The sequence below is a fragment of the Salinisphaera aquimarina genome, assembly GCF_042643355.1.
Lineage (GTDB): Bacteria > Pseudomonadota > Gammaproteobacteria > Nevskiales > Salinisphaeraceae > Salinisphaera > Salinisphaera aquimarina.
The window spans coordinates 115,343-172,161 of sequence record NZ_JBHRSS010000004.1 but is presented as its reverse complement, the minus strand read 5'-3'; the positions used below and the strand labels follow the sequence as shown (position 1 = coordinate 172,161).

53 protein-coding genes and 1 riboswitch (2 of these 54 running past the window's edge) are annotated in these 56,819 nt (G+C 62.7%); of the genes, 24 read left to right on the top strand and 29 right to left on the bottom strand.

Features of this window, described 5'->3' with window-relative positions:
• Positions 1–542, top strand: the 3' portion of a protein-coding gene (locus ACFOSU_RS11135) for a class I fructose-bisphosphate aldolase (RefSeq protein WP_380689581.1). 478 nt of this gene lie to the left of the window's left edge; 542 of the gene's 1,020 nt are visible here — the last part of the coding sequence; the start codon falls outside the window, past its left edge; it ends in the stop codon at positions 540–542.
• Between the two features lie 225 nt (positions 543–767).
• On the opposite strand, the gene ACFOSU_RS11130 is transcribed toward ACFOSU_RS11135, so the two are convergent.
• Complete coding sequence (locus ACFOSU_RS11130; RefSeq protein WP_380689579.1) at positions 768–1,337, bottom strand: SRPBCC family protein; 570 nt, start codon at positions 1,335–1,337, stop codon at positions 768–770.
• A gap of 232 nt (positions 1,338–1,569) precedes the next feature.
• Here ACFOSU_RS11130 and ACFOSU_RS11125 point away from each other — a divergent pair, with 232 nt between their 5' ends.
• From ACFOSU_RS11125 to ACFOSU_RS11095, 7 genes are all read left to right on the top strand, one after another.
• Positions 1,570–2,133: a LemA family protein gene (locus tag ACFOSU_RS11125; RefSeq protein ID WP_380690019.1), complete on the top strand. Its 564-nt coding sequence runs from the start codon at positions 1,570–1,572 to the stop codon at positions 2,131–2,133.
• Positions 2,133–2,888, top strand: coding sequence for a TPM domain-containing protein (locus ACFOSU_RS11120; protein ID WP_380689577.1), 756 nt, complete (start codon positions 2,133–2,135; stop codon positions 2,886–2,888). The genes ACFOSU_RS11125 and ACFOSU_RS11120 overlap by 1 nt, the downstream gene beginning before the upstream one ends.
• 15 nt (positions 2,889–2,903) lie before the next feature.
• Positions 2,904–3,521 (top strand): TPM domain-containing protein, encoded by a 618-nt coding sequence (locus ACFOSU_RS11115; protein ID WP_380689575.1) that lies wholly within the window; start codon positions 2,904–2,906, stop codon positions 3,519–3,521.
• A gap of 224 nt (positions 3,522–3,745) precedes the next feature.
• A complete protein-coding gene (gene purE, locus ACFOSU_RS11110) occupies positions 3,746–4,240 on the top strand; it encodes a 5-(carboxyamino)imidazole ribonucleotide mutase (protein ID WP_380689573.1) in 495 nt (164 codons plus the stop codon).
• Positions 4,237–5,394 carry a 5-(carboxyamino)imidazole ribonucleotide synthase gene (locus ACFOSU_RS11105; protein ID WP_380689571.1) on the top strand — a complete coding sequence of 386 codons (1,158 nt, stop codon included), beginning with the start codon at positions 4,237–4,239 and terminating at the stop codon, positions 5,392–5,394. The genes purE and ACFOSU_RS11105 overlap by 4 nt, the downstream gene beginning before the upstream one ends.
• Positions 5,395–5,593: 199 nt before the next feature.
• Positions 5,594–6,667, top strand: coding sequence for an FUSC family protein (locus tag ACFOSU_RS11100; protein WP_380689569.1), 1,074 nt, complete (start codon positions 5,594–5,596; stop codon positions 6,665–6,667).
• A 143-nt stretch (positions 6,668–6,810) separates the two neighbouring features.
• Positions 6,811–7,566, top strand: coding sequence for a metal ABC transporter permease (locus ACFOSU_RS11095; RefSeq protein ID WP_380689568.1), 756 nt, complete (start codon positions 6,811–6,813; stop codon positions 7,564–7,566).
• A 76-nt stretch (positions 7,567–7,642) separates the two neighbouring features.
• On the opposite strand, the gene ACFOSU_RS11090 is transcribed toward ACFOSU_RS11095, so the two are convergent.
• Positions 7,643–8,497: an N-acetylmuramoyl-L-alanine amidase gene (locus ACFOSU_RS11090; RefSeq protein ID WP_380689567.1), complete on the bottom strand. Its 855-nt coding sequence runs from the start codon at positions 8,495–8,497 to the stop codon at positions 7,643–7,645.
• A 137-nt stretch (positions 8,498–8,634) separates the two neighbouring features.
• Here ACFOSU_RS11090 and hrpA point away from each other — a divergent pair, with 137 nt between their 5' ends.
• Entirely contained in the window at positions 8,635–12,558 is a 3,924-nt protein-coding gene (gene hrpA, locus ACFOSU_RS11085; protein WP_380689566.1) for an ATP-dependent RNA helicase HrpA, read from the top strand.
• Between the two features lie 17 nt (positions 12,559–12,575).
• Here the strand turns inward: hrpA and ACFOSU_RS11080 are convergent, their stop codons facing one another.
• A complete protein-coding gene (locus ACFOSU_RS11080) occupies positions 12,576–13,145 on the bottom strand; it encodes a YdcF family protein (protein WP_380689564.1) in 570 nt (189 codons plus the stop codon).
• Positions 13,146–13,179: 34 nt separating this feature from the next.
• Positions 13,180–14,550 carry a GntP family permease gene (locus ACFOSU_RS11075; RefSeq protein WP_380689562.1) on the bottom strand — a complete coding sequence of 457 codons (1,371 nt, stop codon included), beginning with the start codon at positions 14,548–14,550 and terminating at the stop codon, positions 13,180–13,182.
• Between the two features lie 571 nt (positions 14,551–15,121).
• Here ACFOSU_RS11075 and ACFOSU_RS11070 point away from each other — a divergent pair.
• Both ACFOSU_RS11070 and ACFOSU_RS11065 read left to right on the top strand, forming a co-directional pair.
• The gene (locus tag ACFOSU_RS11070; protein WP_380689560.1) at positions 15,122–15,646 is read left to right on the top strand and encodes an invasion associated locus B family protein; all 525 of its coding nucleotides are present in this window, start codon (positions 15,122–15,124) and stop codon (positions 15,644–15,646) included.
• Between the two features lie 97 nt (positions 15,647–15,743).
• Positions 15,744–16,331 (top strand): hypothetical protein, encoded by a 588-nt coding sequence (locus ACFOSU_RS11065; protein WP_380689558.1) that lies wholly within the window; start codon positions 15,744–15,746, stop codon positions 16,329–16,331.
• A gap of 123 nt (positions 16,332–16,454) precedes the next feature.
• On the opposite strand, the gene ACFOSU_RS11060 is transcribed toward ACFOSU_RS11065, so the two are convergent.
• Positions 16,455–17,027, bottom strand: a complete 573-nt coding sequence (locus tag ACFOSU_RS11060; RefSeq protein ID WP_380689556.1) for an acyl carrier protein phosphodiesterase — start codon at positions 17,025–17,027, stop codon at positions 16,455–16,457.
• Positions 17,028–17,240: 213 nt separating this feature from the next.
• Between ACFOSU_RS11060 and ACFOSU_RS11055 the strand changes: the two genes are divergently transcribed.
• Positions 17,241–18,368, top strand: a complete 1,128-nt coding sequence (locus ACFOSU_RS11055; protein ID WP_380689554.1) for an alanine--glyoxylate aminotransferase family protein — start codon at positions 17,241–17,243, stop codon at positions 18,366–18,368.
• Between the two features lie 53 nt (positions 18,369–18,421).
• On the opposite strand, the gene ACFOSU_RS11050 is transcribed toward ACFOSU_RS11055, so the two are convergent.
• The 12 genes from ACFOSU_RS11050 to ACFOSU_RS10995 form a co-directional block, all read right to left on the bottom strand.
• Entirely contained in the window at positions 18,422–19,072 is a 651-nt protein-coding gene (locus ACFOSU_RS11050) for a 2-hydroxychromene-2-carboxylate isomerase (protein ID WP_380689552.1), read from the bottom strand.
• Positions 19,073–19,190: 118 nt separating this feature from the next.
• Entirely contained in the window at positions 19,191–19,790 is a 600-nt protein-coding gene (locus ACFOSU_RS11045; protein WP_380689550.1) for a cysteine hydrolase family protein, read from the bottom strand.
• A gap of 65 nt (positions 19,791–19,855) precedes the next feature.
• Positions 19,856–20,320, bottom strand: a complete 465-nt coding sequence (locus ACFOSU_RS11040) for a DUF302 domain-containing protein (protein WP_380689548.1) — start codon at positions 20,318–20,320, stop codon at positions 19,856–19,858.
• A gap of 308 nt (positions 20,321–20,628) precedes the next feature.
• Complete coding sequence (locus ACFOSU_RS11035; RefSeq protein ID WP_380689546.1) at positions 20,629–21,339, bottom strand: haloacid dehalogenase type II; 711 nt, start codon at positions 21,337–21,339, stop codon at positions 20,629–20,631.
• 25 nt (positions 21,340–21,364) lie between these two features.
• On the bottom strand, positions 21,365–21,994 hold the full coding sequence (locus ACFOSU_RS11030; protein ID WP_380689544.1) for a carbonic anhydrase: 630 nt from the start codon (positions 21,992–21,994) through the stop codon (positions 21,365–21,367).
• Between the two features lie 75 nt (positions 21,995–22,069).
• Positions 22,070–23,578, bottom strand: coding sequence for a tripartite tricarboxylate transporter permease (locus tag ACFOSU_RS11025; protein WP_380689542.1), 1,509 nt, complete (start codon positions 23,576–23,578; stop codon positions 22,070–22,072).
• The gene (locus ACFOSU_RS11020; protein WP_380689540.1) at positions 23,579–24,031 is read right to left on the bottom strand and encodes a tripartite tricarboxylate transporter TctB family protein; all 453 of its coding nucleotides are present in this window, start codon (positions 24,029–24,031) and stop codon (positions 23,579–23,581) included.
• Positions 24,028–25,014 (bottom strand): Bug family tripartite tricarboxylate transporter substrate binding protein, encoded by a 987-nt coding sequence (locus ACFOSU_RS11015; protein WP_380689538.1) that lies wholly within the window; start codon positions 25,012–25,014, stop codon positions 24,028–24,030. The genes ACFOSU_RS11020 and ACFOSU_RS11015 overlap by 4 nt, the downstream gene beginning before the upstream one ends.
• A gap of 227 nt (positions 25,015–25,241) precedes the next feature.
• Positions 25,242–25,712: a nuclear transport factor 2 family protein gene (locus ACFOSU_RS11010; RefSeq protein WP_380689536.1), complete on the bottom strand. Its 471-nt coding sequence runs from the start codon at positions 25,710–25,712 to the stop codon at positions 25,242–25,244.
• A gap of 40 nt (positions 25,713–25,752) precedes the next feature.
• Positions 25,753–26,751 carry a mechanosensitive ion channel family protein gene (locus ACFOSU_RS11005; protein WP_380689534.1) on the bottom strand — a complete coding sequence of 333 codons (999 nt, stop codon included), beginning with the start codon at positions 26,749–26,751 and terminating at the stop codon, positions 25,753–25,755.
• 31 nt (positions 26,752–26,782) lie between these two features.
• Positions 26,783–27,340 carry a DUF421 domain-containing protein gene (locus tag ACFOSU_RS11000; RefSeq protein ID WP_380689532.1) on the bottom strand — a complete coding sequence of 186 codons (558 nt, stop codon included), beginning with the start codon at positions 27,338–27,340 and terminating at the stop codon, positions 26,783–26,785.
• A gap of 156 nt (positions 27,341–27,496) precedes the next feature.
• Entirely contained in the window at positions 27,497–27,946 is a 450-nt protein-coding gene (locus tag ACFOSU_RS10995; RefSeq protein ID WP_380689530.1) for a YaiI/YqxD family protein, read from the bottom strand.
• A 230-nt stretch (positions 27,947–28,176) separates the two neighbouring features.
• On the opposite strand from ACFOSU_RS10995, the gene ACFOSU_RS10990 reads away from it, so the two are divergent.
• Together ACFOSU_RS10990 and ACFOSU_RS10985 are read left to right on the top strand one after the other, a co-directional pair.
• Entirely contained in the window at positions 28,177–29,256 is a 1,080-nt protein-coding gene (locus ACFOSU_RS10990) for a GGDEF domain-containing protein (RefSeq protein ID WP_380689528.1), read from the top strand.
• Positions 29,257–29,276: 20 nt separating this feature from the next.
• Positions 29,277–30,845: a sodium:solute symporter family transporter gene (locus ACFOSU_RS10985; RefSeq protein WP_380689526.1), complete on the top strand. Its 1,569-nt coding sequence runs from the start codon at positions 29,277–29,279 to the stop codon at positions 30,843–30,845.
• A 158-nt stretch (positions 30,846–31,003) separates the two neighbouring features.
• On the opposite strand, the gene ACFOSU_RS10980 is transcribed toward ACFOSU_RS10985, so the two are convergent.
• Positions 31,004–32,119, bottom strand: coding sequence for a hypothetical protein (locus ACFOSU_RS10980; RefSeq protein ID WP_380689524.1), 1,116 nt, complete (start codon positions 32,117–32,119; stop codon positions 31,004–31,006).
• Positions 32,120–32,164: 45 nt separating this feature from the next.
• The gene (locus tag ACFOSU_RS10975) at positions 32,165–33,535 is read right to left on the bottom strand and encodes a sigma-54 dependent transcriptional regulator (RefSeq protein WP_380689522.1); all 1,371 of its coding nucleotides are present in this window, start codon (positions 33,533–33,535) and stop codon (positions 32,165–32,167) included.
• Between the two features lie 543 nt (positions 33,536–34,078).
• On the opposite strand from ACFOSU_RS10975, the gene ACFOSU_RS10970 reads away from it, so the two are divergent.
• From ACFOSU_RS10970 to ACFOSU_RS10950, 5 genes are all read left to right on the top strand, one after another.
• Positions 34,079–34,954 carry a hypothetical protein gene (locus ACFOSU_RS10970; RefSeq protein WP_380689520.1) on the top strand — a complete coding sequence of 292 codons (876 nt, stop codon included), beginning with the start codon at positions 34,079–34,081 and terminating at the stop codon, positions 34,952–34,954.
• 113 nt (positions 34,955–35,067) lie between these two features.
• Positions 35,068–35,427 (top strand): hypothetical protein, encoded by a 360-nt coding sequence (locus ACFOSU_RS10965; protein WP_380689518.1) that lies wholly within the window; start codon positions 35,068–35,070, stop codon positions 35,425–35,427.
• Between the two features lie 3 nt (positions 35,428–35,430).
• Entirely contained in the window at positions 35,431–36,168 is a 738-nt protein-coding gene (locus ACFOSU_RS10960; RefSeq protein ID WP_380689516.1) for a C39 family peptidase, read from the top strand.
• 16 nt (positions 36,169–36,184) lie between these two features.
• Positions 36,185–36,781: a hypothetical protein gene (locus ACFOSU_RS10955; RefSeq protein ID WP_380689514.1), complete on the top strand. Its 597-nt coding sequence runs from the start codon at positions 36,185–36,187 to the stop codon at positions 36,779–36,781.
• A 460-nt stretch (positions 36,782–37,241) separates the two neighbouring features.
• Positions 37,242–38,636 carry an amidase gene (locus tag ACFOSU_RS10950; protein ID WP_380689512.1) on the top strand — a complete coding sequence of 465 codons (1,395 nt, stop codon included), beginning with the start codon at positions 37,242–37,244 and terminating at the stop codon, positions 38,634–38,636.
• 10 nt (positions 38,637–38,646) lie between these two features.
• On the opposite strand, the gene ACFOSU_RS10945 is transcribed toward ACFOSU_RS10950, so the two are convergent.
• Both ACFOSU_RS10945 and ACFOSU_RS10940 read right to left on the bottom strand, forming a co-directional pair.
• Positions 38,647–39,567 carry a thioesterase family protein gene (locus tag ACFOSU_RS10945; protein ID WP_380689510.1) on the bottom strand — a complete coding sequence of 307 codons (921 nt, stop codon included), beginning with the start codon at positions 39,565–39,567 and terminating at the stop codon, positions 38,647–38,649.
• 215 nt (positions 39,568–39,782) lie between these two features.
• Entirely contained in the window at positions 39,783–40,148 is a 366-nt protein-coding gene (locus tag ACFOSU_RS10940) for a cupin domain-containing protein (protein ID WP_380689508.1), read from the bottom strand.
• 160 nt (positions 40,149–40,308) lie between these two features.
• Between ACFOSU_RS10940 and ACFOSU_RS10935 the strand changes: the two genes are divergently transcribed.
• The gene (locus ACFOSU_RS10935) at positions 40,309–42,096 is read left to right on the top strand and encodes a DEAD/DEAH box helicase (protein ID WP_380689507.1); all 1,788 of its coding nucleotides are present in this window, start codon (positions 40,309–40,311) and stop codon (positions 42,094–42,096) included.
• A gap of 39 nt (positions 42,097–42,135) precedes the next feature.
• Here the strand turns inward: ACFOSU_RS10935 and ACFOSU_RS10930 are convergent, their stop codons facing one another.
• On the bottom strand, positions 42,136–43,266 hold the full coding sequence (locus tag ACFOSU_RS10930; RefSeq protein ID WP_380689505.1) for a GGDEF domain-containing protein: 1,131 nt from the start codon (positions 43,264–43,266) through the stop codon (positions 42,136–42,138).
• Positions 43,267–43,689: 423 nt separating this feature from the next.
• Positions 43,690–43,786, top strand: a riboswitch (glycine riboswitch).
• 165 nt (positions 43,787–43,951) lie between these two features.
• Here ACFOSU_RS10930 and ACFOSU_RS10925 point away from each other — a divergent pair.
• Entirely contained in the window at positions 43,952–45,175 is a 1,224-nt protein-coding gene (locus ACFOSU_RS10925; protein WP_380689503.1) for a D-amino acid dehydrogenase, read from the top strand.
• Positions 45,176–45,369: 194 nt separating this feature from the next.
• On the opposite strand, the gene ACFOSU_RS10920 is transcribed toward ACFOSU_RS10925, so the two are convergent.
• Positions 45,370–46,191, bottom strand: a complete 822-nt coding sequence (locus ACFOSU_RS10920; RefSeq protein WP_380689501.1) for an SDR family NAD(P)-dependent oxidoreductase — start codon at positions 46,189–46,191, stop codon at positions 45,370–45,372.
• Positions 46,192–46,470: 279 nt separating this feature from the next.
• On the opposite strand from ACFOSU_RS10920, the gene ACFOSU_RS10915 reads away from it, so the two are divergent.
• Positions 46,471–47,046 carry a TRAP transporter small permease subunit gene (locus tag ACFOSU_RS10915; protein WP_380689499.1) on the top strand — a complete coding sequence of 192 codons (576 nt, stop codon included), beginning with the start codon at positions 46,471–46,473 and terminating at the stop codon, positions 47,044–47,046.
• 76 nt (positions 47,047–47,122) lie between these two features.
• A complete protein-coding gene (locus ACFOSU_RS10910) occupies positions 47,123–48,472 on the top strand; it encodes a TRAP transporter large permease (RefSeq protein WP_380690018.1) in 1,350 nt (449 codons plus the stop codon).
• Between the two features lie 137 nt (positions 48,473–48,609).
• Here ACFOSU_RS10910 and ACFOSU_RS10905 read toward each other — a convergent pair whose 3' ends face one another.
• The 6 genes from ACFOSU_RS10905 to ACFOSU_RS10880 form a co-directional block, all read right to left on the bottom strand.
• Positions 48,610–49,695 carry a TRAP transporter substrate-binding protein gene (locus tag ACFOSU_RS10905; RefSeq protein ID WP_380689497.1) on the bottom strand — a complete coding sequence of 362 codons (1,086 nt, stop codon included), beginning with the start codon at positions 49,693–49,695 and terminating at the stop codon, positions 48,610–48,612.
• A gap of 250 nt (positions 49,696–49,945) precedes the next feature.
• Positions 49,946–50,311, bottom strand: a complete 366-nt coding sequence (locus ACFOSU_RS10900) for a SpoIIAA family protein (protein WP_380689495.1) — start codon at positions 50,309–50,311, stop codon at positions 49,946–49,948.
• A 126-nt stretch (positions 50,312–50,437) separates the two neighbouring features.
• The gene (locus ACFOSU_RS10895; protein WP_380689493.1) at positions 50,438–52,639 is read right to left on the bottom strand and encodes a xanthine dehydrogenase family protein molybdopterin-binding subunit; all 2,202 of its coding nucleotides are present in this window, start codon (positions 52,637–52,639) and stop codon (positions 50,438–50,440) included.
• Positions 52,636–53,637 (bottom strand): FAD binding domain-containing protein, encoded by a 1,002-nt coding sequence (locus ACFOSU_RS10890; RefSeq protein ID WP_380689491.1) that lies wholly within the window; start codon positions 53,635–53,637, stop codon positions 52,636–52,638. The genes ACFOSU_RS10895 and ACFOSU_RS10890 overlap by 4 nt, the downstream gene beginning before the upstream one ends.
• A gap of 13 nt (positions 53,638–53,650) precedes the next feature.
• Positions 53,651–54,217 (bottom strand): (2Fe-2S)-binding protein, encoded by a 567-nt coding sequence (locus ACFOSU_RS10885; protein WP_380690016.1) that lies wholly within the window; start codon positions 54,215–54,217, stop codon positions 53,651–53,653.
• Positions 54,218–54,791: 574 nt separating this feature from the next.
• The gene (locus tag ACFOSU_RS10880; protein WP_380689489.1) at positions 54,792–55,292 is read right to left on the bottom strand and encodes a DUF4019 domain-containing protein; all 501 of its coding nucleotides are present in this window, start codon (positions 55,290–55,292) and stop codon (positions 54,792–54,794) included.
• Positions 55,293–55,823: 531 nt separating this feature from the next.
• On the opposite strand from ACFOSU_RS10880, the gene ACFOSU_RS10875 reads away from it, so the two are divergent.
• Positions 55,824–56,819, top strand: partial view of an EAL domain-containing protein gene (locus tag ACFOSU_RS10875; protein ID WP_380689487.1) — the 5' portion only. The gene runs 1,587 nt beyond the window's last position; 996 of the gene's 2,583 nt are visible here — the first part of the coding sequence; its start codon is at positions 55,824–55,826; the stop codon falls past the right edge of the window.

Below are 56,819 nucleotides of genomic sequence, written 5' to 3'. Positions count from 1 at the left end.
TGGCCCGCTACGCCGCGCTGTGCCAGGAAGCCGGCATCGTGCCGATCGTGGAGCCGGAAGTCCTGATGGACGGAGAGAACACGCTCGAGCGCTGCGAACAAGTCACCGACCGTGTGCTCGATGCGGTTTTCACGGAGCTCAAGCAGCAGCAGATCCTGCTCGAAGGCATGCTGCTCAAGCCGAACATGGTCATCTCAGGCAAGAAATGCGGCCAGCAGGCCGATGTGGCTCAGGTGGCGGACGCGACCCTGCGTTGTCTGCGGCGCCGGGTGCCGGCCGCCGTGCCGGGCATCGTCTTCCTGTCCGGCGGACAGAGCGATGAAGTGGCCACTGCGCATCTGAATGCAATGAACAAGCGCGGCCCGCATGCCTGGAAGCTGTCGTTTTCATACGGCCGTGCCCTCCAGGCGCCTGCGCTGGATGCGTGGCGTGGCAAGCCCGAGAATATCGAGGCCGCCCAGAAGGCGTATTTCAAGCGTGCGCGCAACAACTCGGCCGCCGCCCGCGGCGAGTACAGCGCCGATATGGAAAGCGCTGCCTAGTCACAGGCCAGCGTCTGCGTGAAAAGCCCGGACATGTTCCGGGCTTTTTTTATGCCGCGGGATCGCGATGACGACCAGTCTCTGGTTGGGTGTGTGGAGCGCGGCTCGAGTCAAAACGGGCGGCAGAGCGACGTGTTGATTCGACTCATGACTAACGAATCTGCGCGGCGGCGACAAAAAAAAGCCGGCGCGAACGCCGGCTCTCATCGGTAACGATGGCGCGAATCAGTCGCCGGACATCATCGTATCGACATTGTTCAGGCCTGCGTCGTAGACGCTGGTAATGACCGTTTTCGCCTTGTCGGCGGTCTGGCCCTCGGCGGGGTCGAACTGGCCCTTCCAGATCAGGCGCGATCGCTCGTCGCCTTCGGCTTCCACCGCGATCGTGGACACATAGTTGGACACCGGCAGCACGCCACCGAGGATCTTGTAGCTATAGCTCATGCCCGCGTCGTCCCAGCTGATCAGCTGTTCGTCCACGGTGCCGCCGTCGCTCAGGGTCAGATGACGTTGGGCGCCGGGCTTGTTGTTTTCGCCCTTGGCGATATCGCTGCTTTCAACGGCGGGATGCCAGAGACTGAGTGCATCGAAATCGCGGACCGTGCTCCACACCTCGTCGGGCGCAGCGTCGATCACCTTGCTCTGGGTCACGGTGATACTGCCTTTCTTGGCGTGATCGGCCATGGCCGAGGCATCCTTGTCGGCGGCGAACGCAGGGGTGGCCAGAAGGGCCGACACGCAGGTCGTCAGGACAAGGGTGGCGGTGGTATTGAAGCGCTTGGCGCGAATATTCATTCAATGCTCCTCGATACTATTGTTGTTGATTTCGTCGCACCGCGAACCGGGGCGCACGACGGTCAATGTATACCGGGGTTATGCGCATTACCAAAAGATCTTTCGATAGGTCTGCCACGGTGCCCGGGCTTTGCCGTAAAGTGCGCGTGTAACCGATACCCATATTCACGGAGTGTAGTCGATGCCCAATACAGCGCTTTCGCGCCGATCCCGCGGGGTCGCGCTCGTTTTGATGATGTGTGTGGTGATGTCGCTGGCCGGCTGCGGCGTCAACAACATTCCGACCTACGACGAACAGGTCAACGCGGCCTGGGCGCAGGTCGAGAACCAGTACCAGCGGCGTGCGGATCTGGTGCCCAATCTGGTGGAAACGGTCAAGGGCTTCGCCAATCAGGAACGCGAGACGCTGACCGCCGTAATCGAGGCGCGGTCCAAGGCGACGTCGATCCAGGTAGATGACAGCATTCTCGACAATCCGCAGAAACTCCAACAGTTCCAGCAGGCGCAGGGCGAGCTTTCGAGCGCGCTGAGCCGTCTGATGGCCGTGTCCGAACGCTATCCTGATCTCAAGTCCAATCAGAATTTCCTGGCGCTGCAGTCCCAGCTTGAAGGCACCGAAAATCGGATCGCCGTGGCGCGTCGCGATTTCATCCAGGCGGTGCAACGCTATAACACCGAGCTGCGCACGTTCCCCGGCAAGCTGTGGCATATGGTGCTGTATAGCGATATGCAGCCACATGCCAATTTCCAGGCGACGGCAGAAAACGCGGACCAGGCACCGAAGGTCAGTTTCTGATGCGGCGATGGTTGGCCATCGTCGTCTTTTCAGCATTGTTCGTCGCGGGCAACGCCCAGGCGGCACCCGAGTTTCCCGAACTGACCGGGCGCGTTGTCGACAACGCGGCCCTGCTCGACGGCGCTCAGCAGGCCCGTATCAGCGACATGCTCGAAGCGCATGAGCAGAAAACGGGTGAACAGATCGTCGTCGTCACCGTACCGGATCTCGGCGGCGAGCCGATCGAGGACTATGGCTACCAGCTCGGTCGCCACTGGGGCATCGGCGACAAGGATAGTGACAACGGCGCGCTGCTGATCGTAGCCAAAGCCGAGCACAAGATTCGTATCGAGGCGGGTTACGGCCTGGAAGGGCGGCTCACCGACGCCCAGTCATCGGTCATCATCAACAACATCATCACGCCCGCGTTTCGTCAGGGCGATTTCGCCCAGGGTATCGCCGATGGCACCGCGGCCATGATCCGCGTGCTGGGTGGCGACCCGTTGGCCGAACCCGAGCAGCGATCGGATGGCCAGCACGAGCGGCCGTCGATTCTCAAATCGTTCGGCTTTTTCGGCCTGATGATCGTGATCATGCTGTTGTTCGGTAGCGGCGGTGGTGGCGGCAAGGGCGGGCGGCGCAGACGCTCCATGCTCGGCGTGCCGATCCTGATGGGCGGCGGTTTTGGTGGTGGTAGCAGTGGCGGTTTCGGTGGCGGCGGATTCTCCGGCGGCGGCGGTGGTTTTGGCGGCGGCGGCGCGTCCGGCGGCTGGTAAGAGAGATACCTGACAATGTCCATGCTTGATGACAACGAACGTGCCCGTGTTGCCGACGCCATAGACCGGATCGAACGCGAGACCGACGCGGAACTGGTGACGGTACTGGCCCCTCAGGCCGACGATTATCGATATATCCCGCTGCTGTGGGCAGGCCTGATCGCGTTGATCGTGCCCGGGGCCGTCCTGTTCTTTACTACCGCCATGCATGCGAGCACGCTGCTGTTGCTGCAGTGGGCGGTATTCGTGCTGCTGGCGCTGGTGTTCCGGGTTCCGGCGGTAACAACACGCCTGATCCCGCGCAAGATCCGTCACTGGCGCGCGTCGAATCTTGCCCGACGACAGTTCCTGGAGCAGAACCTGCACCACACCACGGCCGGCACAGGCATGCTCATATTCGTGTCCGAGGCCGAGCGTTATGTCGAGATTCTGGTCGATCGCGGCATTTCCGCGCGCCTGGACGACAGCACCTGGGCATCGATCGTCGAACGTTTTACCGTCCAGGTCGGCAAAGGCGAGACGCTGGCCGGCTTTCTGGACTGCATCGAGGCCTGCGGTGGCCATCTGAAGACGGCCGTTCCCGCGACGCACGAACGCAATGAACTGCCCAATCGTCTGGTTGTGCTGGAGTAAGCGTCTTCGTTGTAGGAATCGTGTGGGCGAGAGCGCGCGGATTCGTGTCAGATTATTCGATCATTTGAGGCGAATGGTGGTTCCATTTAAAGAAAACGAGCGGAAAATCGGCTCGAATCGACGCGTTTGCAGCCGCATGTGCTTCTACGGCGCAGGCCGCTGCCCGCGCCCGTGCTTATGTTGGTAGACTAATCCGCTTTTCTGCGATGGGTGCAGGGGGCGAGATGGCCGACGACAACAAGCCGCTGATTGGCGTGATCATGGGCAGCAAGTCCGATTGGGACACCATGTCCCACGCGCATGAGATGCTCGACGAGTTCGGGGTCGCACACGAATGCCGTGTGGTCTCGGCCCACCGCACGCCGGATGTCATGCGTGACTATGCCCACACGGCCGAAGAACGCGGGCTGCGGGCGATCATCGCCGGCGCCGGCGGCGCCGCGCACCTGCCGGGCATGGTGGCCGCCCAGACGCTTGTTCCCGTGCTCGGCGTACCGGTGCAAAGCCGTGCCCTCAGCGGACTCGACTCCTTGCTGTCCATAGTGCAGATGCCGGGCGGGGTGCCGACCGCCACGTTCGCGATCGGCGCCTCCGGTGCCAAGAATGCGGCATTGTTTGCGATCGCCATGCTCGCCGGTGAACGCCTGGAACTACGCGCGGAGCTGGCCGCATTCCGTGAACGGCAGGCGGCGAAAGTAAGCGCCGACACCCTGCCATGAGCCGCCCGATACTGCCCGGAGCGACGGTCGGCGTGCTCGGCAGCGGCCAGCTCGGACGCATGTTCGCGCTCTCCGCCCGCCGCATGGGTTATCGCGTGCATACATTCTCGCCCGGCGATGACACGCCGATGGGCCAGGTCGCCGACCGCGAGGCGGTGGGCGATTACAACGATCTGGATGCGATCGCCGAGTTCGCCAGCCGCGTGGATGTGGTCACCTTCGAATTCGAGAACGTGCCCCATGAAGCGGCGCTGGCGGCCGCGCGTCATGTGCCGGTGCGCCCAGACGGCCGTGTGCTGCATATCGCCCAGCATCGCCAGCGCGAGAAGGATTTTCTCGCCGACGCCGGGTTCCCGACCGCACCGTTCGAACATGTGCCCGACCGCGCCACGCTGGACGCGGCGCTGGCGCGAATCGGTACGCCCTGTGTGCTCAAGACCGCCGGCTTCGGTTACGACGGCAAGGGCCAGGTCGTGATTCGCAGCGCCGATGAGGCGGATTCGGCCTGGCAGGCGATCGGCGCCGGCGAAGCGGTGCTGGAAGGCTTCATCGATTTCGATTGCGAGATTTCAGTGGTCGCGGCGCGTGGCTGCGACGGTGAGTTCGCCCATTTCGGGGTGACCGAAAATCGCCACGCGAACCATATCCTCGATGTCTCGATTCCGGATCCGGATATCGATCCGGCGATTGTCGACCAAGCCGTGGCCATCGCCCGCGGCGTGCTCGAAGCGCTGGATGTGGTCGGCGTGCTGTGCGTGGAATTTTTCCTCTGTACCGACGGCACACTGTTGATCAACGAAGTCGCGCCGCGTCCGCACAATTCCGGGCATTTCAGTTTCGATGCCTGCGTGACCAGCCAGTTCGAGCAGCAGCTGCGGGCCGTGTGCGCACTGCCGCTGGGCGATACGCGCCGCTTGCGACCCTCGGCCATGGTCAACCTGCTGGGCGATCTATGGGAGCATGGCATGCCGGACTGGCGCGCCGCGCTTGCCGATCCCGAACTCAAGCTGCATCTGTACGGCAAGGCCGAGGCGCGACCGGGACGCAAGATGGGCCATATGGTGGCCTTCGGCGACAGCGGCGAACAGGCGGCACGGCGGGTCATGGACGCGCGGGCGGCGCTCACGGCCGAGTCCGCGGTGCGGCGGTCGTGACCGGCCGTGCCCTACCGAAGCGCATATGCATTGCCGAGTTCGTCGTCACGCCGACGGCGAGCTCGCTCCGCAAGCGGATTACCGCGTAAGAGCGACCGTATGATGCGTCTCGGAAGCCGTATCTGCGCGCAATCGCCGGGCACGGCGAAGCCCCCAGGATGAGTCGCGCCGACGCCGTTCTGTGGCCGGATATGCCGTCATGAGCGCCGAACCCGCGCGTCGCAACCCGATCGCGCGAGCGCTGCATCAGCTGCGCTCGCCGTACTATCGCTACCGCAACGCGCGCTATCTGCATGCCGTGCGCGTGGCCGTGGCGATGCTGTTCTCGATTGCACTGACATCCGGTCTCGGGATTCCGCACGGGTTCTGGGCCTCTGTGACCCTGCTCGTGGTGATCGGCGGCCTCCAGCATCACGGCAATATCCGCAAGAAGGCGGCCGAGCGCGGGCTGGCCACCGCAATCGGTGCGGCACTCGGGCTGTTGTTGATCGCGCAGCACACGCTGATCGGCTCTGTCGCCTTCACCTACGTGCTGGTATCGCTGCTTGCCGGGGTGTGCGCCTATTTCGCGGTCGGCAAGGCCGGTTATATCGCGTTGTTGACGGCGATCACGCTCAGCATCGTCGCCGGGCACGGCGACAATCCCATCGACATCGGGCTGTGGCGCGCCTTCAACGTCGCGATCGGCACCGTGATCGCGCTCGTTTTCTCGTTCGCGTTTCCGCTCTACGCCACCTACGACTGGCGCTTCCGGCTGGCGGAAAATCTGCGCGAATGTGCGCGTCTGTACCCACGAGTGATGATGGGCGAGCCCATGACCGCGCAGGAACAGGTCTATAACTTCGCGCGCCTGAGCGGCCGCCTTGTGAAGCTGCGCTCGCTGATCGCGCCGGCCGCCAAGGAACTCAACGTCGCACCGGCGCAGCTGGAAGAGATCCAGCGACTGCATCGCTCCATCATCAGCGCGCTGGAAATGCTGGCGGTAGCTGCGGCGCACCGCCCGGCCGCGGTGGAATGGGGCGCTACGGGCGACGTGCTGGCGGCGCCGCGCTCGACCATACGGCGCCGGTTGCTGGCGATGTCGAGGGCGTTGCGTTCGGGGGACATGCGGCGGCTGCAGAAGATGGATCGTCGCATCGTCGAGCCCGCTGGCGGACCGACCCCGGATCGTACGCTGCACTACGAGTTGCAGGGATCCTACTGGCTGGCTCAGCGTCTCTCTGAACAGGTCGAGCAGATGAGTACGCTGATCACGGGTCTGCACCTCAAGTAGGACGCCTGGTGTCGCAATCCGCGTATGTCTTCAGTGGGTTAGCCCGATTTCCCGGGGCCGCGCTGTATTGCCACAACCCCGTGCAACCAGAGCGTCATCGTGGCTGTGTTAAGGTGTTTCTACACAAAAACGAGGTATGCTCAATGCAACAATCGAAATTACGCAATGTGGCTTTGGTCGCAGCGGCACTGGTCGTCAGCGGCACGCTTGTCGCGACCACCGCGTTTGCCGCGGATAGCAGCGACAACAAGACGAAGACCGTGCATCTGCGCGGTACGATCACCAAGATCAGCGACAGCGGCTTCACCATGAAGACCGACCATGGCGCGACGCGTGAAATCGCCGTGGCATCGAGTACCAAGATAGCAGGCGTGGTGCCCAGCAGCCTGGACGAAGTCAAGGAAGGTACGTTCATCGGTACCGCCAACGTCGAGGACGGCTCGGGCAACAAGGCGCTCGAAGTAGTGGTCTTCCCCGATTCCATGAAAGGCACGGGCCTGGGTGACTACGCCTGGGATCTGTCGCCGTCGCAGGTCAAGACCGGCGGCTCGTCCGAGATGTCGATGGGCAGCGGCTCGAGCATGACCAACGGCACGGTCGAAAAAGCCGATTCGAAAAAAGCGGATTCGGGCTTCAGCATGGGTAGCGGTTCCACCATGACCAACGGCACCGTCACCGAGTCCAAGAGCGGCGATACCATGTCGGTCAAACTCGACTACGGCGATGGCAGCAAGATGGTCGACATCCCCAAGGATGTGCCTGTTGTGGCGCTGCAGAAGGGTAGTAAAAGCGATTTCGAGAAAGGCGCGCACGTCTTCATCGCCGGCCCCGAGGGCAGCCAGCCGTTCGAGGCCAAGCTCGTGATGGTGGGCATAGACGGTACCGTACCGCCGATGTAATCCAGAGCCGCTTCATGCCCGTTAGGGCAAACGGAAAACGGCGCCCGAGGGCGCCGTTTTTCTGTGCGTGGCGGGCTCAGCGATATTTGTCGTTGAGCGCCCATAGCCGGGCCACGGTATCCAGATCCGGCACGCCGTCATAGCGGGCCGGCCGAAAATGCATCTGGAAAGACACCACCACCGCGTGGGTGCGCTGATCGAGTACGCCCGTCACCGGTACGTCGTAGCCGTAGCGTGCGAGGGCACTCTGGATGGCAGCGAGACTGGGCATCGCCCCGGCAAATTGGTTGCGATAGGCGGCCACCCGGGTCGCGTCCGGCCAGGCGCCGATTCCTTGCCGATAGAGTGCTTCCCAGGGAAACGCCGGGCCCGGATCCACCTTCCGACCGGGGGCGATATCGGCATGCCCGACGACATTCTCAGGCGCGATGGCATAACGCGTCACGATGTCTTTCGACAGCGAACTCACGGCGGCAATCTGATCCTGCCGGAAGCCCTGCCAGGCGTTGCCGTTGGCAGTCTCGATCGGCCCGGCATTGACGATTTCGATTCCGATGGAGCTGTCGTTGAGATGGTGGCGGCCGCCCCAGCTACTGGTGCCCGCATGCCATGCGCGTTCGTATTCGGGTACGAGTTGGCGAACGATCGGCTCGCCGCTGTGCGCCGGCGGCGCGGTCGCGACCAGATAATGCGAACTCACCGACGGCCCGGTCAGTACGTTGAGGGCTCTCGGACCGTCGCCGCCGGTGTAGTGCAGCACGAGAAAACGAACACGATGGTTGAAGGCTTTTGCCGCAACGCTCTGGTCGGCCCAGTAACCGGGGCGTTCCTTCAAGGTCGCGGGGGTACAGGCGCCCAGCGCGAGCAAACACAACAGCAGGCCTGGCCACCCCGCAATATGCACAGGGCGGGCGGAAGACGAATACGACATGAAGATCCGGAAGGCGCGGCGCAGGGGCGGCGGCGAAAACAATATCGTTATTCTGTCAAAATCGGGCCGGCCGTGGGCGCCGGTTCCGGGCGCAACGGTGCATCCACGGGCAACGCAGACTCTATTTTTGATAATTCATGACCCCAACTAGCCGCGATCCGCGAGCGCAGGAAGCCAGCAATGACCCGCTTGCCGACGTACAGAGCGTCGCTCGCCACCGCCTGGCGCGTGAACAGGCGAGGTCGCGCGATCCGGCCGCACGGGCTGCCGTCCAGGACAAGATTGACGCGAGTACCGCGATCACGAGGGCTCGGCGCGAGGCGCAGGGCGACATCACCCTGGCGGAGGGCCTGCCGGTCAGCGCGCGCGCGGATGAGATCGCCGACGCGGTCGCCGCGCATCAGGTCGTGGTCGTATGCGGCGAAACCGGCTCGGGCAAGACCACGCAGCTGCCCAAGATTCTCATGCAGGCAGGACTGGGCGCGCGCGGGCTGATCGGCCATACCCAGCCGCGCCGGCTGGCCGCACGTAGCGTCGGCCAGCGCATCGCCGAAGAACTGGGTACGGAATTCGGCGATCTCGTGGGTTTTCAGACCCGTTTCGAGAAACGCTTGAGCGATGCCACTCAGATCAAGCTGATGACGGACGGCATCCTGCTCGCCGAAACCGCCCGCGATCGCTTCCTCAACCGCTACGAAGCGATCATCATCGACGAGGCCCATGAGCGCACCCTCAACGTCGATTTCCTGATGGGTTATCTCAAGCGGCTGCTGCCACGCCGGCCGGAGCTGAAAGTGGTGGTCACCTCGGCGACGATCGATCCCGACCGTTTTGCCCGGTTCTTCGACGACGCCCCCGTGATCAATGTGGAAGGGCGCGGTTTTCCCGTCACGGTGCGCTACCGACCGCTGGAGGAGAGCACCGACGTACCCGACGCGGTGGAGACTGGCGTGCGCGAGCTGTGGCGCGAGGGCTCGGGCGATATCCTGGTGTTCCTGCCCGGCGAGCGCGATATCCGCGACTGCGAGCGACATCTGTCCAAGGCACTCGCCGGCGGCAAGCACCAGGCCGAAGTCGTGCCGTTGTATGCGCGCCTGACGCGCTCGGCGCAGAACCGCATCTTCTCGCCGAGTAACGGCCGCCGGGTGGTGCTGTCCACCAACGTTGCCGAGACATCGCTGACCGTGCCGGGCATTCGTTATGTGATCGACACGGGGCTGGCGCGGATCAGTCGCTATTCGACCTCGGCCAAGGTCCAGCGCCTGCCGATCGAGCCGGTATCCCAGGCCAGCTGCAATCAGCGCGCCGGACGCTGCGGCCGCGTGGCGCCGGGTATCTGTATCCGCCTGTTCGACGAGGACGATTACAACAATCGCCCCGCGTTTACCGATCCGGAAATACGGCGTACCAATCTCGCGAGTGTTTTGCTGACGATGGCGGAGCTGCGTCTGGGCGAGATCGAGGATTTCGATTTCATCGACCCACCCGAGCGGCGCTATATCAACGATGGCCGCAATCTGCTGGCGCAACTGCAGGCACTGGCCGACGGCCGTATCACCAAGCTAGGGCATCAACTCGCACGCTTGCCGCTGGATCCGCGTATCGGGCGCATGCTGATCGCCGGCGATGCATTCGGAGTGCCCACCGCCATGCGTGTGCTCGCGGCCGGGCTGACCATTCAGGAGCCGCGCGAGCGCCCGGCAGGACAACGCGAAGCGGCCGACCAGGCACAGCGGGAGTTCGCCGACCTTCGCTCGGATTTCGTCAGCCTGCTCAAGCTCTGGGATGCCTTCGGCGCGGCCAAACGTCTGTGCTCAAACAGCCAGCTGCGTCGCTGGTGTCGGGACCGCTTCGTCAATTTCATGCGCATGCGCGAATGGGAAGACCTCGCGCGCCAGTTGCGTCGCGTCGGCCACGACCTGGGCCTTGCCAACGCGCAGAGCAAAGGCTACCTGGCCGAAGTGGATTTCGCCGCACTGCATCAGGCGCTGCTTCCGGGCCTGCTCGATCACGTCGGGCTGCTGGACGAGAAGGGCGAATATCTGGGCGCGCGCGGACGCCGCTTCCGGATATTTCCCGGCTCGGGAGTGGCGAAGAAGAATCCCAGGTGGCTGGTCGCCGGCGAGCTGCTGGATACCAGTCGTCTGTTCGCGCATACCGTGGCCGGCGTCGATCCGAAATGGATCGAACAGGCCGGGGCGCATCTGGTCGCGCGTGAACACTACGATCCGCACTGGGAAAAACGTCGCGGCCAGGTCGCCGCCCTCGAACGCGTCAAACTGTTCGGGCTTACGCTGGCGGATGGCCGCAAGGTCGATTTCGGCCGTATCGAGCCGGAGCTGGCCCGCGAGATCTTCATCCGCGACGGGCTGGTGGCATTCGCGGTTTCCGATGCGCGCGGCCGGCTGCCGGAATTTCTTGCCTACAACCAGGCCATCGTCGAAGACATCGCCGCCCAGGAGGCACGATTTCGCCGCCGCGACCTGCTCGTGGACGACACCACGCAGGAACGTTTCTACGACGCCGCGCTGCCGGCCGGGGTACGAGACCGCAAGACCCTGCAAAAATGGCTCAAGGACAACGACGACGCGGCGCTGCACTTCGACGAGGAGACGCTGCTGCGTCACGCCGGGGTGGACCTGCCGGAAGCGGCCTATCCGGAGACGCTGCGTCTGGGCGATCTGCCAGTGGCGCTGGATTACGCCTTCGAACCGGGTACCGAGCGCGACGGGGTGACGGCCCGGGTGCCGCTGGCCGCGCTCAATCAGATGTCCGGCGAGCGCGCCGACTGGCTGGTGCCGGGCCTGCTCGAGGAAAAGTACCGGGAATACCTCAAGGCGTTGCCCAAGAGCCTGCGCCGCTCGGTGGTACCGGTACCCGATTTCGCCCGCGCCGCCGCCGAGCGCGCCGAATTCGGCAGCGGTGATCCCGAGCGCGCGTTGCGCGATGCGATTCATGCCATGACAGGGCTGACCATACCGGCCGACGCGTGGGACGATTTCACCCCGAGCACGCATCTGCGCATGCGTTTCGAGATCGTCGACGATGCAGGCGAAGTGCTTGCCACGGGGCGCGATCTGGACGCGCTGCGCACACAGCTGGCCGATAAGGCGCGCGCCGCTGTAGCCGGCGCCGCGGATGACGCCCTGACTCAGCGGGGTCTGACCGAGTGGCCGGCGTCGGATCTGCCGGAAACGATCGAGTTACGCCACGCCGGGGTGCGGGTGCAGGCAGTGCCGGCGTTGATCGATCGCGGCGACAGCGTCGATCTCGAGGTCATCGATAACCCCGCGACCGCCGCCGGCGCGCATCGACTCGGCGTCATCCGCCTGTTGCGTATGGCTGCGGCAAAGCAGTGCCGGCTGGTCAAGCGCGACCTGCAGGGTTTCAAGCAGCTGGCGCTGGTGCCGCTTGCGGCCGCGCCGGAAACCGCTCTGACCGATGCCGGCTTTCAAACCAGCATTGCGATGGATCCCGAGCCGGCGTTGTTGGCCGACCTGCTCACCGCGCTCATCGATGGTTATCTCGAGGCCTTGCCGCGCACCGGGCAGTCCTTCGACGCGCTGGTGGAAACAACCCGGAGCCGGCTCATGGCGGATGCGGTGGCGCTGTGGTCCGGCCTGCGGCCGGCGCTCGCGCGCTGGACTTCGGTACGCAAGCGTCTGAACAAGAACATCGGCCTGGACTGGATGGCCGCGATAGACGATATCAACGACCAGCTTGCGCATCTGCTCTACGCCGGATTCATACACGCGCAGTTCGGTTCAACAGCGCAGGCGCGCCATCTCGATCGCTACCTCGCCGCGATCGAGCAGCGCCTGGACAAGCTCGCCCGCGAGGGCGCGGCCGCGGATCGCGCTCGCATGCGGCAGATCACGCCGTACTGGCAGGCCTACAAACAGCGCGCCGAACGCGCGGTGAGACGCGGCGAGTCCGCCGAATCGCTGATCGCCCTGCGCTGGATGGTCGAGGAATATCGCGTGCAGGTCTTTGCCCAGCCACTCGGCACCGCGATCAAGGTGTCGGCCAAGCGGCTGGACACAGCGCTCGCCGACTGCTGATCACAGGTGCGCCTGTGCTACCACCAGTCAGCGCGGCCCAGCAGCTGATACCCCAACAGCTTCAGGGTCTCGCTGAAGCGTCGAGCGGCGGACGTGGGCGAGCGCACAGGCGCGCTGCAGAAAACCGGGCCATTACATTGGCGTTTCGCCGTCAGGTAGGCGCGGTATGCATGGAACTGGTCGGTGACGATGGCGATCCGTTTGGCCGCGGCCAACGCGGGTAGGCGACAGCTGTAGCGAAAGTTGTCGTAGGTGGACAGCGAGCGCGCCTCAGTGGCGATGGCAGCAGCCGGCACCCCACTGCGTTCTGCCTCGGCCGCCATGTGCCGCGCAGATCGCGCGTCGCCCGAGACCGCGAGGCGACGCACCCGGCCGGCATCGAATAAAGCCACGCCACGACGCGTGCGTCGATAGTGCGGGCCGCCACCCAGCACCAGGGCGACATCGGCCGACGATCGTGTACCCGGGTCGCAGGGCGCGGGCACACGACCAATGCGTGCGTAGTCAAGCACGCCGAAGGCCCCGACAATCATCACCACAACAAGCGCCGCCAGGCCGAGCCCCAGACAGGCAGGACGAAACCTCATCGGCCGCCGCTTGGCGCCGCGTGCCCGCGCGCACTCAAAGCAAGATGAGGCTCATGACCCACACCACGAGAATGCCCACCACGCCCTGGATGAGCGTGGCCACGGTCTGAGCCCGGTAGGCCAGCGCCACCGGCATACGGCTGAACTGCGAGACGACCCAGAAGAAGCTGTCGTTGGCGTGCGACACCGTCATCGCGCCGGCACCGATGGCGAGCACACACAGCGTGCGGCCGACCTCGCTGTCGAGACCGATATCACCGAGCAACGGGGCGACCAGCGCCGATGTCGCCACCAGCGCCACCGTAGACGAACCCTGAGCCGTCTTGAGCGCGGCCGCCACCACGAACGGCATGAAGATGCCGATGCCGAGCGTCGACAAGGTCTGGCCGAGGAAGTCCGCCAGCGGCGTGGCCTTGAGCACCGCGCCGAAGGCGCCGCCGGCACCGGTGATCAGCAGGATCGGCGCGGCGGCCGTAATGCCGCCGGCGACGCGTTCGGAAAACGTTTCCATGCGCCGCTCGCCGCGGATGAGCAGAAAGGCGCACAGCACGCCGACACTGAGCGCGATCAGCGGATTACCGAAGAAACCGAGCACGCCGGCGAGAACGCCCGCGCCCAGGGGCGCCGAGGGAAATGCAGCGAGTGAACCGAGACAGATCAGCGCGATCGGCACGAAGATGGGCGCAAACGCGCCCACGACGCCGGGCAGTTCGCCGTGCTCGTCGCGAAAAGCCGCAAACGCGTCCTCGGCGTCCAGCGCCTGCCCGCTGTCGGTCAGCAGGCCGGCATCGGCGTCGTCGAGGCCGAGAAAACGGTTTGCCCAGAGCATGCCGGCGAGGGCGGTGATCAGGGCCACGATCGCACCGAGACCGATCAGCAGCCCCAGATTGTCTCCGAGCCCCAGATTGCCGGCGGCCGCGATCGGGCCGGGGGTCGGCGGCACGAAGGTGTGGGTGGCGTACAGGCCGGTGGCCAGGGCCACGCTCATCGCCGTGACCGAGACATTCATGCGCGCGGCGACCGCGTTCTTGAGCGAGTTGAGAATCACGTAGCCGCTGTCGCAGAACACCGGAATCGACACGAGATAGCCGATCAGTGACATGGTCAGGGTCGGAAAACGCTGGCCCACCAGGCGGATGATGGTTTCCGCCATGGTCAGCGCAGCGCCGGTCTTTTCCAGAATCACGCCGATGATGGTGCCGAGCACGATCACCAGGCCGATGCTGCCGAGAATACTGCCGAAACCACTGCCGATGGCATCGACCACGTCCATCGGCGGCACGCCATAGGCGATACCGCCGGCGAGCGCGCTGAACAGCAGCACGATGAACGGGTGCAGCTTGAGCCCGGAGGTGGCGAATACGATGAAGGCGATCAGGGCGAGCAGGATCAGTGTGTAGAGCATGGGGCCAACTCATCGATTGCAGGCAGGACGGCACGCGTCGATGGTCGCTTGCCTGCTCGCGCAACGCAATATGACCCAGTGAGCGACGCTGCGAGCCGGCAACCCGGCGCCGGCTTCACGCCTGCACGGCGTGGCCACCCCCGCTGCGTTTGTCTGCGGCGTGAACTTTCCGCCAGGCGAGCCTATCAGCGCTGCTCGCTCTGACCCGCAAGGCCAGATCGGCGATCCAGCGCCCGTCCGGAATGTCGATGATCCCTCGGCGCCCAAGCGCCTGCTCTGGAGTTTCATTCCGAGTCGGGACGCGCGCGGGGTGGCCAACGCACGCTTGGAAAAACGCGCCGTTCGCTACCGGCGCAAGCCATTTACTACGCGACGCTGTGTTATTCGCGCGGACTGGTTGGCGCGAATGGCGGAGCGCCAGGAACGCGCGCCAGCGCTATGCGATGAATATCGAGTGACGTGAGCCGTCGGCGCGACTGCAGCCGCGCAGGCGCAATCTGTCGATAACAGCCCAATCCTGGCGTCATGTCTAGTAAAGTGTCGTAAATCCATAGTCTGGGGGTAGGCAAGCATGTCGCATCGTTTCGTATCAGGTCTGGCCGCGTTCGCGCTGGTATTCGTGTCCATGACGGCTATGCCGGCACTGGCACAATCGCAGCAATCCTCGCGCGACGACGTCAACCTCCAGACCTACAAGGACTGGGAGGTGCGTTGCCCGAAGGACAGCGGCAAGGGCGGCTGTGAGATGACCCAGTTGGTCAACAGTCCGGACAGCGGCAAGCCGATACTGCGTGTCGTGATGGGATATCCGCCGGAGATTCAGTCCGCGGCGATGATCTTCATCCTGCCGCTGGGCACGCGCCTGGCACCGGGTGTGCAGTTGACCGTCGATGGCGGCAAGCCGGATACCTTTCCGTTCCAGATCTGTCTCGAGCAGGGCTGTCGCGCGGATTTTCCGGTCAACGACGCGCTGCGCAACCGCCTGCGGTCGGGCAGCAACGCCACGGTCAGCCTCATCGGCCCCCGTGGTCAGCGTATCGACCTGAAGGTCTCGTTGCAGGGTTTCACCGACGCCGACAACGCGATCCGCGGCTGATACCGGTTTTCTGGGAACGGGCACGGGCACACGCACAGGCGTGCCCGTATTCGTGCGATGGCGATGACGCACGTAGCCTCGCTCTCCAGGAGTCCGCATGAGTGCTGATCACGAATCAAAGCGCGACGCGCGTGCTTCAGCCGATTATTCGTATGAAGCGTTCGGACGCGAATTCTTCGAACAGTCGGTCACCCGTGAACGCGTGGAGAACGCGTTGTCGAACCTGGCCGGCAACGCGATCGACTTCGGGCCACGCAAGGCGGGCCCGGCGGGGCTGGCCAGCATATCGGCGACCGGCGAGGTCGGCGCACCGCGGGTCGAGCGCGTACCGGGGAAACGGGTGCGCTTTGCGGTCACCATCCCGATTCGCCTGCAACTGGTCGTGCGTCTGGCGGGCCACGATCACCGCTTCGACGGCGAGTTGGGCGCTCATCTGACGTTGACGGCCATGGCGCGCGCGCCGCTCAAGATATTTATCGATGTGCCCGCGCCGACCGAGAAGGACGTGGATGTCGACGTCGAGGCGCAGGGCCTGCGCGCGTCGGTGCTCGACGTGGTCGCGGATGTGGACGGCGAGTTGCGGCGCTTCGTGGCGCGTCATATCGGTCGGGAGATCGAGAAGCCGAAAATCCGCGACATGCGCGAAATCGATGTCGCGGCCCGTCTGCACAAGGATCGCGGCTAGTTCCGATTCGTGCCGTCCCGGCACCATGAATACGCGGGGGCGACCCAGAGGGAGCGCTTAGACTTTTTCCCCGGTGGAAACCCGACCCCCGCAAGACCGCGACAGGTGACATCGAATGCGGCGTCAATCCGTGTGGGTCATCACCAGATGTTCCAGGTCGGACAATAGTGCGGGCAACGCGTCGTCGAAGGCATCGCGCTGCATTAGCAGTTCCGGCAGCGCGTCCGAGACCGGATTGGCACGCCGCAGGCGCCGGGCCACGGAGTCGAGCGCGCGCTGCAGTCCCTCGGGTTTGTCGTAGCCGGCAAGAATACCGGCCAGCCCCTGCATTCGGCTGTTGTCGAACGGCGCCGCATCCGGCCATTCCGCGCGCACCCGTTGTTCGGTCTGACTGGCGAACGTCGCCAGCGACTGATCTGAGTAGGCTGGCCACGCGCGCGCCAGACTGAAATCGAAACCGATATCCACGAGGATGCCGGCATAGCGCCGCAGCGGCGGCTCGAAGCGGTTGCGTAACGCGAGATGATTCGCATGATCGTCACTGAAGCGATCGATATGCCGATGCAGGCGGATGCCTTGGCTGATCGCCGCCGAGTAGCGATCGTCGAGTCGCCCCTTGACCACGTCGCCCAGCACCTGTCCCGCATAGGAGGTGCCGCTGCACTGCGCGAGATAGAAATGCGCGAGTAGATTCATCGGCTCGCCGCATGGGTGGCGGGAGCCGGGCGCGTCGCGCGGGAGGGAATCGGAAAAATCATAAGCCGCCCATGATAGCCCTGTTGCGCCTGTCCCCAAAGATGCATTCGGATTGTCCGGCAAGAGATGCATTCGGATTGTCCGGCAAGCCCACGCGGTGTGCCTTTTATGCCAAAGTAGCGCCTCATCGATCGGCAGGTGTCGGAGCGGGATATGCAGGATTCATGGTCGCAGGTCGACCCGGACGGTTTGCTTGAATACTCGGTCGTTTATACCGACCGTGCGCTCAATCACATGTCGGCACGTTTTCAGCACGTGCTCAACGACATCTCGGGCGTTCTGAAGCAGGTCTACAACGCGCCCACGAGCGTGATCGTGCCCGGCAGCGGGACCTTCGGCATGGAAGCCGTGGCTCGTCAGTTCGCCAGCGGCCGCAAGGTCATGATTATTCGCAATGGCTGGTTCAGCTATCGCTGGACGCAGATCCTGGCGATGGGATCGATCCCGTCCGAGTCGATCGTGATGAAAGCTCGGCGCACGGGCGACGGGACACAGGCCCCGTTTGCGCCGGCGCCCATTGACGAGGTGGTCGAGCGGATTCGCAGTAACAAGCCCGCCGTGGTTTTCGCCCCGCATACGGAGACATCGGCCGGTATGCTTCTGCCGGCCGACTACCTGCGCGCCGTGGGCGATGCGGTACACGAGGTCGGTGGCCTGTTCGTACTCGACTGCATCGCTTCGGGCACGGACTGGGTGGATATGCAGGCCTGCGCCGTTGACGTGCTGATCAGCGCGCCGCAGAAAGGCTGGAGTGCCTCGCCGTGCTGCGCGATGGTGATGCTCAGCGCGCGTGCCCGCGACCGGATCGAGTCGACCACCAGTTCCAGCTATGCCTGCGATCTGCGCAAATGGCTCGAGATCATCGAGAAATTCGAGGCCGGCGGTCACGCCTATCACGCCACCATGCCCACCGATGGGCTTGTGCGTCTGCTCGAGATGATGCATGAAACGCGAGCTCTCGGTTTCGATACCGCGCGCCAACGCCAGCTCGAACTCGGCCGACGCGTTCGCGCGCTGCTCGAGGGACGCGGCTTCCCGAGCGTGGCCGCCGAGGGCTTTCAGGCCTCCGGCGTGGTCGTCAGCTATACCCGCGACGCGCAGATCCAGTCGGGCCAGCGCTTTGCCCAGGCCGGCGTCCAGATCGCCGCGGGCGTGCCGCTGATGTGTGACGAGGGCGAGGATTTCCGCTCTTTCCGCGTGGGTCTGTTCGGCCTGGACAAGTTGCAAAAAGTGGACGAAGCCGTGCAGCGCTTCGAACAGGGTCTGAACCGGATCGGCTAGGTAACCGCCGAGGTAGCGCCGGCCGGTGAATGGTGCATCACGGGCGCGCGGCTCTAGGATTGGCGTCTGACGCCCACGGGGAGCGTGTCCAGGCGCTTGAATTCCGGCTGTTCGAACAATCGCCGATCAGCTAGATAGGCGGCCGCGAAGTCGATCGCGTCGGCGCCCCAGAACAGTTCATCGCCGATGACCAGACTCGGCACCCCGAATACACCTTTGTTCGCGGCTTCGTCGGTGGTCTCGCGCAACGAGTGTTTGACCCAGTCGGCGTCGGCGGCCGCCGGATCCACGTCGAGTCGTGCCGCCAGCTCGTGCTGCGTCTCTGCCGAACCGGGATCCGCCGTGGTCGTCCACAGCTGGTCGAAGATGAGGTGGATGCTGTCCCAGTCGCCGCCGGCCGCGATCGCCAGCCGCAGATAAGGCAACGGATTGAACGGGTGTACGGCGGGGAAGCGAAGCGTCAGGCCAGCCTGCTGTGCCTGCCAGTCCGCCATGCGATAGGTCCAGCGGCGTTTGGTCGGCAGTTCGGCGGGGCCCAGTTGTCCCCAGTGCTTGAGCAGGCCGGCCAGAAGCACCGGTCGCGGCCGGATCATCGACAGCGGCTGCAGCTCGCGCAATCGATGCAGGGCGATATAAGAAAACGGTGAGACGAAATCGAAATACCAGTCGATTTCGTCCGTCGCGGGCGCATCAGCGGTCGTCATGCCGGCTTCCATGTGTTCGAGCGATCGTCGGCGGCTGTTGTTGATGCACCGCGGAGCGAAACAGGCCCACCCGCGACGAGTTCGCAGCGGATCGACCCGCGGGTCACGCCTTTGTTCATCAGCCCGGCAGGTTGTCCACGTCGTCCACGACGACGCCGAACAGATCCGCCACGCTGACCAGACTGGCCTCGTGCAGATCCTGGGCCTTGACGCGGTGACCGCCACGATCGAGATCGCGGGTAGCGGTGGCCGCCGCTACGATCGTGGGCGCATAGCCGTGGTTGAATGCGCCGCGCGCCGTGGAGTTGACGCACATATGGGTCATGAAACCGCCCAGCACGAGATTGTTGACGCCGGCCTTCTGCAGCTGGTCATGCAGGTCGGTGTCGACGAACGAATTCGGATGCGTCTTGGTAATCACCGACTCGCCCTCGGCGGGCGCCACCTCGTCGGCGATCGCGCCGAGCCGCGTCTTCAGGTCGTAGGGCGAGCCTTCACCGGCATCGTGCTGGATATGGAACACGGGGATGCCGGCACCGCGGGCGCGTTCGAGCAGTTTCTGCGCGCGCTTGAGTGCCGGCTCGACGCCCACCAGTTGCATGACGCCCTCGCGGTAGGTGTTCTGGCAATCAATGAGAATAAGCGCGGAATCGGCGAGCGCGGGCGGCGCGTCGCTCAGGCCGGAGACTTCACGCAGGGTCTTGGATGCTTGAGTCATTCGAATCGTCCTCGTCGGGTAGGGGGAGCGCTCTTGCGGTGTTCTTTTTGCTTTGTGTCCGGCTTCTAATCCGTTTCAGGGGCGACCGTGGCTTGGGCAAGAGCGGAAAGTGCCTTGCCGATCGGCGTCACGGCAGGACAGTCCTCGACCTCATGACGCTTGGCGATGTACGCCGGGTCGTTGTAACCCAGCCAGACCTGGTCGTCGGCGTCCTGCCAGATCAGCGCTTTCATCGGCAGATCGATGCCAACGGTCTGTGCGCACTGCATGAACGGCGTACCGGCCTTGGGATTGCCGAAGATCACCACCGTGGTCGGGCGCAGTTCGAGATCGACACCCGCGGCGCCCTCGGCGTGATCGACGGTAGTGAATATCTTGAGGCCCTTGCTCTTTGCTGTCTCGACGAAGCGCTGCACGGTCTCATCGGGGCTGTAGGGGCTTTTGACCTGAATCATGCCGTCCGCTGCAACGGCCGCGCCGTAGCTGGCGATCAGCAGCAAGGCGGACAAGGCGATTAGAATACGTTTCATTATTGGTTTTCCTTTTTTTTGTTGCACACACGAGAACGGGGTTCGCATCGATGCGTGACGCCGCCGCCCGTATGCATGCGCATGCGCACCGGAGACGATGCCCCATCGCGGGTCGAAAACCGAGATTACGCGGTAAATGCGCGCCGGGCAAAGCCGGTGGCCGGTGGGTTCTGAAAACGCCGCAATCGCCAGCAATGCGCTGGAATCACTGCTGTTTACAGGCAACAATATGAGCGCCGACGGCTGGCCAGGCATCGCCTGGCCGAGCCGGCCTATCGGTAATCGCGCGACGCGCTCGGCGGGCCGGATCAGCAGTTCAACTGGTCGGCCAGATCCGCCAGGTCACGCGCGTGGAAGTTGTTGCGCGCATCGCCGCTGATGTCCTTGGGCGCATCGGCACCGAACTCGTCGATGCGTTCGATGTAGGCGCAGCGCAGGCCGCAGTCACGGGCCGCATCCAGATCGCTCTGGTGAGCGGCGACCAGCATGACGTCATTCGGCGCCGCATCGAATACATCGGCGACGCCCAGATACGTGCCGGGATCCGGCTTGTATTTGTGAAACACCTCGGCGGAGAGAACACAGTCCCAGGGCAGGCCGGCGCGCTTGGCCATATCGGCGAGCAGGCCGATATTCCCGTTGGAGAGCGTGCACAGCATGAAACGGGTCTTGAGCCGCGTGAGTGCCGCGACCGTGTCCGGCCAGGGGTCGAGACGGTGCCAGGCCCGGTTGAGATCGTCCTTGGCCGTATCGTCGAGTGAGGTTACCCCGTGCTTGGACAGCACCTCCTCGAGGATAATCCGGTGCAGCGCATCGATACGCATCCAGCCCAGTTCGCCGGACATCACACGTGCCATTGCCGGTTTGTAACCGGCCCGCCAGTCGCGTGCAAAGACAACGGCGTCGACGCCCAGGCCGAGTGCATCGACTTCTCGCACGATGCTGCCATGCCAATCGACGACGGTGCCGAATACGTCGAAGGCAAGAATACGGGGCAGGGTAGTCGTGTCGTTGGGCATGGTTCAAGTTAACCGAATAGGGGGCCTAGGCCGTCGCGACCACCTCGTCCAGGAACTCGACCTGGCCGGTTTCGATGGCATATTCAGCGCCGACGATCATCAACGTACCGTCGCTGATCAGACCTTCGAGAATATCCGAGCCGCGCCGCAGCTGGGCCACCGATTTGGCCACGTTGGCGCGTACAGCTGCCTTGATCAACGCTTTGTGATCGTGGCGCAGATCGGTAAGCAGCAATTCTTCCACGGACGGCCGCACGCGGTCGACGATGGTGCGCAGATTACGGGATTGATTCTCGGTCGGCTGCTGGAGTTCTTCCAGAGTGGTGGTGACCGCGCCGCATTGGGTATGTCCAAGCACCACGACCAGCGGCGTGCCGAACTTGGCGGCCGCGAACTCCACGCTGCCGATCTGCGAGGGCGACACGATATTGCCCGCGACCCGAATCACGAACAGATCGCCCAGGCCCTGGTTGAACACGATCTCGGCGGGCACGCGTGCATCCGAGCAGCCGAGAATGATGGCAACCGGCGCCTGCTCCTGAACAAGCTCTGCCGGTCGTGCGTGTCGCGTCAGCGTGTCGCTGTTCTGGATATTGTCGACGAATTCCCGGTTACCGGTCTTGAGCCGCTCGATCGTTTCTTGCGCCGAAATCATCTGTGCCTTGATCCATTGTTCTTGATTGAAAAGCGAGTATAGCGTTACCGCAGCGCGTCCAGCACGTGGTCAGTCTTAGCCGGGGTCGGGACGGCGCATGCGGCGGCGCAACAGGGGGCCAAGGACATACGGCAGCAGCAGACCCACGGCGGCGAACAGCCACAGGCCGATCGCCAGGGGTGTACCCACGAGCGTTGCCCAACTCCCGTCGGACAGTTCCAGCGCATGGCGCAGATTCTGTTCCATGGCCGGCCCCAGGAGCAGCCCGAGAATAACGGGCACCAGCGGAATATCGAGTTTGCGAAACAGATAGCCGGCGACGCCGAAGGCGATCATGAAATACAGATCGAAGGCCGAGTTGCTGATCGAGTAGATACCCACGAACGCGACCATGGTCACGATCGGCAGCAGATAGGTCTGCGGTACCGACAGCAGCTTGACGAAGATGCCGACGAGCGGAATGTTGAGGATCAGCAGCAGGAAGTTGGCCACGAGCAGGGCCGCGATCACACCCCAGACCACGTCCGCGTTCTGAGTGAACATCAAGGGTCTGGGGGTGATGTTCAGCGAGATGAGCAGGGCCAGCAGTACCGCGGTCGTGCCACTGCCCGGCACGCCCAGCGTGAGCATCGGCACGAGGGCGCCGGAAGACGCACCGTTGTTGCCCGCTTCGGGCGCCGCGACGCCGCGCGGATCGCCCTCGCCGAAATCCCCTTTGGCGCCGACGATCTTCTTTTCCAGCGTGTAGCTGATGAAACTGCCCAGCGATGCGCCGGCGCCGGGCAGTACGCCGGCCACGAAACCCATCGCCCCGCCGCGCAGTGAGGTCGGCAGAATGGCGACGATCTCGCGCCAGGATATCTGCAGCTTGTTCACCGTCACCGCCTGCTTGAGGCCCTTGGCGTGATCCTCGATGAAGAACAGCAGCTCGGAGATCGCGAACAGGCCGACAATGGCGATGATGAAATCGATGCCTTCGTAGAGTTCGAGCACGCCGAAGGTGTAGCGCTGGGTGCCGGTGCTGTCGATGCCGACGGTGGCGATGATCAGGCCGATGGCCGCGGCCATGATCGTCTTGACCGGGTTCTTGCCGGTGATGCCGCCGAGCGTGGCAAAGGCGAGCGCGAACAGGGCGAAGTACTCGGCGGGGCCGAAGGTGAGGGCGAACTTCGCGAGCAGCGGAGCGAGCATGATCAGGCCGATCGTACCCAGCAGGCTGCCGACAAACGACGCCACCGCCGAGATGGCGAGCGCTTCGGCGGCCTTGCCCTTCTGGGCCATGGGATAGCCGTCGAGACAGGTCATCATCGCCGGTTCGTCACCCGGAATATTGAGCAGGATCGACGATATCCGACCGCCATACATGGCCCCGGCATAGACCGACGTCAGCATGATCAATGCGGTCTCGGGCGGCAGGCCCAGGGTAAAGGCCAGGGGAATGAGGATCGCCACGCCGTTCGCCGGCCCGAGACCGGGCAGGGCACCGATGAGCGTGCCCAGAAACGCACCGATCAGCGCGAACATGAGGTTGTAGGGCGCCAGGGCGACGCCAAAACCCGCGATGAGAAAGTTCAGTGTTTCCATCTAGAATTCCTCGAGCACGCCGAGTGGGCCGGTCGGCAGCGGTAGGTCCAGCGCAAGGGTAAACAGAAAGAACACGACCACGCCGGCGATCAATCCGGTCAGATAAGCACGCCACGCCGGTGCCCCCATACGCCAGCTCAGTGTACCCACCGCGAGCGCGGTGGCGATGATGAATCCCAGCGGCACCAGCAGCGCGGTGTAGGCGATGAGCACGATCACCGCGAGCACGAGTTCCATGCCGGTGCGCGCGGACGGCCAGGGATTGTCCGGGTCGGGTCGGGAAATAAGGTAGAGGCTACAGCCGGCGAGGACCACGGCGAGTATCAGCGGAAATGTGTCGGGACCCACCATCTCGCTGCCGCCGAACGGCTCGGGAAAGCGGGTCGCGGCCGCGCCATAGGCTACCGCCAGCACCAGCATGGCGATCCCGAACACGCGGTCGTTCAGCTTCATTTGATCAGCCCGATTTCGGTCGACAGATCGGCAATGTCCTTGACCTGCTGGTGCACGAAGGCGTCGAATTCGTCGCCGCTCATATGGAACGGCATCAGGCCATTACTCTTCATTACCTGCTTCCAGTCATCGCTGGCATAGAGCTTGTCGATCGCCTGGCGCCAGTATTGCTTGGCGTCGTCGGGAATATCCTTGGGTGTGTAGAAACCGCGCCAGTTCGGGGCGATGACGTCGAGGCCCTGTTCGCGCGCGGTCGGAATACTCGACAGATCGCCCGGCAGGCGCTCCTTGGAGAAGACAGCAAGCACCCGCAGATCGCCCGATTCGACGAAGCCCTTCGCTTCGATGATGTCGCCTGTAAAGGCATCTACATGTCCACCGATGACCTGGATCAGCGCTTCGCCGCCGTTGTTGTAATACAGATAGGGGATTTTGGGCAGTTTGCCGACGCCGGCCGCGCGGGCCGCCATCAGCACCTTGAGATGATCCCAGCCCCCCTTGGCGCTGCCGCCGGCGAACTTAACCGCTCGCGGATGGCCCTTGAGCGCGTTGAGCAACGACGGCAGATCCTTGTACTTGGAATCCTTCGCCACCCCGATGATGCCGTAATCCGCGCCCACGGTGCCGACCCAGTTCACCTGGTCGACGGTGAGATTGCGAAACTGTTTCTGGGCCAAACGGGTCGTGGTGGCCGTCGACGCGGCGACCAGCAGCTGGTCATCGGTGGAGCGCTTGCTGACGGTGTGCGCATAGGCCACGCCGCCGCCGGCGCCGGCCATGTTGGTGGTCTGTACGCCGCGTGGCACCAGCCCCAGCTTCTGCAATGCGTCGCCGACACTGCGGCAGGTGAAATCCCAACCGCCGCCCGGGTCCGCCGGGGCGAGGCAATCGACCTTGCCGGAAGGCTCGAAGGCGAGCGCCAGAGAACTGCTCAGCATCAATAGCGCGGCGGTGCCCGCGAAGAGTGCGCTTCGTATCGCCATGGTTCGGTCTCGAGGCATTGAGGACGACTCCGGATTCTGTTTTTTCGTTGCGCGCCGTGACACGAAGGGCAGAAGTGGGAAACGCGCCCACCGCATATGGATCAGATGGGCAAATTAGGCTCCTGACCGAGCCGGGTCAACGACTTGGCCGGTTACGCGACCAAAGTCTTAGTCGAGCATACGGTCACTGTGTCGCTCCCGACGGTGACAAATCCTGGGTCACTGCGTCAGAGGCCGAGTTCGCTCAGGCCCGGGTGATCGTCCGGCCGCGCCTCGCCCTCGGGCCAGTGAAAACGGCGCTCGGCCGCATCGATGGCCACATCGTTGATGCTGGCTTCGCGACGCATCATCAGGCCGTTGTCGTCGAAGGCCCATTGTTCGTTGCCGTGGGCGCGATACCACTGGCCCGAAGCGTCGTGCCACTCGTACTGGAACCGCACCGCAATATGGTTTTCGTGGAAAGCCCAGAGCTCCTTGATCAGCCGATATTCCTTTTCTTTTTCCCATTTGCGGGTCAGGAACTCGACGATCGCCTCACGGCCGCTGAAGAATTCGGCGCGGTTGCGCCAGACGCTGTCCGGCGTGTAGGCCAGTGCCACTTTTTCGGGGTCGCGGCTGTTCCAGGCGTTTTCGGCCAGTCGCACTTTCTGCGTGGCGGTTTCCAAATCGAAGGGTGGCAGCGGTGGTTTCCGGGTCACGGCGAATCTCCTCGTGTGGGTTCTGGCGAGTGTTCCATTTCTATGCGTCGCCGTTGCTCGCCGGCGTCCGCTGCTCGGCTTCGGCACGCCAGCGGGGAGCCGGGGTTTCACCCTGCGCCGGCGAAGGCCAGCCTTCGCGTTGATTGGCGCGGTCGCCGTCGTATGCTTCGGTCTGATCGTGAAACAGATGCACCTTGGTGTCGTACGGCATATCGATATGCGCGTCGTCCAGCGCCTGTTTCATCTCCCGGATGACCTGGGAATGCACCTTCACCACGTCGGCTCGACGGCTATTGGTCCACCAGCGCGCCCGGATCGTCACCCAGCTGGCGGCCAGATCCCAGGGCAGTGCTTCGGGGGCTGGATCAGCCTCCACGTCGGCAACGCGCAATATGGCCTGGCGGATGATCTCGCAGGCCTCGTCGACGTTGTCGCCGTAGCCCACGCCGATATCGTACTGGCTGCGGCGTTTCTCGTGGGCTGTCTTGACCAGAACCGCGTTGGTATAGATATCGCTGTTGGGAATGACGGCGACCTGACCGTCGTAGGTGCGGATGATGGTGGCGCGCGTCTCGATGCGTTCGACCGTGCCCTCGTAGCCGTTGACCTCGATCTGATCCCGAACCTCGAACGGCTGGCGCAGGAGAATCAGCAGCCCGGCCAGCCAGTTCTGCAGGATATCCTTGAAGGCAAAGCCGATGGCGATCGAACTCACGCCGAGGCCGGCAATGATATCGCCCGGATGCAGAGTCGGCACCACAACGGTGACCGCGAGCAGGAACCCGGTCAGCAGCACCGCCCATTTCACGAACCCGCCGAGCACATCGCCTAGATTATCGCGCTGACGCCGCGTGGCCGTGCCGATCACCATGCGCCGGGCAAGCAGGGCGAGCCCGAAGAAGACGATCATCAACACGATCGCGACCGCGATATTGGGCAACAGCCGGACGCCGCCATCGAGCCAGCTGTCGATGCGTTGCAGGGCCATGCCCAAATTCAAATCAACCTGCTGGGGAACGTCGGTTACCGGATCGGCCATTCAGATATCTCCTGCTATTGCCCTGTTTGGTTTATGCCGGCGTCGCATCGATCTCGGCCAATAGCGTCTCGGCGCCACGCACCTGATCGAACAGCCAGGGGTCGACGCGATCGACGCGTTTGAGCACCGACACATCGCCGGTAGATTCCATCACCACCACCAGGACCTGATCGCGGTGGGTGACGCCGGCCATGCGCAGCTTGGATTTGAGATCTCCCAGCGTCATCCGGGCCTCGTCAAGATTGGCGGACAGAACATCCGGGCCGACCATCACGACGAGCGGTTCATTATCCACCACGCGTTCCACCAGCGGCGACGCTCGGCGCGCCCGCGAAACGGCGTACTGAATTGTATACAGCACGGCCAGTGCGAAGACCCCGGTCGCCAAAGGCGGCGACTCGGCCATGAGCGTCGATGCAATAACCGACCCGAATGCGATGGTGATCGCGAAGTCGAAGCTCGACATTTTCGAGAAACTGCGCAATCCCGCGATACGGGTGAACAACATCAGCGCGATATAGATACCGAGCCCGGATATCAGCACCATGATCAGCGACGAGCCGCTTGCCGCAATCCAGTTCCAGTTCATTCAGTTACTCCGGCTATAGCTGTCGATACGCGCCGAGCCATGCCGTGCAGGCCGACGATTGATACCGTCACATTATCCTATCGGCGCAACTGGTAATCGCGCGTGTCGCGACGATCGCCGGAGAATCTCGGCGATCGGCGTCGGGGCAAGCGAGTCCTAGCGTGCGGCGCGCGCCAGCCAACGATCGAGGGCGTTGGCGAAGGTCTGGCGGTCGCGATCGCCGAGCGGCGGTGGCCCACCGGTGTGGATTCCGCTGCCACGCATGGTGTCCATGAAGTCACGCATGGTCAGGCGCCCCGCAATATCGTCGGGGGAGAACATCTCGCCGCGCGGGCTCAGCGCCTGCCCCCCTTTCTCGATTATTTCGGCCGCCAGCGGGATATCGGCGGTGATGACCAGGTCTCCCGGTGCCAGGCGTTTGACGATCTCGTTGTCGGCCACGTCAAAGCCCGCCGATACCTGAACCGCGCTGATATTGGGCACGCGTGGCACCTGCAGCGGCTGGTTGGCCACCAGCGTGAGCAACGCCCCCGTGCGTTTGGCCGCCTTGAACAGAATGACCTTGATGACGCCCGGGCAGGCGTCCGCGTCGACCCATATCTGCATCTCGTTTCCAACCGTTGCAGTCGCGCCAGGCGAATCATTCGCGGCGCGATGCGATTCTCGAATCGGGGGGCGCAGAATAACGCGATTGTGGCGCAAGGCGCGCATCGCCAAAACGACCTATACTTGTTTTGAAGCGCCGAGCTAAGGGGGCATGGCGCAATGACTGTCTGACAAGGCTTTCGGACCGCTTGCCTGGCGAGATGGAATGGGTGTCGGACAAAGGCTGCTTCATGACGCAATACAGCCGCCAGGATTTCGCGTCGGGTGAGGTTCCGCCACATCGACGCGCCGTGCTGATGACCCTGCTCGGGCTCACGGTCGGCTGCGGCATCGTGTTCGTGCTGCTCAACTACGCGGCAGGGAACACGATCCTGTCTCTGGTCGAAGCCTCGATGGTGCTGTTTGCGGGCGTATTGATGTTTCTCGTGCCTCGCAGCGCGAACATCTGCCGCTGGATTCTGCTCTTTCTGCTGATGTTGTTCGGCTGCCTGTTATATGCCTTCACCACGCCGCTGACGTCGCCCGTAATCTTCGTATGGGCGCTGCTGATTCCCATTCTGTCGCATCTGTTGCTGGGGCGATGGACAGGGCTGTGGGTGACGGTGTTCTTTCTGCTTGCGTCGGCGGCAATCTTCGTCTGGAAGTATTGGGCGACCCCGGAACTGCTCAACATGCTCGCGGTCGCCGACATGGTGTTCTGCGCGCTCTGTGTGTCCGGGTTTTCCCATGTCTACGAGATCAGTCGTGAGCGTACCGAAAACCGGTTGCGCGGCATGGCGTTCTTCGACCCGCTGACAGGCCTTGCCAACAGAATTCGCTTTCGTGATGTGTTCGATCACGAGTGTCATCGCTTTCTTCGGGATGCGACGCCGATGTGCATCCTCGTCATCGATCTCGACTATTTCAAGAGGATCAACGACAGCCACGGCCACGACGCCGGGGACATGGCCCTGCGATTCGTGGCCGACGTTTTCCGGCGCCGCCTGCGCGCGACCGATGTGGCCTGCCGGATCGGTGGCGAAGAATTCGGTATCGTGCTTGGAAACACCCAGGGTGAGCAGGCCTTCGAGGTCGCCGACGACCTGCGCGAAACCCTGGCTACCTGCCATTTTCGCTACGAAGGGTTCGCGATCCCGCTATCGATGACTATCGGCATGGCCGAAATCGGCGTCGACGGCCACGATTTCAAGACGCTTTTCGCGACTGCCGATCAGCGACTCTACGAAGGCAAGAACAACGGTCGAAACCGGGTGATCACCACGGTGCCCGATGACGGGGCCTCGTCGCAAGCTGCGATGCCGGCAGCCTGATCGGCGCGGAAGCTGGACCGATGACATGGCTCGACGTGCTGGTGATCGTGCTGTATCTGGCCGGATTCCTGTGGCTCGGCTATCGCCTGAAAAGCCACGATGACGGCCAGCAGTTCTTTCTCGGCGACAAGTCGTTCGGCTGGTTTCCGCTGGCCCTGTCGGCTGCCGCAACCCAGCTATCGTCTGCCAGCTTCATTTCTGCCCCGGCGTTCGTCGGGCTCAAGCAGGGCGGGGGGCTAATCTGGCTGACCTACGAGTTCGCCGTACCGCTGGCGATGATCTTTCTGATCGTCTGTTTTTTTCCAACCCTTTATGCCGCTGGCGTGGTGAGCATCTACGCGTTTCTGGAGCGCCGCTTCGGGGGCACAACCCGCGTGCTGCTGAGTCTGGTCTTTCAGTTCTCGCGCGCGTTCGCGACCAGCGTGATGATCTATGCCGTCGCTCTGATTCTGACCTATGCCCTCGGTCTGCCGCTGTGGCTGACCATCGTCGTAATCGGGTTGGTAACGCTCATATACTGCTATCAGGGCGGTATGAAAGCGGTGGTCTACGGCGACGCCATCCAGATGGGGCTGCTGCTGGTCGGCCTGGTGGTGTGCCTTGTTGTGGGCCTGCAGCGGCTTGGTGGCTGGCAGGCTTTTCTGCAGCAGGTGGATCCGGCGCGACTTTCCGCGGTCAATTTTCACGAATACGGGCTCGGCGGGGGTAACGGTTTCGGGTTCTGGCCGATGGTCGTGGGCGGCCTGTTCCTGTATGCGTCTTACTACGGCGCCGATCAGAGTCAGGCTCAGCGACTTCTGTCCGCACGCGACATGGGCACGGCACGAAAGACATTACTCGCCAACGGTCTGCTGCGCTTTCCGGTCACGCTGTGCTATTGCGTGATGGGGCTGGTGCTGGGCACGCTCGCCACGGCCCATCCCGCCTTTGGTCGCATGATCCCGGCCGACAATCCCGATCTGCTGGTGCCGATATTCATTCGCGACTATCTGCCGGCCGGGCTGACCGGGCTGTTGATCGTGGCGATCTTCTCGGCAGCCATGTCGTCGGTCAGCTCCGCCATCAACTCGCTGTCAGCTGCATCGGTAGAGGATCTGTTCGCGCGCGGCCGCGAGCTCTCGGATGTCCGGTACATGCGCCTGTCCAAACGGGCGTCCCTGTTCTGGGGCGGACTGTGCATCGTGCTGGCATTCTTCACCGGGCATATCGCGCCCACGATCATCGAAGCGATCAACAAGATCGGCTCGGTATTTTTCGGGCCGATCCTGGCCACCTTCATAGCCGCGATCATGATCCGCCGGATCAACGGCATCGGTGCCAACTACGGTCTGATCAGCGGGGTCAGCGTGAATATCCTGCTCTGGCTTGCCGTGCCACAACTGTTCTGGTTCTGGTGGAACGTGACGGGTGCACTGACAACGCTTGCCGTGGCTGGTGCTGTCAGTGCTGTCACGCGATCACGCAGTGTTCCGGTCGAGTTGCCATCGCCGTTGCTGGATCTGCACTGGCCGAGCATCACGGTCCTGCTGCTGTTCTTCATGGCGATCCTGGGATTCAGCCTGTGGCTACCAGTGCTGTTGGGCGCGTAGTCGTGGTTGTTGCACGGTATTCCCACGCCCTGATTTGGACGATGCACGAGATGGCGGATGCAGGCGCAGCGCTGGGCGCCGCTGGAGGGCAGCAAGGCAATCGGCCCGCGATTCCACAAACCGCGAGCCGATCCGTTGGCAGGGCCGGATAGATACGGTCAGAACAATCGTATCGGGCTGCGGAAGGTGAGTTGAATATCCGGGGCGTCCTCGGTGACGCCGATGGCCAGCGCGAAGTTGATGTTGGAGTTGTGCGCCACCCGCTGGTTAAACCCGATCATGAATCGGCCCACGTGGATTTCATCGAATTCGGAGGCGTTGTCCACACCCTCCTGCTTGGTTTCGAATACCACGGTATGGTCGTAGCCGAGGCTGAACGAGGTGTTGTTGTTGACGCCGAAACCCATGCCGAAATTGAAGCCCACGAAATCACCCGGATCGACCTTGCCGATCCTGTCGTTGATGTCGCGCTCCATGTTCCAGGTGTAGCTCACGTTGCCGAAGAATACCGCCGGGTCGCTCGGGTAGACGATGGTCAGGCTTGGCTCCACCGACCAGAAACCGGAACCGGTGGGTTGCTCCGTCAGGCGCTCGCCGACCACGAGATCATCCTGGCGCACCAGATCACGATCGACCTCGAACACATCCGTGCCGGTACGGCTTTTGGCGCGCAGATTGCCGATATAGTAGGCACCGCCGTTCCTGGGCATGTTGAACTGATAGTGCAGGGCGGCCTCGATGTCACCCAGGCCGTTGCCGTCCGAATCGATGATCACATCGTCGGAACTGGGCTCCAGTAATTGCCGTGAACGCACTTCATCCTTTCGATAGACATAGGGAATGCGGGTCTCGATCTCCAGCCGGTTGGTGATGCCATAGCGGAAGGTCGCCGCCGCGGTCACCGCGCTGCGGCGCACTTCACGCACGTCGACCAGGCCAACCGCAACCGCCGGTACGATGGTGAACCCCTCGATGGCGACCCGATTCGCCGACGAGTAACTCAGGTCGAGTGACGGTTCCAGGACCAGGGCGTGGCGGGGCGTGAGTACGCCCCGATCGTCGAAAAGCTGGCTGACATCGGTCGCCAGTTCATCCGGGTCCTCGGAGTCGTCATAGGAGGTCGGCTTGAAACCGCCGTCCGCTGCCTGGGTACTGCTGTCGACGTTCTGCCCGCTCGCCTGTGCGTCTACGCTTGGCGCGTTCATCAGCAAGGCGACCATTACGCCGGGAAGGGCCGCACCTATGGCCCGAATGTTGTAGTTCTTGTTAGCCATTTTGTGTTCCTCGATTTCCAGCCAATCACCAGAGCCGATCAAGGGTTATTGAATCTGCCTGGCGCCCTCGTTGATTCCATGCTTTTCGATCAATCGGTAGACCGTCAGCCGCGATACCCCCAGATTCCTCGCGGTTTCCGCGATGTTGTGCCCGGAGTGGTAGAGACAACGACTGAGCGCATCCTTTTCGGCCTCCCCGCGCGCTTGTTCCAGGGTTCTCGGCGCGCGCAGAGCAGAGCGCCGGTCGAGGCCGAGATCAATCGGCGTGAGCAACCGCCGGTCGGACATGACGACCGCGCGCTGCACCCGATTGACCAGCTCGCGGATATTGCCGGGCCAGTGATAGCTGTTGATCAGGTTGATAGCCTGCTGGGAGAAGCCGGTCACCCGGCTGCGATTCATGCGCGCGAAGTGCACCAGATAGGCATTGGCCAACGCGAGCACGTCGTCGCCCCGGTCGCGTAGAGCGGGTAACTGCGCTCGAAGCACATTCAGGCGATAGTAGAGATCCTGGCGGAACTCACCCTGTTCGACGGCATCTTCCAGATCCCGATGCGTGGCTGCGATTACGCGGGTATCCACCGCGATCGGCTGGTGCGCGCCGACTTTCTCGATCACGCCTTCCTGCAGGAACCTCAGCAGATTGACCTGGAGCCCAAGCGACAGATCGCCGATCTCGTCGAGGAATAGCGTACCGCCGCGCGCAGCTTCGATACGGCCGATCTTGTCTCGGTCGGCGCCAGTGAACGCCCCGCGAGTAGAGCCGAACAATTCTGACTGAATCAGATTTGCCGGCAGCGCCCCGCAGTTGACGGCGATGAAGGGACCGTCGCTCTGCGACGACTGACGGTGTATCGCCAATGCCGCCAGTTCCTTGCCTGTACCGCTCTCGCCGGTGATCGTCACCGGCGCGCCCGAGCGGGCGCATTTTTTCAGGTTGCGTACGACATCCCGCATCACCGGGCTGCGCGCGAGCATGGCGTGCGGCAGATTCTCCATATCCGCGTCTGCCGAACGTGGGGACGCGGCGATATCCATCGCGGCCATGCCGAATGCATGACCGACACTGTGTCCGAGGTGCTCGGCCGAAAGCGGCGTGGTCAGATAGTCACGAAAGTAATTGGCGATGAGATAGGGCAGACGCGGGTCGTCGAGGAGTTCTCGCTCCACCAGCGCGACCCATGCGCTGGGCGCGGTCTTGGCGAACAGATCCTCGAGCGCATCGACACTGCAGCACTGCGTAAAGCGATGGCCGAAGCTGGCCAAAGCCACGCTTGCCTGCCTCGCACGGACCAGTCGTTCGGCTTCGGCCGGGGATTTGGCATGGTGCAGTCGCCATCCCCGGTCCTCGAGCAGAAACGCGGCGCGCTGCACTGGGCCGCCACAGTCTAGGCAAACGATCTCGCGCTGCTCCATCTCGCCCCCCTCCCGTATGCGTGATCCAGCCGTGGCTGGCCGCACTTATTGAATACCACGATAACCGGGTCCCGAGCAAGATCGAAAGTTCCGTTTTATAGTCAAAACGTCGTATGAACAATACATACAAGATCAAAAAATAAACTGCAGTACGCTTTCAAGAAACGACGCGGCACACCAGACCGTTATATCAGGGATTGATAACAATAACTCGAGACTTGCCCGGTATCACATAGTTAACAATTCTCGACGTTTAGTGTTTTCCTGAATAATTAACATCTTGGCGCTCATGACTGATTCTTGGTTCAAGAAAGTGTTTCGCCAGGTATACATATTTCGCGTCGAAACGGTCGTAAATTCGCCTCCGGGCTGGGTAACGAGTGAGTCTGCGCGGCTAACTAACGGTCCCTGAAGGATTGGCATGCAACTTGTGAGTTGTCGCGCCAGGCACGACGAATGCCTGAATCCGGGAAGAGGAGAACTCTTCTTGTATTGGACACATAATGGGACCAAAAGCTCAGGAGACTTAAAATGAAAGCGAGCATGTACACAGCAATTGTTGGTCTGGCGATGGCGCTGAGCGCGCCGGCATGGGCCGACCGCAACGTCAGCGGTGACGGATCGGCAGCGTCGAGCGATTCGTTCAACGGCAATACCAATACATATACCCAGAACAACGACTCCAGCGATAATTCGAGCAGCGATAGCAGCGATAATTCGACGAGTGACAGCAGCGACAACTCCACGAGCGATAGCAGCGACAACTCGACAACCTCGACCGACAACAGCGACAACTCGAGCAACCCGAGCGACAGCAGCAACAACTCGACGAATACCACTGCCAGTAACAACGACAGCAGCGATAACTCGGATAACAGCGACAGCTCGGACAACAGCGACAACTCGTCGAGCGATAGCAGCAACAACTCGACCAACACCACTGCCAGTAACAACGACAGCAGTGACAACAGCGACAACTCCGACAATTCGGACAGCAGCGACAACTCGTCGAGTGATAGCAGCGATAACTCAACGACCACGACCGCCAGCAACAACGACAACAGTGACAACTCGGATAACTCGGACAATTCCGATAACAGCGACAACTCGGATAACTCCGACAACTCCGACAACAGCAACAGCTCGGTCAACAACAGCAACAACGACAGCAGCACCAACGACAGTGGCAACTTCGATGTGGACGCCGCGGTCAGCCTGAGCGAACTGTCTGCGACCACCAGCGGCACGCATGTGACCGCTGCCCCCAATACGTCGGACAACGATGTAACGACCGGTGCCAACCGGACCGGCGGCAGCGCGTTTGCCAATGCGGCAGGTATTACCCAGTACTCTCAGAACAGCGGCATCGGCAGCACCGTGCAACAGAGCGTGAGCATGCAGGCCGACGTCGCCCGCTGAACGCGGTCGAACGGCTTAGCAAGGGAACCGGGTCGGTACGGTCGCCGAGGCGACCGTACCGGTCCACTTGAGGCGCTTTCGCACAGTCAACGGTTGATCGGGGAGAAGCAGTCATGAAAATTTTCGGCCACCGATGCCTCGGCAGGTTGATCGTGTTTGCCGGTCTCACGGCGGTCGGTCTATTCACATCGATGAACATGGCCTGGGCCGACGCTTTCGCCACGCCGATCGGCGATCAGGAACTGAACGCACAGCGTGGGCGTGAAGGCACGAGCCTGGATCTCACCGCCGCTTCCAGCCATCTGGAAGGCACGCTCACGGGCAACGTTGCCAGCGGTACCACCAACGGCCAGAACGTCATCAAGGGTGCCGCATTTTCGGGGCTCAACGGCCATGCGACGGTGATCCAGAACAGCGGCAACAACAACATCATTCAGGATTCGACCATCTACAACTTTTCGATGAGGCCGTAGGCGATGCCTGCCCCGGTCTCTCAATATCTCACCCGCCGGCTGCGCAGCGCGAGTCGAGTCGGGGTGGTCTTCATCGCGATCACAGTCATGATGCTGTGCACGGCGACATCGGCACGGGCAGGGCAGCTCAACATGCTCGCCGGCGGCCTCAATCTCAACGTGCCGGTCCAGAGCTTCAAGGAGCGTCGCTTCAGCACCGTGATGAAGCAGCGCTACGACTACAGCTGCGGCTCAGCAGCCCTGGCTTCCTTGCTGACCTATCACTACGACGATCGGGTCACCGAGGTGGATGTATTCAAGTCCATGTTCAAGCATGGCGATCAGCCCAAGATCAAGCGCGAGGGCTTTTCACTTCTCGACATGAAGCAGTACCTGAACCGGCGCGGCTATTCGGCTGATGGCTATCGGGTGGCGCTCGACAAGCTGGTCGAGAACAGTACGCCGGCCATCGTGCTGCTCAACCACGACGGCTATCTGCATTTCGTCATGATCAAGGGCGTGACAAAGCGACAGGTGCTGGTGGGCGATCCGGCGGTCGGTATCCGTGTATTCCCGCGCCAGCAGTTCGAAAGCATGTGGAACGGCGTGGTCTTCGTCATTCGCAGCTACCGCGACATGGCAAAGCAGAGCTTCAACCGACGCACCGAGTGGAATCTGTGGGCGAATGCGCCGGTCGGCCAGCTGCCGGCATCCAGTCTGGCGAGCTTCACGATGTTGCGGCCCTTGCGCAACGATTTCTGATTGAGGAGAGGCCGTCATGTCGAGTTGTGTTTCCCACCCGCCGCTGCGGCAACGTCTGGCCGGCTGGTTGGCAGCGTCGTCACTGCTGTTCGTGAGCGCAGCATGGGCGGCGGAAGCGCCGGATACGGAAGAGTCGCAGCCATACCGCCTGAGCGATACCTGGAGCACCCCGTTTGCCGACGAACAAACGCGTCTCAGCGCGGAGGAACTCGAGAGCAACCGTGGCGGCTTCGTCACCCGCGAAGGCTTCGAGTTCTCGCTCGGCCTGACCAGCCTCCAGCGCATTAACGACGAACCCGTGGTTACCCGAAGCCTGCTTGCGGTCAAGGACGTCATCGGCAGCCTGAACAGCGGTACTACGACCTCTACGGCGACGCCGAAAACGTCCACGGTCGTCCAGCTCGGCCCGGGCAACGTCATCGAGCCATCGCTTCTGGTCGCCGGTAGCAGCCTGCCGCACACCATCATTCAGAACTCACTGGACCATCAGCACATTCAAAACGCCACGGTCTACGACTTCCAGCTCAATAACGTCGGCGCGCTCACACGTGCGCTCAATACCAGCGTCCGCAATACGCTGGTCGGCCAGCACCTGGTGGATTCGATCCACTGAAAGGCGACCTCGACAGCGCGTCTCGGCGGGCGCCCGCTGTTTCCGGCGCGGCCGACGGCGGCGGTCCGTCGACCGGTCCGGGCGACGATATGCCTGGGTGCTCGACGGCAATTTCGAAACCCGACGTCGGATGCTGGTGCCAGCGCTGGTCAAACGCTGGGCAGCGAAGCGTTTCGTGATTTAGCGTCGATCGAATAGCCTCAGCCGCCCACCGATCAGGGCTGTTGCCGTGCAGCTTGGGCGACCATCTGCCGCTCGACACGCATAGCTTTGACAGGCGATGTCCCCACGTCGGCCCCGATGAGGGCTCGGGTTACGATCCCGTCTGATAGACCGTCTACTTGCCCGGCTTCGGCGCCTGGGTGAGGCGAGGCGTAGTTGCGCTGCGACAAGGGCTGTACGGTCGATGCGTGACGACGAACCAGAGGCGCGAGCGCAGCGCCCATCAGAGGAGCATTGCATGGATTTTCGCGACACCACCATCGAAGAACTCGCCGGGGCCATTCGGAAAGGCGAGCGGTCGGCCGAGCAGGTCATGCAAAGCACACTGGCAAACATTGCACGGCAGAATCCCGCGCTCAATGCATTCATAGCGTTCGTCGACCCGGACCGGGCGCTCGAGCAGGCGCGGGCCATCGATGCACGTGTCGCGCGCGGGTACGATCCCGGGGCGCTGGCGGGAGTACCGGTCGGGGTAAAGGATCTCGAGGACGTCGAGGGTCTGCGCACGACCCGCGGTTCTTTGCTTTTTGCCGATGCCGTGCCGGCAGCCGATGACTCCATCGCTGTGCGCCGCCTGCGTGCCGCCGGCGCGGTGGTCGTGGGCAAGACCAACACCCCGGAATTCGGCTGCAAGGGCAGCACCGACAATCTGTTGTTCGGGGCAACACTCAACCCCCGGAATACAGACTATTCGCCCGGTGGCTCGTCGGGCGGCAGCGCCGCGGCGCTGGCGGCGGGGCTGGTGCCATTGGCCACGGGATCGGATGGCGGCGGTTCGATTCGTATTCCGGCGGCGGCCTGCGGGTTCTCCGGCTTCAAGTCGTCGCCGGGCGTTGTGCCCCAGGGCGGGCGTGATGCGCCCGGGCCGGGCATCCTCGGCGTGCGTGGACCGATGGCGCGCACGCTGCGCGATACCGTGATCGCCTTCGACGTAATGAAGGGCGACGATGCCACCGATATCTTTGCCATGCCGGACAACAGGACGCCGTGGCTGCCCGGCTATGATGCCCGGCGCCTGCCGGAACGCGTGATCTGGGCGCCGACGCTGGGCTTTGCAGAAATCGATGCCGGCGTACTCGCAGTGTGCGAGGCGGCCGTGGCACAGCTGCGCGCGGCCGGGGTGACGGTGGTTGAACGCGATGACGTACTCGACGAGCATCCCATGAGCCACTGGTGGACGATGTGGACGGCGAGCATGGCGCGAACGCTCGGCGACAAGGTGGGCACTGCCGACTGGGAACGCATCGATCCGCCGTTGCGCTCGATGGTCGAAACCGGCCTGAAGGTCACCGGCACCGACTATGCCCGCGCGCTCGACGCCTGCCACCGCTACAACTATCAGCTCGAACAGGCGTTTTCCGACGCGCCTTTCATTCTCTCGCCCACCTGCGCCGGCCGTACACCCCGATCGCAAGCGGACGGCGTAGTCAATGGCCGCAGCACGCCGGCCTGGGTGGAAATGACGTTCGGGATCAACATGAGCCGTAATCCGGCCGCGTCGGTGCATGCCGGGCTCAACGACGACGGCCTGCCGGTCGGCCTGCAGATCATAGGGCGCCAGCGCCGCGATCTCGATACGCTGTACGCTGCCGGCAGCATCGAACGGCAGCTGGGCGGCCCCGGGCGTTGCTGAGCCCTGGCCGCTAAACGCCCAGACCGTCGATGACGAGCGCCTCCAGACGCGAGCGGAGCTCTTCGGGGATGGGAATGGCCTTGCGCGCCTCGAGGTCCAGCGTGATCGCGACCGCCTCGGCCGTCGCCACGCAGGCGCCGCTATCCAGGTCGAACAGCCAGTGACACCAGATGTAAGTCTTGGCCGATACCTGCTTGAGGCCGCTGCGCAGCGTGAGGACGTCGCCGGCACGTGGGGTCTCACGGTAGACAAAGCGATACTCCAGCGCGGCGCCGCCGATGCTGGGTGTGCGCGAACGATCGTCTCCGCGTGTCTGCGCGAGCAGGTTGGGCACCGCGTTCGAAACGGCGCCCATGTAGTGGCGCCGCGCCAGCCGGCCCTGTGCATCACACTGGGCCGGCTGCACCTGTGCCTGGTAGGTGTGTGCCATGCCCAATGCTTCGGCTTCGGCGAGCGTCGGCGCCCGTCGCGGTGGGCTCATGTCGAGGCCGCGAGGGCGTCCGTGCTCGGGATGTTCGGCCTGCCACGACATAGCCTGGCTGCGGGCGCAGGCGGGCAGATCAAGCGTATGGCCCGAGTTGCTATCGACCAGCTCAACGTCGCTGGTGAAGGTCGCCGCGATTTCACCGGATAAACCGTCGACCATTTCCTGGTAGACGCGCAGTTGCTGCGTGGACACCTCGAGTACGCCGGCGCGCAGGAAATAGGGCGAGCCGGACCGTCTTTCCCGCAGAAAGCGCACGTGCAGATTGCGCTCACGCAGGCTGGCATGCCGGCCGCGGGCGTAGCTCGGCCCCATGCCCAGCTGGACCGCGAGCGTGGCGAGCCCGTCGCTGGCTTTTTCGACATAGAACTGTACGTTCATATGCCCCATCTGATCGATTTCCCAGCTCTGGACGCTGTTGCGCGCCACCTCCCGCATCCCGCTCATTCGACACTCCCATGATTGTTCGCGACCGCCAGACAAAGGGGGCCGCGCGGCTTGCATATTACGGCAACCTGCCGCGTCGAGAGTCGAGCCGACGAGCTGATCGGCGCCGGCAGTAGCCGAGCATTGACAGTTTTTGCAGCTCCACATGAAGATCGCGTGGCTCAGGCGCCGGCTGACGACGCTATGGTGCGTAATCGTGGGGAGCGCACCCGCCATCATTCCATCGCGATATAGCACTCGGGACGAAAGCGGGGCGAGCAGATCGCGTAGAACAGCAAGTCAGTGTCGGCGGTATTTTCGATACGCTGTGCAACCCCGGCCGGGATACGAACCACATCGCCGGGGCCGACATCTGCCGCGGGGCGATCGGCCAGCTCGACACGGCCTTTGCCGGTAAGGATGATATAGCGCTCTTGCGTATCGACAAGCCGGTGCCAGGCGGTCGTCACGCCGGGCGCGACCCGGGCACGTGCGATGGAAACCTCTGGATCGGAGGGGTCGTTAGCGATCTCCAGGATCGCACAGCGTTCATCCGTGTCGTATTCGGCGCAGTCCGCCGTGCGGCGTATTTCGATCTTCATGCAATCTGGCTCGACTCACCGCTGTATTGGCGCTTGTTTTACCGCAGATATCACGATAAAACCCCGTACGCGGCGTTAAAACGGTAGAATATGGCGCCGCCGTTCTGGCGCGGCTCTTTACCGGGCGCAACTTCGCGCGCCCCGACCCTGCAGGCAACGCATGTCCTCGCCCTCGGAACTCGAATCCTCCCCCGTCCCGTTCTCGGAACTGGGTCTGTCCGCCGCCGTAATGAAAGCCGTCGAATCGGTCGGCTACGAATCGCCGTCGCCGATTCAGGCTGCAACCATACCGCCGTTGCTGGCCGGGCGCGACGTGCTCGGTCAGGCTCAGACCGGTACCGGCAAGACAGCGGCGTTCGCGTTGCCGATCCTGTCGCGGCTTCATGCCAGTGGCCAGAACAGCAGCAAGGCGCCGCGCGCCCTGGTGCTCGCGCCGACGCGCGAACTCGCCATTCAGGTAGCCGAGGCGTTTCAGAGCTATGCCTCGCACATCAAGGATTTTCACGTCCTGCCGATCTACGGCGGCCAGGGCTATGGCCCGCAGCTGGCGGCGTTGCGTCGTGGCGTGGACGTGGTCGTGGGAACGCCAGGCCGGGTGATGGATCATCTCAAGCGCGGCACGCTGTCGCTCAAGAATCTCGAGTGGATGGTGCTTGACGAAGCCGACGAAATGCTGCGCATGGGCTTCATCGAAGACGTCGAATGGATCTTCGAGAACACGCCGCCACGACGTCAGGTCGCGCTGTTCTCCGCGACCATGCCCGCGGCCATTCGGCGGATCGCCAAGACCCATCTGCGCGATGCCGAAGAAGTCACGATCAAGAACAAGACCTCGACGGCGATAAATATTCGTCAGCGCTACTGGATCGTGGGCGGCGGCATGGGCAAGCTCGACGCGCTTACGCGTCTGCTCGAGGCCGAACCCTTCGACGCCATGCTGGTGTTCGCCCGCACCAAGAAGGCCACCGATGAACTCGCCGAGAAGCTGACCGCTCGCGGCTACGCCTGCGCGGCCCTGAACGGGGATATCCCGCAGCAGCAGCGCGAGCGCACCGTGGCCCGGCTCAAGAACAAGCAGCTGGATATCATCGTGGCCACGGATGTCGCCGCGCGTGGGCTCGACGTCGAGCGCATCAGTCACGTGATCAATTTCGATATTCCGCACGACACCGAGTCCTACGTGCACCGAATTGGTCGCACCGGACGGGCAGGGCGTGCCGGTGATGCCATTCTGTTCGTGACCATGCGCGAGAAGCGGCTGTTCAAGGCCATCGAGCATGCGACCCGTCAGCCCATCGAGCCGATGGACTTGCCCACCGCGGCCGAAGTCAACGAACAACGCATGGTGCGTTTCAAGCAGCGCATCGGCGAGACGATCGAATCGGAATCGCTGGATTATTTCCGGACGCTGGTCGAGGAGTATCGACGGGCCAACGACGTGGAACTCGTGGACATGGCCGCAGCGCTGGCCTTCATGGCGCAGGGCGACGACGCGCCACTGGGTGCGGCCGGCAAGGCTTCGCCCGTGCCGATGCACAGCGACGGCCCCGGATTCGGCACCGCGAACGACAAGCCGCGCTCGAAAAAACCACGCGGCAGTGACAGCGATCTGGAAACATTTCGTATCGAAGTCGGTCATCAACATGGTGTCGAGCCACGCAATATCGTCGGCGCAATCGCCAACGAAGCCGGCGTCGACAGCAAGGATATCGGCCGTATCGACATCCGCGACGACCACAGCATGGTCGATCTGCCCCAGGGCATGCCACCCGAGATATTCTCGCACCTGAAGACAGTCTGGGTGGCGAATCGTCAGCTCGCCATCAGCCGCGTCGAGGGCGCGTTTCCGGCGCCCGCGCCGGGTCGTCGCACCCAGCCGCCAGCGGCGAAGCGCAAGGCTGGCAAAAAACCCAAGGGCGGCAAGAAGAGCGGCAAGCCGAAGAAATAGGTCACGACCTCTGAGCGCCGGGCGTTGCCCGGCGCGGCTTCATGTCTGCGTGCTCGCCGGGCGGGCGAGTTCGACCCGGTCCTTGCCGTTACGCTTGCCGATACGCAACGCTTCGTCCGCACGGGCGATGCATAATTCGACGTCCTCGTCTGCCTGGCGCTCGGCCACGCCAAAGGTCATGGTGATCGCGTGATCGGTTTCGTGTGCGCGAATACGAGCGCCTAGCACAGCCCACCGCGCACGTTCCGCGACCCGCGCCGCCATGACCATATCGGCGCCGGGCAGCATGAGCAGAAACTCCTCGCCGCCCCAACGGGTTACGAGATCGATATCCCGACTGCTCGCACGCAGCACGTCGCACACATCCAGCAACAGCCGGTCGCCCACCTCGTGCCCATAGGTATCGTTGACGCGCTTGAAGTTGTCGATATCCGCGAGAACCAGCGAGTAAAGAGGGTTTTTTCGCGATTCCGCTGTTTGTATTCCGGTCCGGCGAAAGAATTCCCGGCGGTTGGTGAGGCCGGTCAAAGGATCGGTCGCGGCCAGTTCGCGCAAGCGGACCACAACTGCGGTGACATTGGCGCGGTACATATACGAAAGCACACCAATCGTGGCGATCACGATACACATGTTGATATAACGAAACGCCGACAGCACCGGGGTCGATAAGGGGTTCAGCGCGGCCGCATGCTCGAACACGACGTTGAACTGCACGTAGCCAAGCGCCAGCGCGATGACCGACAACAAGCAATGCCGCATCGACAGATTGCTGAGGAACAGCAGTGGCGGCAGGATCAGAAGATAGTAGTGAAACCCGCTGGACCAGCCCAGGAGCAGGGTGGCAACGAGCGAGTGCGTAATCACTTCGCCGCAGGCGATCAGCAGCGTCGCATGATCGAACGCACGATGCATAAGCCCAATACAGAGTCCGTAGAGCAGCACGCTGATGCCATTGGCGTAGACGAGCACCGTGACATCCAGTACGACGAACAGCGCGAACAGGCCGGCGTGTATGCCCAGCGACATATACACCAGGCGCAGAAATACGGCCCGGAAACCGGCCGTGGTCGAGAACAGCAGCGTGCTCTCATGACGCGCGCCGGTTGCAGCCGACCGTCCGGCTACTGCGGTCGACCCGAAGTCACGCCACACGGTCGTCTTGTCGCGCATGGGTCGAGGAGGCAGCGGCGGATCCGTCCATGGTGTCATCAAAGTTATGAAATGAGCTGGCCAAAGAGCTGGACGGCTCGACGGGATTGATCGCAGCCATTAACCCATTAGTCTGTTCAGAGCTTGGAATATCGCGAATCCATGATTCCGCCGATATATTCCTCGATATCGACGATGGAAAGAAGCACGCGCGGAACTTTCCCGTTTCCATGAGTCCCATAGCCGGCTTATCTCACGCTAGGTATTCAATAAACCAGAAATCATCGAACGGCGCCAGTGACCAAAGCTATCGGCCGACCGCGCGTATATCCTTAGTGGCACAAGGTCTATTCGCGCCCCGCTGGCACGTGTCGTGCTTTTGTTCCGTAGAACCGATCGATTATCATGACCGCATCGCTGGAGCCCACGCTGCAGCGTTGTTGTCACGCGATATCGGGAGAGTTCGTCGAGTCCTGTATTCGCCGGCGCCGAAGGAGCAACCGCCCCGGAAACTCTCAGGCCACCGGACCGATATCGCGTCAGATCATCCGAAGAGCAGCCGGCATCGCAAGATGTGGGTCGCACCGAAGGAGCAAACGAGCGTGCCGTTGACGGCGTGTCGTGAATCTCTCAGGTCCAGAAACGGAAGGGGCGTGCCCGCGTGCATCGCGGGGTCATCAACCTTTACGTCAGACACGAGAGACATATGAAACATATTGCAGTGATCGGTGGCGGCATTTCCGGTGTCACCACGGCTTATGCGCTCACCCGGCGCGGATTCGACGTCACCCTGTTCGATCGCAACCGTTATGCCGCCATGGAAACATCGTTCGCCAACGGCGGCCAGCTATCGGCATCGAACGCCGAAGTCTGGAACAACTGGGGCATGGTCGCCAAGGGGCTCAAATGGATGTTCCGTCGCGATGCCCCATTATTGGTCAATCCCAAGCCTTCCTGGCACAAGTTGTCGTGGTTCTTCGAGTTCATGCGCGCTATTCCCCGCTATGAGCAAAACACCACAGACACCGCGCGGCTCGCAATAGAAGCACGACAATATCTGTTTTCCTGGGCCGAAGAAGAGAATATCGACTTCGATCTCAAGCAGAAGGGCATCCTGCATATCTATCGGGACAAGGCGTCGTTTCAGCACGCAGAGAAAGTCACCGCCATGCTCGCCGCGGGCGGCCTCGAGCGTCGCGCCGTGACCGTCGGCGAAATGCGCCAGATCGAGCCGACGCTGGCTGGTGATTACTACGGCGGTTTCTTCACCGAAAGCGATTCCACCGGCGATATTCATAAATACAGCAACGGCCTGGCACGCGCGGCCGAAAAACGCGGTGCCAAACTGCGCTACGAGCACGATGTACAGAAACTGACGGTGGACGAGAACGGCGTGACCGTCACCTCGAGCGCGCCGGAAGGCGACACCGAGCACCGTTTCGATGCCATGGTGATGTGCGCCGGTACGGCCAGTCGCACCATGGCTGCCCAGGTGGGCGATCGTGTCAACGTCTATCCGGTGAAAGGCTATTCGATCACGGTCAATCTCGACGATGAGGCGTCGCAGGCCGCCGCGCCCCAGGTAAGCCTGCTCGACGACGCCACCAAGCTGGTCAGCAGCCGCCTCGGTCAGCGCCTGCGCGTGGCCGGATCTGCCGAGTTCAACGGCTTCAACCGCGATATCCGGGCCGATCGCATCGAACCCCTGACCGAATGGGTGCAGCAGCTGTTTCCGGGCGTGAGCACGCGCAGCGTGGTGCCCTGGGCCGGGCTGCGTCCGATGTTGCCCGACATGATGCCCCGGGTCGGGCCGGGCAATTCACCGCGGGTGTTCTACAACACCGGTCATGGCCATCTCGGCTGGACGCTGTCCGCAGGCACGGCGGACGCGATCGCCACGATCATCCAGGATCGTGTGGGCACAGCCTGATCGGCGGACGAGCAACGCGGCCGCCGCTTCACCTGAGAACAATGAGGCGGCGCCGGCGACCAAGAAACATGCGCAGCGCCGTCGACATCGCAGGCAACTGGCGTTCCGCCGATACCGGCGCCGGCATTGAAACGTCGATATGCCAGCTCGTCTGCGGCTTTCGTTCCAGGCACGCGGAGCGCGAAGCGTACTGCCTACATGCGTGCTTCACTGTCTTTCCAGAGCCACGCGGCGAGCTGCCTGTCCCGGCTGGCGGACGATGTCTTCGTGATCCGGCGCTTGTAGAAATACTCACCGCTGTGCTCGCGCGCTTCATCGGCGTTTGCCAGCCATACGCCGGTGTCGGCGCCTTGTTCGGAGTCGACCAGGAACAGGCCGAACAGACGCTGCAAGGGGCCGGGCAGTTCCTGCCAGATGCCGGTGGCGACGGAGCCGGGATGAAAAGCGTTCACCGTTACTGACGTATCGGCAAGCCGCCGCGCCAGTTCCCGGGTGAACAACAGATTGGCGAGCTTTGCCTGGGCGTAGCCTTCGAGTGATATATGGCGCAGGGACGGATCCTCGAAACTGGCCTGGCGGATACGGCCAATCCGGTGCGCATAGGAACTGGTGACGACAATGCGGCCGGCGTCGGCGGCGCACACGGCATCCAGCAGACGTTGCGTAAGACGAAAATGCCCGAAATGCATGACCCCGATCATGGCTTCGAGACCGTTGTCGAGCCGCCGCGCGCCGTGGGTGTAGAGCCCGGCGTTGAGAATCAGCACGTCGATCACCGGCATGCGCTGCAACAGATCGTCGGCAAATCGATCGATCGCTTCGAAATTCGACAGATCCAGCGCCATCGCTTCGACCTGCGCGGCCGAGTCGGCGCGCCGGATCTCGTCGGCGGCCCGTTCCGAGTTGGCCAGATTGCTGGAAGCGATGACCACGCGATCACCGTTGGCTGCGAGGGCGCGGGCCATTTCCTTGCCGATACCGCTGTTGCCACCGGTGATGAGTATATTTCGCGTCACGTCTGCCTCGTCTGGTTCTGGATGATCGCCGGTTGCCCCGGGCGGTGCGATTGATACTACCCGATGCTTGCGACTTGTCGTGGTGAAAGCCCGACGATAGAGCCCGCCTAGTTGTGGCGCGTGGTCGACCCGAGCACGATCGCAGTGGCTCACTCCGGGCGACCGGTGCAGGGCGGTTTCCTAGGTCGCGGTTTTGTTCGCAGCCATCCTGTCCGATAAGCTTGCGCGCCTGCGTGATATCGCGCGTACCCATCCAGCCACAGCGTTCGAGGGCAGATCGTGACAATTCTTCTGGGACTGGCCCGCGCCATCGATGCGTTCTCGACCGCGTTGGGCAAGCTGATGTGGTGGCTGGCCGCGGCAATGGTGCTCATCGGCGCCTATAACGTGATCACGCGTTATCTCGGCCATTACCTGGGGGTACAACTCAGCGCCAACGTGTATCTGGAAATGCAGACCTACGCGTTCGATCTGATCTTTCTGCTCGGTGCGGCCTATGTGCTCTCGGTCGACGGTCATGTGCGCGTGGACATCGTCTACAGCCGACTGAGTGCCAGAGCGCGTGCATGGATCGATATCTTCGGCACCTTCGCTTTCCTGATGCCATTCTGCGTTTTCGGGCTGTATTTCTGCTACGGCTACGTGGAGCGCTCCTGGTCCTATCTCGAGCAAAGCCCGAACCCCGGCGGGCTGCCACGCTATCCGATCAAGGCCATGATGCTGGCGGCATTCGCTATGCTGATCCTGCAGGGCATCAGTCAGGTGATCAAGAACATCGCGTTTCTACGCGGCGTGCCGGGTTACGGCGAGGTGGCCGAGTCCGAACCCGCCACCGAACAGACCGACGGACTTTAGCCATGCCGACAGCTGACCTGTCCCTGGACCTCTCTGCCGCCGGAGGGCGTCGCTAGTGGATTATCTTTCCCTGTGGATGTTCGCCGTGGCCATCAGCCTGTTGCTGATCGGCTATCCGGTGGCCTTCACCCTCGGCGGCACGGCCGTGCTGTTCACGCTCATCGGCAGCGACATGGTCACTCATTTCGGGTTGACGCTGCCCTGGGAGCCGGTCTTTCGCATGGCCCGGTTGAATATCCTGCCGGGACGCATATTCGGCAACATCATGGACAACTACCAGCTGGTGGCGGTCCCGTTCTTCGTCTTCATGGGCGTGATGCTGGAGAAGTCCAAGCTCGCCGAAGACCTGCTGGAAACCATGGGCGTGCTGTTCGGACGCATGCGCGGCGGCCTGGCCATCTCGGTTGTGGCCGTGGGTACGCTGCTGGCGGCGTCGACCGGCGTGGTCGGCGCCTCGGTGGTCACCATGGGCGTGCTGGCGCTGCCGGTGATGCTCAAATACAACTACGACAAGGGACTGGCCTGCGGCGTGGTGGCGGCGTCGGGCACGCTCGGCCAGATCGTGCCGCCCAGTATCGTGCTGATCATCCTCGGCGATCAGATGGGCGTATCGGTCGGTGATCTGTTCCTCGGCGCGCTCGTGCCCGGCGTGATGCTGGCGCTGCTGTATGTGCTGTGGGTCGTGGTGGTGGCGGTGCGTCACCCCGAGCGTGCGCCCGCCTTGCCGGAATCGGCGCGCCAGATCCATGGCCGGCGACTGGTGTTGCGCGTGCTGGCGATGATGCTGCCGCCGCTGGCGTTGATCCTCGTGGTACTGGGAACGATCTTCGCCGGCATCGCCACCCCGACCGAAGCCGGTGCCATGGGCGCGCTTGGCGCCACGCTGCTGGCGGCGGTCAACAAACGGCTGACCTGGGTGAACCTGCGCGCCGTGATGGATCAGACCGTCAGGCTCACCGGCATGGTGTTCGTCATTCTCATCGGCGCCACCGCGTTCACGATGGTCTTTTCGTCCCTGGGTGGTCCGCAGCTGGTCGACGCGGTGCTGATCGATCTGCCCGGCGGCACGATCGGTTTTCTGTTCTTCACGATGCTCGTGATCTTCTTGCTCGGTTTCTTCATCGACTTCATCGAGATCAGCTTCATCGTGGTTCCGGTGGTGACGCCGATCGCGATCAAGCTGGGTATCGACCCGCTGTGGTTCGCGGTATTGATCGCGGTCAATCTGCAGGCGTCGTTCCTGACCCCGCCGTTCGGCTTCGCCCTGTTCTATCTCAAGGGCGTGGCGCCACCCGGAATCCGCACCGGCGATATCTACCGCGGTGTGGTGCCGTTCATCGGAATCCAGTTGTTCGCACTGATTCTGCTGTGGGTGTTCCCGCAGCTGGTGCTGTGGCTGCCGGAGTTGAGCAACGCCGTGAAGTAGGGCGTGTAGCCGCGTGGCGCGACCCCGCGCTGTAGCCCAGAATTGAGCTAGACAAGGCAGGTGACGACGACCTTGGTCATTCCAGGGTCAAGCCGTGCAACGCCGCATACGGCGTTGCACGGGTATCAAACCGGCGCTTACTTCAGATCGCCGTTGATATAACGCAGATAGTTGTAGCTGCTGACGTCGGTCCAGGAGCGCACGTCGTCGCGAAAGCCGGTCCACTGCTTGTGAATCTTGGCGTATATCGCATTCTTCTCGACGTGTTCCTGCTGGATTTCGTTGTTGTACTTGTTCAGCAGATCCAGCACATCGGAGGGGAAGGTGCGCACCTCGGCGCCGCCCGCGATCAGACGCTTGAGTGCCGGCCCGTTCTTGGCCGTGTACTGGGCGAACATGCGGTCGTTGGCCGCGTGCGCGACCACCGGAATCATCTCGCGGATATCCTTGGGCAGATCCTTGAAGATATCGTTGTTCAGATACAGCCCGAGGGTGGGGCCGGGCTCGGCCCAGCTGGGCATGTAGTAGTACTTCGCCGCTTTCTGAAGCTGCAGGATCTCGTCGTCGTAGGGGCTGACCCAGTCGGCCGCATCGATCACGCCGCGGTCGAGGGCGAAATATACCTGGCCGCCCGGCAGATTCTGGATATTGACGCCGGCGCGACCCATGATCTGGCCGCCCACGCCTGGAAACCGCATCTTCAGGCCCTTGAGGTCCTCGGGGCTGTTGATTTCCTTGTTGAACCAGCCGCCGGTCTGGCCGCCGGTGTTGCCTGCCGTAAAGGCGATCAGATTGCTGGGCGCGTTGAGCTCGTTCCACAGATCCTCACCGCCGCCGGCGAGCAGCCAGCCGTTCTGCTGGTTGCCGGTCAGGCCGAACGGCATGGTGGTGAAGAACGCGTGCGCCGGGTCCTTGCCGATATAGTAGTAGGACGCGGTATGGCCCATGGCGAAAGCGCCGCTGGAGACACTGTCGAACACCTCGAGCCCGCCGACCTGAGCGCCGGCCGGAAAGACTTCGACTTCGACATCGCCGTCGGTTGCGGCTTCGATGGAGCGACCGATGTATTGGGCCGTGCCGAACAATGTGTCCAGTGAGGTGGGCCAGGAAGTCACCATGTCGAGCTTGAATTTCTTGTTGCGCGCGATGGTGAGCGGCGAGAAAACGGTACTGGCGGCCGCAACCGCGCCGGCGGCGCCGGTAATGAATTGACGGCGTTTCATGATAGGCAGTGTCCTCTGATCGGCAAACGACACCCGCGTGGCGAGCATCTGTGATTTTATTTTTAAAAGAGCGGGCAGCGACCGTGCCCGGCCCCATAGCGTTGCCGTACTCGCGGGCAGGGTCAAGTCGACTTTCGATCGATAGACCTTTGAGGTGAATCGATTGCGCGGCTCGCCGCCTGCGCCATAATCCTTTTCACGCTCTTGATCGAGGCCGTCGGCCCACGTCCGCGAACGTTGCGTGCCGGCGTCAGGCAATAACCCACTGATGCGCGGATTCGCGCTGGTTGAACCCGAACGCCTTGATCTCGATGCCGGGGATAAACCGCCCGGCCATGGAGACCGCGCTGCTGATCGCATCGATATCGGTGACGACGGCTTCCTTTTCGAAACGGTTCCAGTGTTTGACCGCCGTCTTGATGTCCTCGAACAACGCCTGCGGAGAGACACTGCCGATCGACTTGATCTCGACGTAGATACGGAGTTTGTCGTGCCGCGATAGTTTTTCCTCGACTGCGGCAAGCACGTTCTCGAAATCCGTAGCCGCAACTTCGCCGTCGAGTTCGAGCGCGACGACGTGATCCGCGTCGGCGGTGAATTCAATGGTCTTGAGCATGGTGTGGACACCCGATGGGAAAATGAAAAACGATTCGAGGCCTGTATGGCCCCGCCGCCACACGAGACTCAGCCCACCGGACTGTCCAGGTCCGGCGGGCTGAGGGTATGGGCTTTGGTGTCGGTCCTAATACTCCTCGTCCATCAACTTGTCTAGCATGATCGGCAGATCACGCACGCGCTTGCCGGTGGCATGGTGGATGGCGTTTGCCACCGCGGCCTGCATGCCGGTCAAGCCGATCTCGCCGATGCCCTTGGCGCCGAACTCGTTGAGTTCGTAGTCGGGATGATCGAGCAGGATGACGTCGATGTCGGGCATGTCGGCGTTCACCGGCACCAGATACTCGGCATAGTTGTTGTTGACCGGACGGGCGTTGCGCTCGTCGTACTCCGTGGTTTCGAACAACGCCGAACCCAACCCCATGACAATGGCGCCCTCGACCTGATTGCGCGCCGCCTTGGCGTTGATGATCTGACCGGCATCGATTGCGCTAACCACCCGCGTGACAGCCAGATGTGCGATATCGGGCTCCCAGGTCACTTCGACGAAGTGCACGCCGAACGCGCCGAACGAATAGCCGCTATCCGGCGCGCCTTCGGTGTGCGCTTCGCCCATGGCGCTGACCAGCCCCTGCGCCTCGAGCACGTCGACGATCGAAACCGACTTGCCGTCGCCATTCTTGACCGTGCCGTTCTCGTAGACCAGATCCTTGGGCTTGGTGCCGACCAGGGGGCCGCCGGGATCGGCGGCGTATTCCTTGAGCTTCGCGATCGCCGCGCGTGCCGCCCCGGCCACGGCGGGCAGCAGCGTGGCAGTCGCCCAGGAACCGCCGGAAAGCGGACCGTGCGGGAACGTCGAATCACCGATTTCGACCTTGATCCGGTCGACCGGCAGACCGAGCTCGTGGCTGGCGATCTGGGCAAGAATCGTATAGGTGCCCGTGCCGATATCCTGACTGGCACAGTGAATGGAGGCCGTGCCGTCGCTACGCAGCGCCACCCGTGCATCACAGGGCATGCGCATCGCATCCCAGTTGCAGGCCGCCATGCCCCAGCCGACCATCTTGTCGCCGTCGCGCATCGAGCCGACTTCCGGGGTGCGCTTGTCCCAGCCGAAGGCTTCGGATGCGCGATCGTAGGCCTCCAGCAGATGGTTACTGGAATAGGGCAGGTCGGCGCCCTGGTCATGGGCGGTGAAGTTTTTGCGTCGGAGCTCGAGCGGGTCCATGCCCAGCTCCTGGGCGAGCTCATCCATGGCGGATTCGAGCGCAAACAGGCCCACGCCGGCGCCGGGCGCGCGCATCGCGGTCGGCGTACCCCGATTGGTGACCGCAGTGGCATGGCTGATACGCAGATTCGCGCAGTCGTACAAGCCTTCCGTGGAACCGCCACAGGCCTCGACGACGGTACCCACCGGCGAGCTGCTGTTGACCGTCTCGTGGCGAATCGACTGTAGCTTGCCGTCGTCGTCGGCCGCCAGACGCACATGCTGACGGGTTTCCGGGCGATGACCGACGGTGGTGAACATCTGTGCGCGCGGAAGCACGAACTGCACCGGACGGCCGAGTTCACGCGCGGCGGCGCAGGTCGCCACGCAGTGCGGCCATACCCACAGCTTGCCGCCGAAGCCCGAGCCGATGAAATCGGCATGGACTTCCAGCTGGCTCGGGTCCAGATCGAACACCTTGGACAGTGTATTGCGGGTGAAGATCACGCCCTGGGTCGACTCGTGGACAATGAGCCGCCCACTAACCCACTGGGCGACGGTGGCATGGGTTTCCATCGGGTTATGCGTTTCCACCGGCGTCGTATAGACCGCGTCTATCCGATGCGCAGCCGACTCGAACGCGCCTTCCGGGTCGCCGCGCTCACTGTCGTTCGCGTGGGTACTACCGTTGGCCTCGATACCCTGGGCAAGATTGGCGGCCGCGGCGCGGGCGTCGTAATCGACCTTTACCTTGTAGGCGGCCGCACGCGCATGTTCGAACGTATCCGCAACCACCAGGGCCACGAACTGGCCGGCATAGTGAACGGTGTTGTCCTCGAACGGAATGCGCTTTTCGTCGACCACGTTCTCTTCCGGAAACTTGCCCGGCGAGCGATGCAGTTTCGGAAAGTTGTCGTGGTGAAAGATCTCGATCACGCCGGGGCATTTCATCGCCTGCGCGGTATCGATCGACACGATCGTACCGCTGGAGATGGTGCTGTAGACGCCGTAGGCGTAGGTCATCCCTTCGGGATGGAAATCCGCGGCGTAGCGGGCCCGGCCGGTCAGTTTGTCCGGTCCTTCGATGCGCGGCAGTTCCGCGCCGATGATGCTCTGACTCATGCCGTGTCTCCTTGGGCCCGGGCCGTGGCGTCGCTGAGCGCGCGTACGATGGCCTTGCGGGCCAGCGGTATCTTGAAGGCGTTGTGTTTGTAGGGCGTAGCCCCCTGCATGGCGATGCCGGCCGCGGTCTTGAAACTCTCACGCGTGGCGGGCTGGCCCACCAACGCCCGCTCGGCTTCGCTACAACGCCAGGGTTTGGTACCGACGCCGCCCAGCGCGATGCGTGCGTTCGCGACCTTGTCGCCGTCCAGCGATACGATCGCGGCACAGGAGGCGAGCGCAAACTGATACGAAGAGCGATCGCGGAGCTTGATATAGGTCGAACCGGCGCCTTCGATCGGCGCGTCCAGCGTGACGTGGGTGATCAATTCGCTGTCCTTGAGATCGTGTTCGATATGCGGGGTATCACCGGGCATCTTGTGGAAATCGAGAAAATCGATCTCACGATCGCCGTCCGGGCCGGAAACCTGCACGGTGGCACCGATCGCTGCCATGGCGACGCACATGTCCGACGGATGCACGGCAATACAGGATTCACTGGTGCCGAGCACCGCGAACACCTCGCGATTGTGCCCGCCGATCGCCGCGCAGCCGCTGCCGGGCTCACGCTTGTTGCAGTCGGACACGCCATCTCGGAAATAACCACAGCGAACGCGCTGCATGACGTTGCCACCCGTGGTCGCACGGTTGCGCAGCTGGCGCGATGCACCCTGGAGCAGTGCCTCGGACAGCACGGCGTAGTCATTTTGTACGCGTTCATCGTAGGCGAGTGCCGTATTGCGCACGGTCGCCCCGATCTTCAGGCGCTGGTCGTCGAGTGCTTCGATCTCGGCCAGGGGCAGGCGATTGACGTCGACCACACGCTCGGGCTGCATGATGTCGAGCTTGACCAGATCGATGAGCGTCGTGCCACCGGCCAGATAGGACGCCGGCTGGCCCGCATGGGCGCTGACGGCGTTGGCCTGACTGTCGGCACGCGTATAGGTGAATTGTCGCATCGTTGGGAATCCTTTATGCGTTTCGGCGCGTGTGCTGGATCGCGGCCAGAATGTTCTTGTAGGCGCCGCAGCGGCAGATGTTGCCGCTCATGGCTTCCTTGACGTCGGCATCGTTCACGCCGATGTTTTCGTTAGTCAGCAGTTCCGTGGCCGACATCAGCTGGCCTGGTGTGCAGTAGCCGCACTGATAGGCGTCGTGCTCCAGGAAAGCCGCCTGTAGCGGAGCGAGGTCGTCGCCGTCGGCGAGACCTTCGACCGTGGTGATGTCGTCACCATCGTGGACCACGGCAAGGGCGAGACAGGAATTCACCGCCTCACCGTTCACGAGGACCGTGCAGGCACCGCACTGGCCGTGATCACACCCTTTCTTGGTGCCGGTCAACCCGAGGCGATCACGCAGGGCATCCAGCAATACAACGTTGGGGGGCAGGTCGATATGCTGCATCTTTCCGTTGACGCGGAAAGACACACTCGTATCGGTGGGAGAGTCGTTTGCGTCCATTGGGGGCCTCCGTGGCTCGGAATTCTTAACTCTGGATCCGCAGGCTGCGCGATGGCAACACTGCTTACCGTGAACGATGTTTCAGGTACCGCAGTTGAGCTCATGCCGACTGCTCGCCACATGCGTCTCAAGATTCGGGCGATTGGCGTCGGGCAGGGCCCGGATGGGATGTCTGTTCCATGCAATAGACATGTCACCATCAACATACCGACGCTCGCCAATGGCAACAACCGCGCTTACGTATCGACCGCTGGATCTCCGGCCGAGCCCTTACGGATCGCTACACCAGCAAGCAGCCGCGGGCTTCGCGGGATCTGCAATCCCCGCACGGGTTAAGAATCAGTCTCATTCCGCGCCGGGGTCGTCCCGTGATGAAGCTTTCTCCGCACATGACCGATGCGACGCTTTATCCTCGGGTTTCGGCCTTGGCCGCGGTCTTGAGCAGTGCCAACATGCACGCGTCACGACGGCTTGACCATCAGCACAATCACCGAGTAACCGTCAGCGTCATATCGATCCGATAATCAGCCGAACGGCGGATTCGCGATACCGGATCGCCGGAGCCGTGCCCGGCGTCGGTCAACGTCTGCCCGTTTAGGCACGTACTCGTCCGGGACCATCCGCCCGTAGCAATGGATAGAGCAGATCGTTTTTATGGCTGCTTAGAGGCATCCGTGCTCTGGAAATGATATCCGGAGATCAGGTATCGATCGTCCACCTTCGTCAAGATGATGGTTTCGGCCAACCGGGCTTTTTCGAAAGAACTTTTGAGGCCCACGACGACATAGTCGCTTTTCGGCGCATTGGGCAGGGTGTCTGTCCGCAGTGCGAAGCCGAAGGTGCTGGACAGCCGTTTGCCGGTCTTGTCGTGCATCTGGTCAAAGAGCTCATTCCACTGCGTCTCCGATTCGGTCTTTTTGGAGTCGGGCGACAGCAGATCGTAGCCTGGCGCGTTCTGACCGGAACGCAGTGCAGCAAGAAACGTGTTGACCGTCGTCAGCACGCGCTCGAGTTCCAGTGGCGTTACCGGTTCACCCTTGACCGAAATCTTCTGGCCACCATTCGGGTTCGGTGCCGACGGTTCCGCGGCCTGGACTGACGAGCAGCCGGCACACAGCAGCAGAAGAAGAAAGGTCCGCAACGTCATTTTCATCATCGCCACCGGCTCGCATGGTTTCTGGATTCCATTCGAGATTAGCAGACTCCGGGCTACATTCAGATCGGGCAAGACAGTTATGCAAACGGGTCAACGCAGCGGTCGCGGGTTGGCGCCATGGGATGCACGCGCTAGCGCAATCCAGCTGACAAGCGGCGCCAAAGAATAGAATTTCGGGCAAAACAGATGGGGCACTAGCAGGCAATTGGTGTTGTTTTATAAGCAAGTGATCGTCCACCAGAATTTTGGCACCACTTATAGTGCTGTCGGCGAAGGTATGGCAGGACTGTTCACCAGGCCCTCCTGAACACCGTTTCGCCGCCGATAATGGGATTAGGGGGTTCCATGATCCCGGTGGCGGTTCCACTTCGCGTGGTATACGTTTAGATCGACACGTGATGGAATGCAGGATTACGAGAACTCCCCAATAAATGATGACGCGGCATCGAACCGGCCGGCTTGGTCGTACATGGTTGCTGTGTCGTATTCGTGATCGGGGCAGATCGGGCGCAATGAGGGTGATCGTGTATGAGGTATGAAGAGGCCCGCCACGAGGCCTGGTATGCAATACCGGAAATGATTGCGCAGGGCGTGCCGCTCGAGCAAACGCTGAACGCCATTTGCGACATGATCGGGCTCGAAGTGCCCGACTCGATCAATTCGATCATGTTGTTCGACGAGGACCTGAACTTATTGAGGCTCGTCGCGGGCAAGGGTCTGCCAGAACGCTTTCGCGGAGCGGCACGACAGGTTCCGATCGGGCCGGACGCCGCGATCTGCGGTGCTGCCGCTTTTCATGGTCGCCTGATCATGAGTCCGGATCTTTGGGCCGACCCCAACTGCCAGCCATATTGGGATGTCGCCCGTGAATGCGATCTGCGTGCCGGTTGGTCGCAACCCGTGCTCGGCCGGGGCGGCAAGCTTCTGGGCACCTTTGCTATCTATTACCGTGTCACCGGCACGCCCGACCCGGCACAACGCAAACCGATCGAACGGGCGGCCAGCCTGGTCGCCCTCGCAATAGAACGAGATCGCGACCGCCGAATTCTGGAAGAAAGCGAGCAACGCTATCGATCGTTGTTCGCGCACAATCCGCACGGCGTGTTTTCGCTCGGAACGGATGGCCTGCTGAAAAGCGTGAATCACGCCGCGGTCGGTATTACCGGCCTGTCGGAAGCGCGACTGGTCGGCATGCACTACGCCGATTTTCTTCCCGCTTCGGAACGGGATCGGGTCAAGGCCGCCTTCGAAGCTGTGCTCGCCGGCGAGGCGCAGCACTACGAGATCGAGATTGTGAACGCGGTCGGCGAGCGACCGACGCTCGAGGTCACCAATCTACCGATGCTGGTGGATGGAGAAGTTGTGGGCGTATACGGTATTGCCCAGGATGTCAGCGAGCGCAAGGATCAGGAAACACGTCTGAAGATCCTGCAGCGTGGCGTGGAAACATCCATCAACGGCGTCGTCATCGCAGATGCCCGGCAAGACGATCTTCCGCTGATCTATGCGAACAAGCCGTTTCTG

Coding starts and splice junctions, on each gene's coding strand:
- ACFOSU_RS11130 (WP_380689579.1), bottom strand. CDS start 1,337: ATGAATATTCGCGCCAAGCGCTTCAATACCACCGCCACCCTTGTCCTG.
- ACFOSU_RS11125 (WP_380690019.1), top strand. CDS start 1,570: ATGATGTGTGTGGTGATGTCGCTGGCCGGCTGCGGCGTCAACAACATT.
- ACFOSU_RS11120 (WP_380689577.1), top strand. CDS start 2,133: ATGCGGCGATGGTTGGCCATCGTCGTCTTTTCAGCATTGTTCGTCGCG.
- ACFOSU_RS11115 (WP_380689575.1), top strand. CDS start 2,904: ATGTCCATGCTTGATGACAACGAACGTGCCCGTGTTGCCGACGCCATA.
- purE (WP_380689573.1), top strand. CDS start 3,746: ATGGCCGACGACAACAAGCCGCTGATTGGCGTGATCATGGGCAGCAAG.
- ACFOSU_RS11105 (WP_380689571.1), top strand. CDS start 4,237: ATGAGCCGCCCGATACTGCCCGGAGCGACGGTCGGCGTGCTCGGCAGC.
- ACFOSU_RS11100 (WP_380689569.1), top strand. CDS start 5,594: ATGAGCGCCGAACCCGCGCGTCGCAACCCGATCGCGCGAGCGCTGCAT.
- ACFOSU_RS11095 (WP_380689568.1), top strand. CDS start 6,811: ATGCAACAATCGAAATTACGCAATGTGGCTTTGGTCGCAGCGGCACTG.
- ACFOSU_RS11090 (WP_380689567.1), bottom strand. CDS start 8,497: ATGTCGTATTCGTCTTCCGCCCGCCCTGTGCATATTGCGGGGTGGCCA.
- hrpA (WP_380689566.1), top strand. CDS start 8,635: ATGACCCCAACTAGCCGCGATCCGCGAGCGCAGGAAGCCAGCAATGAC.
- ACFOSU_RS11080 (WP_380689564.1), bottom strand. CDS start 13,145: ATGAGGTTTCGTCCTGCCTGTCTGGGGCTCGGCCTGGCGGCGCTTGTT.
- ACFOSU_RS11075 (WP_380689562.1), bottom strand. CDS start 14,550: ATGCTCTACACACTGATCCTGCTCGCCCTGATCGCCTTCATCGTATTC.
- ACFOSU_RS11070 (WP_380689560.1), top strand. CDS start 15,122: ATGTCGCATCGTTTCGTATCAGGTCTGGCCGCGTTCGCGCTGGTATTC.
- ACFOSU_RS11065 (WP_380689558.1), top strand. CDS start 15,744: ATGAGTGCTGATCACGAATCAAAGCGCGACGCGCGTGCTTCAGCCGAT.
- ACFOSU_RS11060 (WP_380689556.1), bottom strand. CDS start 17,027: ATGAATCTACTCGCGCATTTCTATCTCGCGCAGTGCAGCGGCACCTCC.
- ACFOSU_RS11055 (WP_380689554.1), top strand. CDS start 17,241: ATGCAGGATTCATGGTCGCAGGTCGACCCGGACGGTTTGCTTGAATAC.
- ACFOSU_RS11050 (WP_380689552.1), bottom strand. CDS start 19,072: ATGACGACCGCTGATGCGCCCGCGACGGACGAAATCGACTGGTATTTC.
- ACFOSU_RS11045 (WP_380689550.1), bottom strand. CDS start 19,790: ATGACTCAAGCATCCAAGACCCTGCGTGAAGTCTCCGGCCTGAGCGAC.
- ACFOSU_RS11040 (WP_380689548.1), bottom strand. CDS start 20,320: ATGAAACGTATTCTAATCGCCTTGTCCGCCTTGCTGCTGATCGCCAGC.
- ACFOSU_RS11035 (WP_380689546.1), bottom strand. CDS start 21,339: ATGCCCAACGACACGACTACCCTGCCCCGTATTCTTGCCTTCGACGTA.
- ACFOSU_RS11030 (WP_380689544.1), bottom strand. CDS start 21,994: ATGATTTCGGCGCAAGAAACGATCGAGCGGCTCAAGACCGGTAACCGG.
- ACFOSU_RS11025 (WP_380689542.1), bottom strand. CDS start 23,578: ATGGAAACACTGAACTTTCTCATCGCGGGTTTTGGCGTCGCCCTGGCG.
- ACFOSU_RS11020 (WP_380689540.1), bottom strand. CDS start 24,031: ATGAAGCTGAACGACCGCGTGTTCGGGATCGCCATGCTGGTGCTGGCG.
- ACFOSU_RS11015 (WP_380689538.1), bottom strand. CDS start 25,014: ATGGCGATACGAAGCGCACTCTTCGCGGGCACCGCCGCGCTATTGATG.
- ACFOSU_RS11005 (WP_380689534.1), bottom strand. CDS start 26,751: ATGGCCGATCCGGTAACCGACGTTCCCCAGCAGGTTGATTTGAATTTG.
- ACFOSU_RS11000 (WP_380689532.1), bottom strand. CDS start 27,340: ATGAACTGGAACTGGATTGCGGCAAGCGGCTCGTCGCTGATCATGGTG.
- ACFOSU_RS10995 (WP_380689530.1), bottom strand. CDS start 27,946: ATGCAGATATGGGTCGACGCGGACGCCTGCCCGGGCGTCATCAAGGTC.
- ACFOSU_RS10990 (WP_380689528.1), top strand. CDS start 28,177: ATGACGCAATACAGCCGCCAGGATTTCGCGTCGGGTGAGGTTCCGCCA.
- ACFOSU_RS10985 (WP_380689526.1), top strand. CDS start 29,277: ATGACATGGCTCGACGTGCTGGTGATCGTGCTGTATCTGGCCGGATTC.
- ACFOSU_RS10980 (WP_380689524.1), bottom strand. CDS start 32,119: ATGGCTAACAAGAACTACAACATTCGGGCCATAGGTGCGGCCCTTCCC.
- ACFOSU_RS10975 (WP_380689522.1), bottom strand. CDS start 33,535: ATGGAGCAGCGCGAGATCGTTTGCCTAGACTGTGGCGGCCCAGTGCAG.
- ACFOSU_RS10970 (WP_380689520.1), top strand. CDS start 34,079: ATGTACACAGCAATTGTTGGTCTGGCGATGGCGCTGAGCGCGCCGGCA.
- ACFOSU_RS10965 (WP_380689518.1), top strand. CDS start 35,068: ATGAAAATTTTCGGCCACCGATGCCTCGGCAGGTTGATCGTGTTTGCC.
- ACFOSU_RS10960 (WP_380689516.1), top strand. CDS start 35,431: ATGCCTGCCCCGGTCTCTCAATATCTCACCCGCCGGCTGCGCAGCGCG.
- ACFOSU_RS10955 (WP_380689514.1), top strand. CDS start 36,185: ATGTCGAGTTGTGTTTCCCACCCGCCGCTGCGGCAACGTCTGGCCGGC.
- ACFOSU_RS10950 (WP_380689512.1), top strand. CDS start 37,242: ATGGATTTTCGCGACACCACCATCGAAGAACTCGCCGGGGCCATTCGG.
- ACFOSU_RS10945 (WP_380689510.1), bottom strand. CDS start 39,567: ATGAGCGGGATGCGGGAGGTGGCGCGCAACAGCGTCCAGAGCTGGGAA.
- ACFOSU_RS10940 (WP_380689508.1), bottom strand. CDS start 40,148: ATGAAGATCGAAATACGCCGCACGGCGGACTGCGCCGAATACGACACG.
- ACFOSU_RS10935 (WP_380689507.1), top strand. CDS start 40,309: ATGTCCTCGCCCTCGGAACTCGAATCCTCCCCCGTCCCGTTCTCGGAA.
- ACFOSU_RS10930 (WP_380689505.1), bottom strand. CDS start 43,266: ATGCGCGACAAGACGACCGTGTGGCGTGACTTCGGGTCGACCGCAGTA.
- ACFOSU_RS10925 (WP_380689503.1), top strand. CDS start 43,952: ATGAAACATATTGCAGTGATCGGTGGCGGCATTTCCGGTGTCACCACG.
- ACFOSU_RS10910 (WP_380690018.1), top strand. CDS start 47,123: ATGTTCGCCGTGGCCATCAGCCTGTTGCTGATCGGCTATCCGGTGGCC.
- ACFOSU_RS10905 (WP_380689497.1), bottom strand. CDS start 49,695: ATGAAACGCCGTCAATTCATTACCGGCGCCGCCGGCGCGGTTGCGGCC.
- ACFOSU_RS10900 (WP_380689495.1), bottom strand. CDS start 50,311: ATGCTCAAGACCATTGAATTCACCGCCGACGCGGATCACGTCGTCGCG.
- ACFOSU_RS10895 (WP_380689493.1), bottom strand. CDS start 52,639: ATGAGTCAGAGCATCATCGGCGCGGAACTGCCGCGCATCGAAGGACCG.
- ACFOSU_RS10890 (WP_380689491.1), bottom strand. CDS start 53,637: ATGCGACAATTCACCTATACGCGTGCCGACAGTCAGGCCAACGCCGTC.
- ACFOSU_RS10880 (WP_380689489.1), bottom strand. CDS start 55,292: ATGAAAATGACGTTGCGGACCTTTCTTCTTCTGCTGCTGTGTGCCGGC.